Consider the following 51,061-nt stretch of genomic DNA (forward strand, 5'->3'; position numbering starts at 1 on the left):
CGCTCATGAAGCAGGTGGTCTGGTTTTGCAGACGATTCACTTCGCACGCATATGCTGCAGGAAAGTTTCCTGTGAGCGCTATCCCGTTGGCTCAGAAAGAGGTTGAGGCGCGTCTTATGCAGCCTCACCTCTTTGTCTATGTTCAAGAAGAGGGCGCTCTAAGCACGATTCCCTTCGCTCATGAAGCAGGTGGTCTGGTTTTGCAGACGATTCACTTCGCACGCATATGCTGCAGGAAAGTTTCCTGTGAGCACTATCCCGTTGGCTCAGAAAGAGGTTGAAGCGTCGTAAGGCGCACTCACCTCTTTGTTTATGTTCAAGAGGATGGCGCTCTAAGCGCGATCCCCCTTCGCTCATGAAGCAGGTGGTCTGGTTTTGCAGACGATTCACTTCGCACGCATATGCTGCAGGAAAGTTTCCTGTGAGCGCTATCCCGTTGGCTCAGGATGAGTATAAGTCCATTAAGCGGGTTTCCCTATAGCCTGAGCTCGAGCAGGAGTCACTCTATAAACACTATCCCATTGGTTCTTGAGAAGGTTGAGTTGCCGAAGGTACAGTCGATAGCAGCAAGCTCCTGAGCCAAAGGGATAGTGTCGATAGCAGCATACTTGTGAGCCAAAGGGATAGTGTCGATAGCAGCATGCTTCTGAGCCAAAGGGATAGTGTCGATAGCAGCATGCTTCTGAGCCAAAGGGATAGTGTCGATAGCAGCGATGCTCCTGAGCCAAAGGGATAGTGTCGATAGCAGCAAGTTCCTGAGCCCAAGGGATAGTGTCGATAGCAGCAAGCTCCTGAGCCCAAGGGATAGTGTCGATAGCAACGATGCTCCTGAGCCCAAGGGATAGTGTCGATAGCAGCGATGCTCCCGAGCCCAAGGGATAGTGTCGATAGCAGCGATGCTCCTGAGCCCAAGGGTTAGTGTCGATAACAGCAAGCTCCTGAGCCAAAGGGATAGAGTCGATAGCAGCGAGCTCCTAAGCCAAAGGAATAGTGTCGATAGAAGCGATGCTCCTGAGTCATAGGTATAGTGTTGAAAGCAGCATGCTTCTGAGCCAACGGGATAGAGTCGATAGCAGCAAGTTCCTGAGTCACAGGTATAGAGTCGATAGCAGCGATGCTCCTGAGCCAAAGGGATAGTGTCGATAGGAGCAAGCCTCTGAGTCAAAGGGATAGTGTCGAGAGGAGCGTCGCCCCTCTCCTTCTATGACATGACAGCTGCGCCGCCCATCTCACCCCAATTGGCTGGGCCAGAGCACATAGCTGGTGCGGTCTTTCTCAGCGCCGAGCAGCTTTAAATATTCTTGCTCAGGTGCGTCGGCAATGCGGACGCCGTTCCAGGAGTCGATCACAAGCTTGCGCAGCTGGTTTTGTTTGACAAACATCCGAAACATGCCTTTTAGCTCCAATGCAGTTGCTTGTAGATCGGTTGGCTCAGGTGTGGCAGCTTGGTCAAGTCGATAGATACGTTTTCCGTTATTTTCTATCCAATACTGCCATTTGGTACCTTTGAAGGCTAGATAATTGCTGCCTTTCCGAGCGAAGGAGATGCCGTTGATTTCGGGCCAAGGTACGATCAAGCCATAAGGATTAGCCGGATCGACAGCGTTGATTAGGCTGATGCCCGTATGATCGGTTGCTCGAAGATCTATTCCGTTTCTCACCACAGAGGCCGCCTGCTGGAGCTGTGCGATGAAATCTTTGGTGGCAAATTGAAGCGCAGGCAAGTTCGCAATGAATAATCCGCGTACGACAAGCCCCCAGTCTTCCAACTGTTTCAGCACAACGGCGATGGAGTCCCAAGGGAAAGGGCACATCTGAGCCACAAGATCCTTGGTTAACAGGCCAAAGCGCTCCAGCAAATGATGCGTCCATGCCACGGCCGCCGCGTCTTTATCCATCACGGGACTGGCTATCGAGTCCAGCGCGTACCAGCGCCCGAGCCCGGATTGGAACTTGTCCGGCTTTTTGGACGGCCCCAGCGCATGGAGACGGAGCGGGGTGAACTGATCGTTGGCTACGCGTCCGTCCCATACCAGCTGCAGCAGTTCCTCCAGCAGTGCGGATGGAGCGCGCCCGGTTTCGATCCCCAGCTTGCTTAAAAAGCTGGCTCCTTTGGTCTGCAGCAACCCCAGTAGCTCCGGATGTGAAACAGGCCTATTTTGAACCGCCGCCAAGCAAGGCTCGTAAAGGAGATGGCTCTCAGCTAGGAAGAAGGCGATTTTGCCTTCTTTTTCATCGGACTCTTTGCGCCCTATCCACAGCACTTCCCCCGAAGAACAGAGCAAGTCAAGATCTTGCTTGCGATAAGCAGGCTGCCGAGCAGGAAAGAGGATGGCTTCCCAAAGCGAGACGGGCAAATATAAACCCTGCAAATCCCGAATGATTTCGCGAAGCGCATCGATGCCGGCCGTATCCGAACGATAAGCCAGTTTGCGCAAGAGCGGCATGTGACTTACGTAGGCTTCTGACGGGATTCCTTCTCCGTTGCGACGGTACGTTTGCAGCGATAATCGGATGATGCGCGAAGCCACTTTGCTGCTCGTCCATAACGTTTCCGTACCAGGATCGGCGAATGGCGCAGGGGTGATCTGTTGTGCTTGAAACGCGCTTTCCGTCCATGTCGTGACCACCTCTAGCGGCAGCTCGTAGCGCAGGGCGAGCTCATGCGGCGTGAAGGAGAGTTGCCGATCAGCGAATCTTTGGAGAACGAATGTTTGTGCCTCTGTTGAAAAAGCAAGCTTCGCATAAAACTCAGCCTCATCACTGCGAAAAAAACGTTCACTGCCGGCTAAGTCAACTTTCCTCACAGCTCCTCTTGCCAAAAGCTCCTGCATCCATACTGCAACTTGCTCCTCTGTATGCCCGTTGGTTTGCATCTCGACGCGGGTGGCGTCTCCATGCTCTTTCAAGAATCGGTACAAGTCTTGCGCATCTTGAACGCCCCCGGCCATTTCAGCGAGCTTACGCTCTTCATCTGCAAGCACTTGCGGGTCAATGGCATTGCGCACCGCTTCGTCGCCGAATACATCGGCAGCCATTTGGCGGCTGAAGCCGAGCAGTTCAATCTGTAAATCTCTGGAAAGTGCATCGGATTCGTATAGACGCTGCTGCACATAATCGGCTTGGAATTGCGCGGCAAGCGGTGATGGAAAATGATTGCGATGCACAGCAAATTGAATCTCTCCTGCGTGAATGGCATCCAAAACCACCTTCAAGTGCGGAATGTCGACCTGATCTTCCAGGCACACTCGCATGGCTTCTTGAAACAAAGGAAACCGCTCCTTGAAGGGGAGGGCGTCTTTGAGCAGCTCCTGGGTACGCAGCCGTTTTTTCCAGGCCGGGATGCGGGTGAAGCTCCGGGATAGGAGGAGTGATGTTTCCGCCAAGCGCTGAAATGCCGCGGCATACATGCCGGATGCGGCGACGCTCTCTATGACGCGGGGTTCAGCTTGGGCAAATGAAATGGACATGATCAGCGGCAGCAAGGTATCGTCAAAGCCGGGAAAAATCAGTTCGATTCCGTTTTCCTTGGCATTGGAATAAAGGATGGCATGGCCATGGCTTTTTAAAATCGGTTCAATCGCCATGAGCCAGGTGCGATTCAGTTTGCGTCCGAACAGACTGTGCAGCACATAGTGGGCATGCTGCTGTTCATCCAGGAATGTCTCGATGGCGACGGTGCGGTCCGTTGGCACAGTGCCGACAGCCATCTGGCTGCGTATCAAGTGAATCAGGCTGTTGCTGGCCTCTGCGTCGAAAAAGGAGGTTTCCCGCAGCCATTCCTGCACATGGAGGTCGGCTTGTCTGCGTGTTTCTTCTATAGAAGTGCTCTGTATTTGCAGCCGGTCCCGCAGTTCCCGCCATATGGCGCCGGTTTGAATACCGAGTTCAAATGTCTTGCCGCCGCCTTCGCCGCGCCAGAAGGGAATTTCACTAAAGCGGTTCTCGGCTTCGCGGACATAGATCCGCTCCGGACGGATGCGGACGATGCGCCAAGAAGCTGTGCCGAGTTGGAAGACGTCGCCGACCGTCGACTCGTGAATGTATTCTTCATCCAGTTCCCCCAGATGAAGTCCGGTTTCACTGTGATGCACGGGGTATGCCGTGCTCTGAGGAATCGTGCCAGCGCCTGTAAGCGCAGCCATCTGCGAGGCCGCCAGAGGAAGCAGGCGGCCGCTTTCGCGGTCCCATTCGATCAGCGGCCGCACGAAGGGGTACAATCCCGCGAGCACGTCGAGCATCGCGAGCCATTGCTCACGCGGCAGCTCGTGGAAGCTGTCGCTCTGCGCGAGCAGGCGCTCCAGGCGCGGCACGTCCAGGTCGTCGCCCATGGCTGCCATGGCGACGACCTGCTGGGCCAGCACATCGAGGCTCCCCCGCGGAATGCGGATGGCCTCGATGTCGCGCGCCGCGATGCGCCGGCTGAGCACAGCCAGCTCCGGCAGCATGCTGCGGCTGCGTGCGAGCAGGACGCCGCGGCTGTCGCTGCCGACGGCGTGGCCTGCGCGGCCGATGCGCTGGATGCCGGCGGCCGCAGAGAAGGGCGAGTCGATCTGGATGACGAGATCGACATGGCCGACGTCGATGCCCAGCTCCAGCGACGATGTGGCAACGAGGCAGCGGAGGTCGCCGGCTTTGAGCTGGCGCTCGACTTCGAGCCGCTTGTCGCGGGCGACGCTGCCGTGATGGCTCCTTGCGATTTCATGACCGACGTGGTCATTGAGCCGCAAGGTCAGCCTTTCGCACAGCCTGCGGCTGTTGGCGAACACAAGCGTGGTGCTGCAGCCCTCCATCAGCTGCAGCAGCTTCACCACCAGTGGCGTCCAGATCGCCTCCTTGTCCGCCCCTGGTCCTGCAGGCTCCGGCATCGTCACCTGCAGCTCATAACGCTTCTCGTCGCGGCTCTCGACGATCTCGACTTTACGCGGCTCGACATCTTCCCAGCCGCCCAAATATTGAGCGACGCGCCAAGTGGGCTTTTGCGTCGCCGATACGCCGATCCGCTGTACGGATCGGCCGCACCACGCCGCCAGCCGCTCCAGCGTGAGCGATAAATGCATGCCGCGCTTGTCCGCTGCCAGATCGTGGATCTCATCGACGACGATGCGCTCCACACTCCTCAGCATTTCTCTCGCGCGCGGCGAAGTGAGGAGCAAGTACAGCGACTCCGGCGTAGTCACGAGCACATCCGGCGGCTGCCGCAGCATAGAGGCCCGTGTGCTTTGCGACGTATCGCCCGTCCTCACGCCTACTTTGATACCGGGCCAACTGAACGAGCTTTCGCTCGCTTCCGTCGCCGCTAGCGTCTCGATCTCAGCGATAAAATGCAGCAGATGATCATGAATGTCATTATTTAAAGCCTTCAAAGGGGTGACGACGAGCACGCGTACGCCGGCGTTGTAGTCCGGCATCGTTTTGCGTTTAACGATTGTATCTAGACAGGGCAATAAAGCGGCGAGTGTTTTACCGGAACCAGTCGGTGAGGAGATGAGGGTATGCGCGCCGGCAATGATCTTCTTCCAGGCCTGCTTTTGAATATCTGTCGGTTCGCCGAATCGGGAAGTAAACCATGTATTCAGTATCGGATGAAAATCATAAGGTTCCAGCGTGGTGTGCGTCATCTCGCTCACTCCCTTTTCACATTTTCTTCCAACGATAGCATATTGCGCGCTGGTACGCCACTTAAAGCCGCCTGGGGCCTCTTGAGCAGAAAGGCAAATAAGCCTTCACCTTCCGAGAAGGAGTGTAAAGGCTTGTCTCTTAGACCAGAACTGTCCGGTTGCGGCCCTCGCGCTTAGCTCGATAGAGGGCTTGGTCCGTTAGCGACATGAGCGCATCCAGCTCTGCCGAGGAGTCGGGGTAGTGTCCGACCCCAGCTGAAATCGTAATAAAATTGTTGGCGTAAACGGGCTTGGATCTTAGTGCTGAATGAATGCGTTCGACAATGGCGGCAGCATGGGTTAGGCTCGTGTCCGGCAGCAGCAGGATGAACTCTTCTCCGCCATAGCGCCCGCAGAGGTCATCCGCTCTCGTTTTTTGCCGAAAGACTTCGGCAAGTCCTTTCAAAACCGCATCTCCCGCCTGATGGCCGAAAGTATCGTTAAATGATTTGAAATGATCGATGTCCAGCAGGACGAGGCTGAACGGTGTTTGCCGATTCATCCATTCATGTAAAACAACATCGACATGCCGCCGATTCGCGAGTCCTGTCAGTTCGTCCGTCAGCGACTCCTTTTTAAAATAATCGACTTCTTTGGTGAGAGAATCCGTGTAGAGCTGTATTGCTTTTTTCAATTGTTCCGATTCGAAATACCAGGAAGGAATGCGTTCCAGGACGTTATTCTTAATGCGTTCTCTTGTCAGTGACCGGGAATACAGCGCAAGCTTTTTTAATGGAATAACCAGCTTGTGCGTCATCATGAGCGAAAGCAGCAGCATGATCAACACGAGCGGGGCTGTGTAGTAAAACATCCGCTGCGTGACTTCCCAGACAGGCGGGTCAATCTCTGCCACAGGGGTCTGCGAAGCGACCCCCCACCCGGAAGAAGGGACCGGCGCGTAACCTACGAGCATCTCCACGCCTCTCAGGTTCGTTACATGCGCATGACCGCTTTCGCCCTTCATCAGATGCTGGGCGATGACGTTTTTTGTCACATTTTCACCGTTGCGGCTTGGATCCGGGTGGTAGATCAGATGCCCATCTTTATCGATGACCCATGCGTAGGACTGATCGGAGAAGAAATGCTCGGAAACAATGTCGTTGAGCATATTGCTTTCCTCCAAATAAATGGTCCCCGCCACCCTGCCGCGGAAGTTGCCACCGCCGTCGAACACAGGCTCTGACATGGTAATGATCAAACGCCCGGTAATGGCGCGAAAAGGTTTGGTGATGAATGCTTCCCGCGGATTATAGGGCAAGTCGGAGAGCGAGGTCTTTTTACCGATGACACCGAGTTCGGGCTGCGTTGCCACAATGACATCATTCGTATCCGCAAACACGATGGAATTAAAAAAATGATTATACCCCGTCGTCGCCAACATCGTCTGCCGATAGTTGGGGTTGTCGATATTTTGTCCGATCTCGACAGATTTTGCTTTTAAATACTGCTTCATCGTTCTAAAAATCAAATCCGTCGTATCGGCGAATTTCTTTGCGTAAGCTTCGTGCATTTGCAGGGCATTCTCTTCAAGCTTGTTACGGGTAACGTGGTAACCGGTCATGAGGGTTCCGGCAAACGTAAGCAGAATGGCAAGGGAGACGAGAAACATGACCCAAAATCGCAGTGAATACTTTCTTATCGCCGATCACCCTTTCTACGAAACTTGACATATTTCATCCAGCATTCGCCTTATCTGCTTCCCTATTGTTGCCAAATTCAGCTCACTTCATCGCAGTCGCCAGACAAATGAAAACGGACCTGCAACTGGGTGAGGGTTACAGGTCCGTTTTCTATATAATAAGAGGAGAAAAAAGGTTGGACTTTAGAATAACCTCGGGAGATTAATGTAGCCTTAAAAGAAGTTAAAATATGAATTCAGGTTCGGTTTTTGGCTGAACTGCGCATAATAACAACATCAACTTAGCTATTGTGAAGGAGCTGTTATGTAGTGATGTATGATCTGAGAGTCGGTGACGAGCTGCTCTCCATTACGAATTCATCCTGGCTGTGTGAAGGGAGCGTCTATCGGATCGTGCAAATGGATGAAACGGAAATCGTCTTTGAGAAAGGCATTCGCTGGCCCCGGGCGTCCGTTGAGATGAGTTTTGTTGTAAAGAAGCCTGCGGCTGAATCCGGCTCCGAGTAAGCACTCCGTCAGGGGTGCTTTTTTTATGAAAACAGGTCTTAGTTCGGAAAATGAGGCTCGTTCGGACTCCGGGCCCTCACCACCGCTTGATGCAGCCTGCTGTATAGCGGTTTCAGCAGTCCTACGACTTTTTCTCCCCACATAAAAAGCCCTCGCGACTCTTCCTATAAAGGAAAGTCCGAAGGCTTACATGGATCCGTTCACGAACGGTATCAGATCTTTAATTCCCCAAGCTTGATCAGTTCTACAACCGCTTGTGAACGACCTTTTACGTTCAGCTTTTGCATGACGTTGGAGATGTGGTTTCGAACAGTTTTCTCACTAATAAAGAGCTGCTGCGCGATATCCTTGGTCGTTTTGTCCTGTACCAAAAGTTCGAATACTTCGCGTTCACGGTTCGTAAGTAGAAATTTGTTTTTGTGGTCGTTGCTCATGGATGTGTGTCACCCCTCCTTGCTCGGGTATTGGAAATACAAGGTATAGGGATACAGTCAAAGTTAGTTTATGACGGGCTGCTGTCAATGGTGCGATGTACTTAGAAAAATGGGCGATCCACGCTTTTGCTCTTCCCGGAAAGCCGTGGTAAGCTGAGTAGAAGCAATGCTCTTACGGGAAGGGGCTGCATCATGTTTAGACGCAACTATTTGACGAAGCAGTTGGAGCGGTTGACGGTTACACTGCATCGTATTTTGTTCAATAAGGAACATTTGCCGCAGGGCGAGGTTCAGCCGTTATTAGAGGAAGCCAGCCGCCACTTGCTCGGAATGAATCTGAAGTCGCTGCAAGCTCTTTCCAGCAAGGACATTCTGGAGCTATTGACCTATAACGGCAGTACCGACACGGCCAAAGCGCTTGTGATCAGCGATATTTTCGCTTCGCAAGGGGAGCTCTATCGGGAGAACGGGGAGCCGGATGAAGCGTATCGCAGCCATGTGAAAGCGCTCGATCTGCTGCTAGCTCTCCAAGCGCCTGAGCATGTCGAGGACGCCGATGTAGCCAAGGAAACGGCCTTGCGTATCGGACAAGGGCTGGAGCGGCTGCGGTCATGGGTGCTTCCGGCTAGCATGCAGCTGGAGTTGTTCGCTTACTGGGAAGAGCAGGGGGAGTACGCCAAAGCGGAAGATACGCTTTTTCATTATATGGAAGATCATCCGGAGCTGGTGACAGCCGCAGTAGCCCAAGGTACTTTATTTTATGAACGCCTGCTGGACAAAACGGCAGAGGAGCTGCATGCCGGCAATTTTACCCGGGAAGAAGCGGGGGAAGGTTTGGAGCTGTTGAAGAAGAAGCTGTCTTTATTGTAAAAGAATTAATTGTCATGTCATCATATCATAAAGGATGTAATATGCATGTTGAATCCTATTATCCCTCATACCGATGAGATTACTCAGATTAAAGTTCCGCTGCCGTTCCCGCTGCGGTGGGTGAATGCCTACCTCGTGCGGGGAAGCCGCGGGTATACCGTGATCGATCCGGGGCTGCACACCCCGGATGCCGAAGCGCTCTGGCAGCAGGCGCTGCAAGAGCTTGGCATTGCCTATGAGCACATTGAGCAGATCGTGCTCACTCACCACCATCCCGACCATTATGGGATGGCCGGATGGTTCCAGGCGCGCACCGGCGCACCGGTCCTCCTCTCGGAGACCGGCCTGCGGCAGGTGCGGCTGATGTGGAACGGCGAGCAGCCGATGTCGGCGCTGCTGCTCGAGCTATTCGCGCGGCACGGCCTGCCGCAAGCCGCGCTGGAAGAGATGACGAAGCATATGGCCAGCTTCGTCGAGTTGGTGTCCCCGCAGCCTGAGGTCACGCTGCTGCGGGAAGGGCACGTGCGCCTCGGGGACCGCGTGTACGAAGCGATCGAGACCCCGGGCCATGCCGCGGGTCATCTGGTCTTCTACGACGCCGAGGCGGAGACGATCTTTTGCGGCGACCACGTGCTGCCGCAAATATCGCCGAACGTCAGCTTCCTCCCGCAGGTGGAAGACAATCCGCTCGGCGCGTATTTGCGCAGCCTGGCGGACATGGCTGCGCTGAAGGTAAAGATGGCTTACCCGGGGCACCGGGAGCCTTGGTCCGGGTTTAGCGCACGCGCCGAGGAGCTTGTGCGCCATCATCATGAGCGGCTCGCGCTCATGGAGGATCAGCTCAGCGCGCCGCTGAGCGCGTATGAAGTGTGCCGGGCGACCTTCGGCGAACGGCTCTCCATCCATCAGCTGCGCTTCGCGCTGTCGGAGACGATCGCCCATCTGGTGCTGCTTGAGGCGGACGGGCGCATTCGCCAGCTCGCGCTGGATAACGGCGTGCATCGTTTTGTGCGGAGATGATTTGGAGTTTTCAATCAGCCGTGATAAGCTGAACGTAGGGTCGTTCTTTTACTTACGGAGGGATGCAGCTATGAAGACATTTCTGAAAGAAAAGTCGCTCGTTTTAAAAGAAATGCGGGATGAGGTTTTTCATCATTTTCCACAAGCGGATATTGAAACCGCAGTCGCCCGCCTCTTGGTTGAGGTGAAGGGCATCCGTAAAATTCCTCACGAGCTTATCGCCGAAACGCTGCTAGGTGTGCTCGGAAAGACGGAAACGTACAACGTAATGATGACGTTGCTGGAGATGGATAAGAAGGTCCGGCACGACCAAGAGCTTCTCGCTAGTATGAAAGATTCGGCATATAACCTGCACCGAACGATCGCGATGTCTATTTGCGGGATGTACGGGAGCGGAGCCAGCTCGTTGTTTGGCTTTGTCGATTGCAAATTCCGGTTTTTCTTTCCACACAAACGACCCAAGTCTTTCCTCTCCAAAGGCATTTGTGCCTTGGTCGCCTCCACAGCGAGCGTGGTCATTTCGGAGAAGGTCAAGGTGGACTATAGTGAGCGCAATTTGAGCCTGCTAGCTTCCCGTGGGGTTGCCCTTGATGATATCGTCGACATCGTCGATATGCTGCAGCGGCCGTACAATCCGGATCTGGACCGGAAGCTATGCGAGCATCATGTGCTGGCGGTGCTGCGCAAGCAGCAGACGTACCATGCTGTACAACTGGCAATCAAGATTGACGAAGGCGTGGAAAAGAAAGAATTCAACCAGCAATATAATCATATTGTCGGCAGTGATGAAGGCTTGTTCGGAGTCGATGAATCGATCGCTACCGCGATTCCGCTCATGTATGGCACGATCGCTCTGACCAATTTCGGCTACTTGGATAAAGCCAAGACTGGCATTATCAAGGAGCTGGACAGCGATCATACCGGGGGCAAATGCAACACGTTCATCGATGACCTGGTTTGCGGACTTGTCGCAGCAGCATGCGGGCGACTGGCCCACAATTCGGTTTCGCCGCTTAACAAACCGCTGGATTAAATAAAAAGCATCTCCACCCACACGTTCAGGATGTGGGAGGGGATGCTTTTTTGGTTTGCTGCAGCAAGTGCCTGGCGGTGTTCAAGCCGAGAATATACAGAAGGAAGATGAACACTTCCTTTCGCTTTGAAGAAGTGTGGGCTTGGCGATCAAGAAATTGAGGAGGTTTAAATTGTCCTCCCCGTCATTCACCAAGCGGCACTTTAAACTTGATCAGTAGTAAACAGATAAAGAGTAAGGAAATGAGAAGTGCCCATATCCGGTGTGCGGAATGAATGGCGATGACATAGAACATGCAAAAGTAAAAAACGATTGACCATACAAATGTCCAACCATACTGATACGTAATTCGTCCGTAGGTTACCCAAATCAGTTCGATGACGGCAAATAAAGCGATCCATCCTAAATAATAAACAAATTTGTTCCACTTGGTCGAAGGGAAAAAATGCAGGTAAAGCATCGTTGCCGCCGGCAGCAAAACAAAAGAATTGAGCAAATCGGTCGTTTTATGATTCAGCAAGAGATCCGGATGATACTGCCATACCAGATAGTTTTTGCAGAGCAGATTATAGAGTAGATTCATACAAGTCACAAAAAGCACTGTATCATAGTAGGCTTTCCAGCTCTTCATAGCCCGGCTCATTAGTTGTGCTGCTAAAAAGGCCAGATTAGTGGTAAGAATCACGCAGCGATGCCCTCCTTTGGAATAGGATCGTTATTGTATAAATTGTGTAATTGCGCCAATCTTTAATCAGCATGTGGACAAAAAGTAGTTATAAATCGGACAAAGGCTCGTATACATAGTAGTACGAAAAAGCTTAGTACAGGCTTATAAGGAGGAAAAACTCATGAAACATCAATACTGGGTTCGTACAGCCGCTATAGCTGGGGTGGTCGCCATGCTGACAACGGGATGCTCTGTGATGGGCGGCGGTAAAAAAGCCGATATCGATCCTCCTCCGACCGCAGGAGCGGATGCAGACGCGCAGACGACTTCGGCTGCGGTGACGATCGATATGGCGGCTGACAATTCTGCGCAAATGACCGTGTACGTCAAAGATCCGAAAGGTTTCGTAGCGCCGGTGAGCCTCGGGCTGCCTAAATCGGTCTCGGTCATTAAGACGACGCTGGAGAATATGGTCGACGGCGGACCTGAGACAAGCATTCTTCCTGCCGGTTTTAAGGCGCTTTTACCGAAAAATACGAAAGTGCTGGGCGCGAATGTCACGTCGGATAAGCGGGCCGTCATTGATTTCAGCAAAGAGTTTCTCAATTATGACCAGCAGGACGAGCGGAAAATTCTCGAGGCCATCACCTGGTCGCTCACCAGCTTCCCGACTGTCGAGAAAGTTCAGCTGCGCGTAGAAGGCAAAGACTTGAAGGAAATGCCGAAGGGCAAAACGCCGCTTGATACGCCGCTCGCCCGGACAATGGGGATCAACATTGAGAAAGCGACCGATGCAGAATTCGGTCAATCCACGCCGGTCACGCTCTATTTCTTGAACCAGAACGATCAGAATTATAAATATTACGTGCCTGTCACCCGACTGGTCAAAAGAACGGACGACGTCGCCAAAGCAGTCGTGGATCAGCTCGTTAAGGGGCCGGACCTGAAGAAAGGTTTGACCGGCGTCCTAAATACGGCAACGGAAGTGAAAAGCGTCAAACAAGGTGCAGACGGTTTGGTTACGGTTGACTTCGGTTCCAGCAAGCTGCTTGACACGGATCAGAAAGTGCCCGGCGATGCGCTTCAGTCGGTCATCCTCTCCTTAACGGAGAATGCAGGGATCAAGCAGGTGCAAATCAAGGTAGATGGCGCTGTGAAAATCACTTCGACGGATAATCAGAACTACACGAAACCTGTAGGAAAACCCGTCCATGTCAACGAAGTAAAAATGTAAAGCAATTCCCTAACTGAAAATAGGTTATTTTCTCGAAATTGGCAATACTATGGAAAATTTCGGGGAGATGGCCTCTTTTTTTTACAAAAGCTTCGTACTCCATTACAATGAGAATAGGGAAGTTAAGACCAGGAGGAGAAAGACGAAATATGAGAATCAATGGAAGATCGAACCAGGAACTGCGTCCTATGAAAATAACCCCTCATTATATTAAGCATGCGGAAGGCTCTGTGTTGATTGAGGTGGGTGACACCAAAGTGATCTGTACGGCTACGGTTGAAGATCGGGTCCCACCTTTTATGAAAGGGCAGGGCAAAGGTTGGGTGACCGCTGAATATTCCATGCTTCCGCGCGCTACGCAAGTCCGCAACCAGCGTGAAGCGGCCAAGGGCAAGTTGGGAGGCCGTACGATGGAGATTCAACGGCTCATTGGGCGTGCTCTGCGTTCCGTCGTTAATTTGGAAGCATTGGGCGAAAGATCGATTACGCTCGATTGCGATGTCATTCAAGCGGATGGCGGTACGCGCACCACTTCAATTACCGGCGCTTTTGTTGCTATGGCTTTTGCCATCCAGAAGCTGGCAACCGATAAGAATTTGAAAACATTCCCGATCAATGATTTTCTGGCTTCGGTCAGCGTAGGCGTCATCGGCGATACGCCGCGATTAGATCTGAATTATGAAGAGGATTCGCAAGCGAAAGTCGATATGAATGTCGTTATGACAGGTTCCGGTCAATTCGTCGAAATTCAAGGAACGGGCGAGGAAGCGCCATTCTCCCGCAAGGAGCTGGATGAGCTGCTGTCCTTGGCGGAGACGGGCATTCGCTCTATGATCGAAGTGCAGCGCAGTGTGCTCGGTCCGATTGCAGCGCGCATTCGCGGGGTGGAACATGCAGCTGCAGAGTAATTTTGTCGTCATTGCAACGCGGAATGAAGGCAAGGTGAAGGAATTCGCCAAGCTGTTTGAGCCCAAGGGCTATAAGGTGCGGAGCTTGGCTGATTATTGCGATCTGCCGGAGATTGTAGAGAGCGGCTCGACGTTCGCCGAGAATGCGCGGATCAAAGCGCAGGTTATCTCTGCCCATCTCCACGTGCCCGTGCTGGCGGATGATTCGGGGCTTTGCGTAGCGGCGCTCGATGGAGCGCCTGGCGTGTACTCGGCACGATTCGCAGGCGAAGGTGCGACGGATGAGGCCAATAACGCCAAGCTGCTGCAAGCGCTGCGCGAGAAAGCGGCGGCAGGTGAGCTGCCTGCTGCGCAAGCTGCCGCCGGCCCGCAAGGCGGCGCAGCGGAGCATCCGGAGCTGCTGAGCGAGGCGGCGTTCGTATGTGCGCTCGCGTTGATCGATCCCGTCGCCAACGAGATGATCGAAGCCGAGGGACGCTGTGAGGGCTTCATTATTGAGCAAGCGCGAGGTAATGGAGGCTTCGGCTACGATCCGCTGTTTTACATCCCGACGCTGCAGAAGACGATGGCCGAGCTGTCGGTTGACGAGAAGAACGAAATGAGCCACCGGGCCAAAGCGCTGCGCAAGTTTCTGGGCAGCCTGCCGGATCCGGAGCAATAAACGGCAAAACCTGCTCCCTTATCGTAAGGGAGCAGGTTTTTTTATCAGCGGATCGATATTTTGTAAGCGCGCAGCCACGTATCCACTTGGGCCAAATAGGCGAAGAGCTGCGGACCGGACATGAGCTGGCCGAACCATGGGATATTGACGTCGGCGTCCTCAGAGCTGGCCAGGTTGCGAATCTTTTGTACATCGATGAAGGGGAGCAGTGGCGAGCTGCTGTCATCGAGGATTTCCAGGACCCATTTCCTTACAGCGGTCAAATAGTTCGGATTATGGGTTTTCGGATACGGGCTTTTCTTCCGAGTAAGTACATCGTCAGGCAGCACGCCTTTGAGCGCTTTGCGCAAAATGCCTTTTTCGCGGTCCCCGGATGTTTTTATTTCCCAGGGAATGTTCCAGACATATTCGACCAAGCGGTGATCGCAGAAGGGGACGCGCACTTCAAGGCCAACGGCCATGCTCATGCGATCTTTGCGATCAAGCAGCGTCGGCATGAATCTCGTAATGTTCAGATACGACATCTCGCGCATCCGGTTTTGCTGCCCGGTCTCTCCGGCCAGCCGCGGCACTTCGCTCAGCGCTTGCTCGTAGCGGTTGCTGACATATTCGACGGGTTTGATCCAGTCAACGAGATCAGGAGCCAGCACATCGACGCGGTTGTTCAATTTCAAAGACCAAGGGAACGTATGGGCCTCCAACGCATCTTGCCGATGGAACCACGGATATCCGCCGAATATCTCATCCGCAGCTTCACCGGAGATAGCGACCGTAGCTTCCTTTTTAATCTCGCGGCAGAACAAATACAGGGACCCATCTACATCAGCCATCCCCGGTGTATCTCGGGCAAAAACCGCCGCTTTCAGCGACTCAACAAGCTCAGGTGTGTCAAATTCGATATAATGATGCACGGTATTGAGGTGCTCTGTCATCCTTTTGATCCAAGGGGCGTCGGCGTTAGGCTGAAAGGCATTCGCTTTAAAATGCTTATCGTTATCGACGTAGTCAACGGAGAAGGTATGCAGCTGGCCTTTGCCGCTTTGCTTATAGTGGTTCGCAGCGAGTGTCGTCAAAGCGCTGGAGTCGAGTCCTCCGGAGAGCAGTGTACAGATCGGCACGTCGGAGACGAGTTGCCGCTGGGCCGTATCGTCGAGCAGCTCCTGAATGCGCAGGGATGTAGCTTCGACGTTGTCCTCATGCGGCTTGCTTTCGAGCTTCCAATAGGTGCGGATACTTAGGCCATTGCGGTCAAAGACAGCACATTGTCCTGGCTTCAGCTCTGACATGTTGCGGTAGACACCGTGTCCAGGCGTACGTGCCGGACCAATGGAAAAAATTTCGGCAAGCCCTTCAGCACCGACCTCGGCCTTAAAGTCCGGGTGCGCCAGAATGGCTTTCGGCTCGGAACCGAATAGAAGGACGCCATTCTGATGAGAATAAAAAAGCGGCTTTACGCCGAGCCGATCTCTAACCAGGTAGAGGGATTGCTCTTGATCGTTCCACGCCGCAAAGGCGAAGATGCCGTTGAGCCGGTCTACGCAGGCGCGCCCCCATTCGATGAAAGCGACAAGGAGCACCTCCGTGTCGCACGTGGTGCGGAAATGGTGCCCGCGTCCTTCGAGCTCTCTTTTCAGCTCAGGAGCATTGTAAAGTTCACCGTTATATACGATCGTATACGTATAATCGCCTTGTTTCCGGATCATTGGTTGAGCGCCATTCTCCGGGTCCATGACACTCAAGCGCCGATGTCCAAGCGCACAGTGCTGCGATATCCACGTGCCGGAAGCATCCGGTCCGCGGAGATTAAGAGTTTCCGTCATATTCTCGAGAATGGACGGGTACCCTGTCAAGTCTTTCCGCCAATCTATCCATCCCGTTATTCCGCACATAGACGTTCATCCCTTTCCTTTAGAGAAGCATGATGATAAAGGGTATGCATGGGGAAGTCATTAAATGTCTGTCCAGAATCGCCCGCCAACCATCTATTGGTGCTGATTTTTGTATTTTGCCTGCGGGACTGTTACAATGAAGCCAATTACTACTTATTAAATACGACAAGGGTGATCGACAATGAAAAAGAAACATTCCAAGCCACAAATCGATTATTTGGCAGCAAGAGAACACTTCTTGCAAATTAGCAGCCAAGCGGATAAACGCATCGCGGCCTTGAAAGAAGAAGGCAAAGAAGTAGGTCAAGAAGAAATGGAAGAGATCATTGAACGTGTCGGCTTGCACCGCGCTTATAATGAGCTGACGCATGCGGAGAATACATTGATTAACTGGACACAGATGGCGATTAAGTCAGAGCCGGAATTTATGGCCAAGCGGGGAGAGTTCGAAGAGCTGTATGAACTCATCAAGACGAATGCGGAAGCCAGAGGAGCCATTCTTAATTTGGCGATGCGATTAAATTTAGAGCTTGCGTGACATTCTATAAGAGCAGTGCCATTACTTCTTCAGGAGGCGAATGCTCATGGACAGTCATTTCATTAGCAAGCTGCACGAAAGGCAGAGAAAAGCCGAGAAGAATCAAAGGACACAAGGGCATAAACGACCGGGCGACAAACTGCCCAATCATAAGCACTAATGTCTGATGGCACCACGAAGGCCTGCAGGGAATGATTCCTTGCAGGTCTTTGCTTTGGACTGCAGCATGAGCGCTTGCCTTGCTTTTCCAGCATATGATGGCTGGCGTAAATCCATACTAATTGAAGCTTCTACTCTACTGATTGTCAGGAGGATTCGCGCTATGAGCAGAAAAAAGGGCAGAAATCTGGATGCCATCAATCAAAGCACTATCGACCATTCGAAGCAATCATCGCGGATGCAGCAGAACCTGGATTCGACTGAGCCAGGGCATCATCCGTCCAACCGTCCTTCTGTTTAAACAAACCAAGAAAGGCTGCTCGAAGAAGAGCAGTCTTTTTGCTTTTTTTGTCACATCTATGAACAGACTGACCGCCAGCTTGTGAGAAATGTCACAGTGCTTCACTGGGATCAATTATACAATGGGAAGAACATCATTCCTGCAAGCAAGAGATCCTATGAAGCGAAGGTGAACCTGTTGAAATTGACCATTATTAAAAAAATCGTTCTCGGTATCGCAAGTCTGTCCGTGATTACATACGGTTGCAGTGGATTATTTATTTTTTACTTGAAAGGTATCATTGCGCCTGCCATGTCCGATTGGCTGTATCATAGCATCATCTTATTGTTAGGAATTTTCTGGACAGCTCTTTTGGGCTGGCTCGGCGCCTTATGGTTCGTCAAGCCGCTCTTGCGCTTAACGGCAGCGGCGAATGAAGCCGCCCAAGGTAAGCTTAACGTGGAAATTCCCAAACATCCGTCGAATGATGAGATTCGTCAGCTTAGCGAGTCGTTCCAAAGCATGCTTGATAGTCTGCGGCAGATGATTACCGGTGTCAGTGATAACGTGGCTTTTACCCGCGTGCAAGCCGGCCAACTGAACAACGGGATGGTCAGGGCATCCAACCAGATCGAGGTGATTGCCGGTAAGGCGGAGAGCATCTCGAAGGGGGCGAAGGATCAGGCCGCTTCGGCCCAAGGCACCTTACATACCGTTGAGCAAATCAGGAGTGCTGCCGGTGCGGTTGGTCGAAAGGCGGATGAAACGCGGGGTATCTCCCTTGATATGCTCGAGACGAACAGGCAGAGCGAAGCCGTCGTCCGTTCCTTGCTAACAGGAATGATGAACCTGGCACAATCGAATCGGGATTCCTTGCATTTTGTGCAGGCTTTGCAAGAGTATGCGCAGGAGATTAGATCTATCTCGCAAGTTGTCGGAGAAGTATCGGAACAGACGCACTTGGTGGCCATCAACGCTTCCATCGAAGCGGCTAGAGCCGGCGAGCATGGGCGCGGATTCGCTGTCGTAGCGGAGGAAATACGCAAGCTAGCTACCCAAAGCTCGGACGCGGTAAATCACATCGCCCCATTCGTCACCAGAATGGAGAGCGGCGTAAAGGAAGTCGTCACGAATATGATTGAACAGGAGCGGTTGGCTAGCCGTGAATACGCGAGTGGCGAATCTGCCCAGATAGCGCTGGACCGGGTGCACCGTGCCGCGCAGGAAACTGCGCAAGCGATCGAGGACATAACCGCAAGTATCGGCGATCAGATTCAGCAAATCGAACAGGCCTGGGTAAAAACGCAGGAGGTAGAGGATATCGCGCGGCTCATTTCTCAAGAGATCCATTATGTTGCTGTTTCCATCCAAGAGCAATCGGCCGTTATGCAGCAGCTTGCTTCCACTTCCGAGCTTTTGGAGACTGAAGCCGATACATTAAGCATCCGAATTAACAAATTTAATCTCTAAACGTGCAGCTCTATTCAAAATTAAGCAGCCCTTTCTTAAGCGCATATTTCACAAGCTCGGGTCTCGTTTTCAGACCGAGCTTTTCCATCACATTGCTTTTATGGGTTTCCACCGTTTTGACGCTGATGATGAGTTGTTCAGCGATTTCTTTGTTGCTGTACCCTTTGGCGACCAGCGGCAAAATCTCTTTTTCCCGATCGGAGAGCGTGTCATAGGAACTATGCGTATCGCCGCGATGCAAATTTTCGAGGAGTTCCCTCATTAAACGCTTGGTCGCTGTAGGATAGAGGTACGCATTGCCTTCGGCTACGGATTGGATGGCGGTGAGCAGTTCCTCGTGCGGTGCGCTTTTCAGAATATATCCGGAAGCACCGGCGTAGATGGCGCGGAACAGGTATTCATCATCATCATGCATAGTTAGGATGAGAATCGCAATATCCGGCAGCTTTTTTTTTAATTCCAACGTAGCGGTGAGGCCGTCTTTGCCGGGGGGCATATTCAGATCCATCAATACCACATCGGGCTTCAATTCTTGAGCGGCCTTAATGGCTTCATCGCCGTCTGCGGCTTCGCCGATAATTTCGAACTGTTTATTGCTTTCCAATAATATTTTTAGTCCAGAGCGAACAACCGCGTGGTCATCAACTAATAAAATTTTAATCATAAGCGCCCTCCTTTCCATAAAGTGATAACCGATGTGGAGTTCATAGAGTTCCACAAACGGTTCAGTCCTAATCTTGCTTTGATTACTGATGCAATAGGGGCAATGCCTGAGTCAGCAGATTAGTTTCTGATGACAATACTGTACTGATTTACCAAAAATGGTTCTATTGCTATTGTAAACTTATTTTTCCATGTTGTAATCAAGGGAAAACCCCTAAAAACAGCTCAGGGTTTTCCCTCTATTTATCCATTTTTCGTTATTTGGGGCGTGTTTATCCAAACATAAGTACGAAAAAGGGTAGCATTTGAGTCAGGCCTCGCAGCTTAACTAAGGGGATCACCTTGAGAAATATCAGAATAATCCCTAATTAAAATGAGCGTAGGTAAGCTTTAGAATATAAAATAAGGGCTGTAGAAAGGAAGGATACTTTGGTCGCCAAGAGGGATTCAATCATAAGTTGACACAGGCGAAGCTGAGAGATTTGGTCATCTTCGGGAAGTCAGGCGCTCTCTGTTCGCTGCTTATTCGATTGGGCAACACCTACGGTATAGACCTTGGATCGAGCACGTTTATCGACCGGAGATTCAGCCACGCAGAGCTGGCGGAGATGATTGCTACAACGAGGGAGAGTGTAAGCCGGATGCTAGGTGATTTGAAGAATAAGGACGTTATCGTATACCTTGATGGCCATATTATGATTAATTAGCTCCCATATCTTCGCGCTAAATGCAAGTGCGATAATTGTGCTACAGGCAGCATGTCGTATATAACATACAAAATGACGGAGGAGAAGCAGACACTTATGGCCAATAACCACATTTTACTGGAAAGCGGCACGAATGAGGTGGAAGTGCTTGAATTTCAGCTTGGCGACGATTATTACGGAATTAATGTTCTTAAGGTAAGAGAAGTGATCGGCGGGCTTGATAAATCCGGAATTACTCCGATTCCTAACGCGCATCCCTGTATGGAAGGGATCTTTCATATTCGCAATGAGGTTGTACCCATTATCGATTTAGCCAAATGCCTTCATTATCCGGGCTCGCAGCACCCTGACAAAGATAAATATATCATCAGTGAAATGAACGGAACGAAAGTTGCCTTTCATGTTCATAATGTAACCAGAATCCACAGTACGACCTGGGAAAAGATTGAGAAGCCAAGCGAGCTCATGCAAAGCGGTGAGCAGGCAACGGTAGCTATCGTGCGATTGCCGGAACGGATGATTTTGCTGCTCGACTTTGAGAAGATTATTGGCGATATGCTGCCTAACGCTTTTGAGCATCAGCTGAAATCATTAGGCGTGAGGGAACGTTCCGAGAAGCGAATTATGGTCGTCGAGGACTCGTTGATGCTATCGAGGCTTCTCGAACAGACGTTAAGCGAAGCTGGATACAGCCAGATTCGATTATTCGGTGACGGCAAACTCGCTTGGGAAGCTCTTGAGAAGTACGCCCAGACAGAGCAAATCGAGAATAACGTACATTTAGTTATTACTGATATCGAGATGCCGCAAATGGATGGCTTTCACTTGACGCGACGAATCAAAGAGCATGCCGTGCTCAAACAGCTTCCCGTTGTCATCTTTTCTTCGCTGATCACGGATAGTTTACGGCATAAGGGAGAGCGCATCGGCGCGGACGCCCAGATTAATAAGCCGGATATTTTGCAATTAATCGGTGTTGTTGACCGATTAGTTCGCTAGTATTCACGAGCGGATGATAAATGAAAATAGGTGATGAACTTGAATGAACATTCTTTTGATCGAAGATGAGACGGTCATAGGCGATATGATCGCGATGTATTTGACAGATGAGGGTTACACAGTGAAAAGGGTGTATAACGGTTTTGCAGGCCTAGCCGCCTTAGATTCATTTCACCCTGACATGGCCTTGATCGACTATGTGCTGCCCGATATTAATGGAATTGAAGTTTGCAAGGAAATTCGCAAATACTCTTTCATGCCGATCATTATGGTTTCTATGAATACTGAGGTTTCCAACCGCGTTGAGGCGCTGTTAGCCGGTGCGGATGATTATTTGTGTAAGCCGTTTAGTATGAAGGAGTTGGTTGCCCGGATGGTTGCCCAATTGCGGAGATACCACCAGGTGCAGCACCATGAACCCGTCGTGAGCCAGGAGATGGCTAATGAGTTCATCCGCATTGATCATGAATTTCGTACGATCAAAGTGAATGGCAAGGAAGTGGAGATGACTTTCTCTGAGTTTGAAATTATGAAACTGCTGAGCAATGCTCCGGGACGAGTGTTTAGCCGGGAAGAGCTGATTACTTATTTGCGGGGCGATACGACGATGGTGAATGAGCGTTCTATCGATGTGCACGTGACGAAGTTAAGAAATAAAATTGAAAAGGATCCGAAGAATCCGCAATTTATAAAAACAGTTTGGGGAATTGGCTATAAATATGTCTTAACGAAGGACGAACACAAGACGCTCAAGAAGAAGTGACATGTGCAAAGCCTTATTTTCAATAAATGAATATGCATACATCAAACAGGGGGCTTTATGACGGCATATGAGACAGCAAGACACAAGGAATTTATCGATTCTGCCATCGTCAGACATGAGGCTGCTGAGCACTTGTTTACCGTGAATCAATTAATAACAAAGGTCAAACAAATGCTAAATTATACGAAGAGCAGCGATGTCGTATTGGAACTACAACGCATTACCTCAGATATTAGTGGTCTGATCGAGAGGCTTGAAGAAACGGGGCTTAACGGCGTAATTGAATCAGATACATAAAAAGACTGCGCTTGCGCAGTCCTTTTCATGTATTCGAATTACATTTCTCTCATCCATGCTTCCGCTTCATCCATAAGGCTAAAGAATCTCACTTCAATTGGTGTCGTTGTGCGAATGGGGGCTTGTTCAAAAATCTTGTTCACCGTATATTCCCCAATGAGTGATTGAGGTTTGACTACTGCTAGGAAGCGAAGACCTTGGGCGTAACCGGTATTGCTAAAATGATCGAGTATCCATTCTTGATTCTCCGGTGTAACGAAACGAACTTTTGTATCATCTATAATTAGTTTGTCTGATCTATGTTGTTTTAAGAGTTCTATAGATTTATTCGTACTGGATTGAAAGATTTCTTTGGATGCGAAGTTGTTCCTTTTGAGAATTACATAGTTAAATTGTTCGTTGTGATCAATTGTATATTGTTCTTCGCTCATTATGGTCACCTTTATGTTTTTTATTGAATTTAATATTTTATGAGCTTAAGCCTCAACATAGGGCATATCTCAAACAACAAAAAAACCGCACATCCGCGCGGTCTCATGCCTGACTATGATACGTCCCAGGAGGGATTCGAACCCCCGACCGTACGCTTAGAAGGCGTATGCTCTATCCAACTGAGCTACTGGGACTTAAAGCTTGTCGCTTGCGAATCAAGTTCGTACTCAGCGAAGCAAGAGTTAATATATCACAGCCATTTTGGAGAGTCAACCCCTAGAAATTTTTTTTTTGCATTCCCGCATGCAATCAAGTAAACTGTCTCCAGCGAGACCAAGTTTTCTGAGGTGATTCCTATACCAGAACCAACGATGAACAATTTAATTCTATTTCCGAAAACCGAGCAGTTCTACGAAGAAGAGCTCACCCGGTTTTTACAAAGAGAGCAATACACAGACGCAGCACAGCTGTTGACGTTCTTGCTCCAGTTCCCCCATACGGATGTTAATAAATCAAGCCAGTGGGAGGCTTTGCTCAATTGGCTGCATACCATGAACCCGGAGATCGTCTTCGGTTCCACGCCAGCGGCAGAGGACGGACGGGACGAAGAAAAGGAGGAGGACTTGCTGCGGCAGTTCATCCAGGACAAGACTTCAGATGATGCGGCTTATATTGATAAGCTGCTCGACATGCTGAAGGCTGGAAATCTGGAACAGCAGGTCGGAGCGCTGGAGCAGCTGGCTTTTGTTGAGCTCCCCGTCGCTTGCCTTACGGTGAGGCAATGGGTGTCGGAAAGGCCCCGGCACCCGCATCTTCAATTCAAGGCGCTGCAGACATTGCGGCAAATGGGCGAGCGCGGTATCGTAGAGCTGCCCAAGAACGGCAAGAAGATTCCGCTGGACATTGAGGAGACGCCGCTGGGTCCGGAAGATTTTCCAGCTCAGATTCGTGATATGATCCGCCGGGTTGGGGAAATTAGTGAAATGAGCCAGCCTGATTTTGTCTTTTTCGCCGAGCAGACGTGGCAAGAGTTTCTGGCATACGCTTATGGCACTAGCGTGTATACGGAACTGTTGAAGCCCGAGGAGGGAGCGGTCGATATATGGGCCTCCGCGCTGCATGCCGCGCTCCAGGAGCGCATGTTCGGCATGGTGGACCGTGAGGAGCTTCTGGATACATACGGGATTGTGGATTCAATGACGCTACAGTGGAGACGGGCGTACTCGACACTACAAACCTTCATTCAACAAATGATCCCGAATCCGTCGTAAGGATCGCTAGCGTTCGCCTTGAAATGAAAATGTTATATGTTATAATAGAATGGTTATAATGGTAAGTAGGGGTATTAGATTGGACACTCCACTCGCCAGAACGTGAAAATATGTCATGGTACATTTTTGGAGGGGAAGGCATAAAATGAAAGCAAGTTGGGAAAAAATAGAGAAGAACGTAGGCGTTCTTGAAGTGGAAGTTGGCGCAGATCGCGTCGCAGATGCACTGGATAAAGCATTTAAAAAAGTATCCGCGAAAGTGAATGTTCCAGGTTTCCGTAAAGGGAAAGTTCCTCGTTCTATCTTTGAAGCTAAATTTGGTGTAGAGAGCCTATACCAAGATGCTTTGGATATCATTTTGCCAGAAGTTTACGTACAAGCGATCGAAGAGGTTAAAATCGAACCTGTTGACCGCCCAGAAGTAGACGTTGAGCAATTTGCAAAAGGCCAAGTGCTGAAGTTCAAAGCGAAAGTAACGGTTAAACCAGAAGTTACGCTTGGTGACTACAAAGGCGTTGAAGTTGAAGCGGCTGATGAAGCAGTCACTGACGAAGAAGTGAACCAAGAGCTTGAGCGTCTGCAACAGCGTCATGCGGAATTGGTTGTTCTTGAAGAAGGACAAGCTGCCAACGGCGACGTTGTTGTGATCGATTTCGAAGGCTTCGTAGACGGTGAAGCGTTCCAAGGCGGCAAAGCGGAGAAATATTCGCTGGAGTTAGGCTCCAACAGCTTTATCCCAGGCTTTGAAGATCAACTCGTTGGTCTTGCCAAAGGCGAAGAGAAAGACGTTGAAGTTACGTTCCCTGAGAACTATCACTCCGAAGACCTGAAAGGCAAAGCTGCTGTATTCAAAGTGAAAATTCACGACATCAAACGTAAGAACTTGCCGGCTCTTGACGATGAGTTCGCGAAAGATGTTAGCGAATTCGATACGCTTGAAGAGTACAAAGCGGATCTGAAGAAGACGCTTCAAGATCGTAAAACGCAAGATGCACAAGTCGCTAGAGAAACAGCGGTTGTAGCGAAAGTTGCAGCGAATGCTGACGTTGAAATTCCAGTTGCTATGGTAGAAGCTGAGCTTGAAGTTATGGTGAAAGAATTCGAAAGACGTCTTCGTTCCCAAGGCATGACGCTTGAGATCTACTACCAATTCTCCGGCCAAAACGAAGCTGTGCTGAAGGATCAAATGAGAGAAGATGCGGCGAAGCGCGTTCTGAACAACCTGGTTCTTGAAGCTGTTGCAGCTGCTGAGAACATCACGGTTACAGATGAGGAAGTGGATGCAGAGCTTGAGAAATACTCGCAATCCTTCCAAAAATCCGCCGCTGAACTTCGCGAGCTGTTCGCTTCCAACGGCAGCTTGGAAGGTATGACGAGCGATCTGGTAGCAAGAAAAACAGTTGACTTCCTGCTCGAAAATAGCAAGAATGTTTCCGCAGCAGTGTAAATAAGGTAAGTAAAGGCACGTTCGAAACGCTGGCGTGCCTTTCTTTTACCCTAATTTCACTGGAATGGCTGCAACGTACATAAGCTTTACCGTATTACATAGCGCTCCGCCTCGAAAAAATGACTTTGCTCTTCAAACGTGTTAATATGATGATGTGAATGGAAAAAGGGATCGCTTTTCCCGTTTCCTTCTAAATTTCCCGCATAGGGTGAACATGGCGATTGCCACAAAGGAGTTGGTACAATGAGTCTTATTCCTATGGTTGTTGAACAAGAGGCTCGTGGGGAACGTTCCTACGATATCTACTCGCGCCTGCTCAAGGACCGCATTATCTTTATCGGTAGCGCCATCGATGATGATGTGGCTAATTTGGTCATTGCCCAGCTGCTGTTTCTATCTGCTCAGGATCCTGAGAAAGATATCCACTTATATATTAATTCCCCAGGTGGGTCCGTAACGGCGGGGATGGGTATCTACGATACCATGCAATTCATTAAACCTGATGTATCTACGATCTGTGTAGGTATGGCTGCAAGTATGGGTTCCTTGCTGTTAACAGCCGGAGCCAAAGGCAAGCGATTCGCGCTGCCAAATGCGGAAGTGATGATTCACCAACCGCTTGGCGGTGTTAGAGGTCAAGCGACAGATATTAAGATCCATGCGGATTGGATTATCAAAACGAAGCAAAAGCTCAATCAGATCTATGTTGAGCGTACGGGACAGCCGCTTGAAAAGATCGAAAGAGACACCGATCGCGATAACTTTATGAGCGCTGAAGAAGCGAAAGCATACGGTTTAATCGACGAGGTTATCACTCGAAACGACTTGAAATAAAGGAGTGATCCCATGTTTAAATTTAACGATGAAAAAGGCCAGCTCAAATGTTCTTTCTGCGGAAAATCCCAAGACCAAGTGCGCAAGCTAGTTGCCGGTCCGGGAGTGTACATTTGTGATGAATGTATAGAGCTTTGCACGGAGATTGTGGAAGAGGAATTGGGTCATGAAGAAGAACTGGACCTGAAAGATGTTCCGAAGCCGAAAGAGATCCGCACGATTTTGGATCAATATGTCATTGGTCAGGATCAAGCGAAGAAGTCGTTGGCTGTAGCGGTTTATAATCACTACAAACGGATTAATTCGCAAAACAAGCTTGAGGATGTAGAGCTTCAAAAGAGTAACATTGTGCTCTTAGGACCTACAGGAAGCGGTAAGACGTTGCTGGCGCAGACGCTTGCCAAGATTCTTAACGTTCCGTTCGCCATCGCGGATGCGACTTCGTTGACCGAAGCCGGGTACGTGGGCGAGGATGTAGAGAACATTCTGCTCAAGCTGATTCAAGCAGCAGATTACGATGTGGAGAAAGCTGAGCGCGGCATCATCTACATCGATGAGATCGATAAAGTGGCGCGCAAGTCCGAGAATCCGTCGATTACAAGAGACGTTTCCGGCGAGGGCGTACAGCAAGCTTTGCTGAAAATTCTTGAGGGCACGGTTGCTTCCGTTCCACCACAAGGCGGACGTAAACACCCGCACCAAGAATTCATTCAAATCGATACGACTAACATTCTGTTTATTTGCGGCGGTGCCTTTGACGGTCTAGAGCAAATCATTAAGCGCAGAATCGGTAAGAAAGTCATCGGTTTCAGCACAGATGGCAGCAAAGTAGACTTGAAACCAGGCGAATACCTGTCCATGGTTCTTCCGGAAGATTTGTTGAAATTCGGATTGATTCCGGAGTTCGTTGGTCGTCTTCCAGTTATTTCCACGTTGGAGCCGTTAGACGAAGCTGCTTTGGTTCGTATTCTATCCGAACCGAAGAACGCTTTGGTCAAACAATACCAGAAGCTTCTTGATATGGATAACGTGTCGCTTGAATTCGACGCAGAAGCGCTCGATGCGATTGCGAAGGAAGCAATCAAGCGGAACACAGGCGCTCGCGGTCTCCGGGCGATTATCGAGAGCATCATGCTGGACGTGATGTTCGAGGTGCCTTCGAGAACGGACGTTTCCACTTGCAAGGTGACCAAAGAAACGGTGCAAAACAAGCTATCGCCTGTTTTGACAACCAAAGAAGGCGGCCAGTCTTCCGGCAAGAAAAAAGAAGAGAGCGCGTAACCCATAAACTCATAAATTAACACACAGCCTCCAATCCGATTCCTTACATAGGGATCGGAGCGGAGGATGTTTGGTGTCATGGGGGGAGAAACCATAATGTTCCACAGAAAAGACACGCGACCCGTTCGCGTGGGGGATTTAACGATCGGCGGCAGCAACGAGGTCATTATTCAGAGTATGTGCACGACCAAAACGGCAGACGTCAAAGCAACGGTAGCCGAAATTTTGCGACTTGAAGAGGCCGGCTGCCAGATCGTTCGCGTTACTGTAAATAACAAGGAAGCCGCGGAAGCGATCAAAGAAATCAAGAAGCAGATTCATATCCCGCTCGTCGCGGATATTCACTTTGATTACCGTTTGGCCCTCGCCGCCATTGAGAACGGCGTCGACAAAGTACGGATCAATCCGGGCAATATCGGTCGCCGGGAGAAGGTGGAGGCTGTCGTTAAGGCTTGTAAAGAACGCGGTATCCCTATTCGGATTGGTGTCAATGCGGGTTCGTTGGAGAACCACCTGTTGGAGAAATACGGGTATCCTACACCTGAAGCAATGGTTGAGAGCGCACTATTCCATATTAATATTTTGGAAGAGCTCGATTTCCATGACATTATCGTCTCGCTCAAAGCGTCCGATGTGCCTATGGCGATCGCGGCTTACTCGAAGGCAGCACAAGCCTTTAACTATCCGCTGCACCTTGGCATCACCGAAGCTGGAACGCTGTTTACAGGCTCGGTCAAAAGCGCTGCCGGCATTGGCGCATTGCTCAACATGGGCATCGGCAACACGCTGCGTATTTCGCTGAGCGCCGACCCTGTCGAAGAGATCAAGGTAGCGCGCGAACTGCTCAAAACGTTCGGATTGATCACGAACGCGGCGACGCTCGTATCCTGCCCGACATGTGGCAGGCTGGATATCGACCTCTTCTCCATTGCGAATGAAGTGGAAGATTACATTGCCAAGATTAAAGTGCCAATTAAAGTATCCGTACTCGGATGCGCGGTTAACGGCCCGGGCGAGGCCCGCGAAGCGGATATCGGTATTGCCGGCGCGCGCGGCGAAGGCATGCTGTTCCGTTATGGAGAAATGATTCGCAAAGTTCCTGAAGCCGAGCTGCTGAACGAGCTGAAAAAAGAAATAGACGTCATCGTTGAAGCTTATGAAAGAACAGGTGTCATTCCTGGCCGTAAGCATTAGGACGATACTCGAAGCCCCTAAGGATAACCTTAGGGGCTTTTTCGTTCTAGCGCATAATCTGGGATCGAAAGATGCATAATGAATAAATCTGGAAAGTTTTTGCATTTCCCATTTCAAGGCTAAAGACGAAGGAGAGTCACCTATGTACAAGAAGAAAAGCAGATCCAAGCAAGCGCACCCCCTCACACTTAGTCTCTTCGCTTTGCTACTATGGTTCCCGTACGGATCCGTTCCAGCCTTTGCGATTCAGGCAAAGGCGGCAAGCGATCAACCGCTTCAGCAGCAGGAGATTCCTGTGAATCCGATGACACCTGACCAACAAGTCAAGCCGGCTAAACAGGTCGCCATCGTGATCGACGATTTCGGCAACAACATGGATGGTACGCAGGAGATGCTGAATTTGAATATCCCGTTCACTGTCGCTGTAATGCCGTTTCTACCGTCTACGAAGCAAGATGCACAGTTAGCCCATGAAAAAGGTCTCGAAGTCATCCTGCATCTGCCTATGGAGCCCGTACGCGGTAAGAAAAGCTGGCTTGGTCCAGGTGCCATCACGACCGATCTGTCAAACGAAGAGATCCGCAAACGCGTGATCGCTGCCATTGACGATGTGCCTTATGCGATCGGTATTAATAACCATATGGGATCCAAAGCAACGGCAGATGAAAGAGTCATGAAAATCATCGTTGAAGTTTGCAAAGAGAGAGGTCTGATGATCTTGGACAGCCGGACGACGCCGAAAAGCACGATCGGCAAGCTCTGCGATCAAATGGGAGTGCCCCATACGGAAAACCAGCTCTTCTTTGACGACATCTATACATACAACCATATCAGCAAGCAGATGGTGAAATTTAAGAAGCTGGTTCATGACAAAGAGATCAGCATCGCGATTGGACATGTAGGCCCACCCGGCAAGAAAACGGCTCAGGTCATTAAGGAGGCAATCCCGTCCATCCAACAGGAAGCCACCTTCGTGCCGATCTCTAAAACAGTAAAAAAATGATCACCGCTAAGAAGGGTGTATCATAGAAAAATATTGATCGATCGCGCTGCTGATCGCTTCAGCCAGCTTAGCTTGGTGATGAGCATCGTTTAGCAGCTTACGGTCGGTTTTATTGGAAATAAATCCTAATTCCACAATGACGGTTGGGCATTTCGTATTTCGGAGAACGAAATACTTCTTCCCATAGACGGGCAGTTCTTGTGTACCGTACACCCGATTAAGTGACTGCTGCAGAAGATTCGCAAGCAGAATGCTGTCGGATTGGTTCTGGTAGATCACAAGAGGCCCCCGCCGCTGTGGTTTTCCTGACCAGTTGATATGCAGGCTTAGCATCACTTTCGGCTTGAGCGTATTCGCAATTCCCGCTCTTTGAGCAAGGTCTTTACGGTGACGGTTTCCGTATGACCAATGGTTATCGTCGCTGAGCGCATAATCGGTCGTGCGGTTTATTGCGACTCTATAGCCTTTTTTCTTAAGGGCTTTATACGTTTTTTTGGAAATTGCGAGATTCATGTGTTTCTCTTCGATCTTGCCGTACATGGCCCCGCTATCGATACCGCCATGACCAACATCAATCAAGACATCGGCCTCAGGCAATAGGGGATTCCCGGCGGAGGCACCGACTGGAGCAGCAACCGTACAGAGGCATAGCAAACTAAGCAGGATAGAAACAATTTGCTTCACGACGGCACATCCTTTGTCATCATTAATCTGTACTGTTATCCTTCGTCCAAGAAGGAGGTCTCATGCATCCTGCAAAAGTTTGCATAGTTTGGATTAACCTTCTTTCAGGCGGGAATAATGGAAAGTATGACGTTTATGAGTTAGTTCGACGAGGAGGTATGGAAGATGAGCTTAAGCATAGTGCTCATGGTTATTCAAGTATTTTTTGCCGTTGTTATCGGACTGTATTTTTGGAATTTGCTGCGCAATCAGCAGACGAACCGCTCTGCTGTTGATAGAGAGTCACGCAAGGAATTGGAGAAGCTGCGCAAGCTGCGCTCGATCTCGCTGACGAAGCCGTTATCGGAGAAGACTAGACCTTCTTCCATGCAGGATATTGTAGGGCAAAAAGAAGGGCTTAAAGCGCTGAAAGCTGCCCTATGCGGCCCGAATCCGCAGCACGTGTTGATTTATGGCCCGCCAGGAGTAGGAAAAACAGCAGCGGCTCGCGTTGTTCTGGAAGAAGCGAAGAAAAATCAGGATTCGCCGTTCCGCTCGGATTCCAAGTTCACCGAGATCGATGCGACAACTGCGCGCTTTGATGAACGCGGGATCGCTGATCCGCTGATCGGCTCTGTGCATGACCCTATCTATCAAGGGGCTGGAGCTATGGGCGTTGCCGGCATTCCGCAGCCGAAGCCGGGAGCCGTGACCAAAGCGCACGGGGGCATCCTGTTCATCGATGAAATCGGAGAATTGCACCCGACGCAAATGAACAAATTATTAAAGGTGCTTGAAGACCGAAAAGTATTTTTGGAGAGTGCGTATTATAGCTCCGAGGATACGAATATTCCTAACTATATTCATGATATTTTTCAAAATGGGCTGCCGGCGGATTTTCGTCTAGTCGGAGCGACAACTCGGACGCCGAGCGAAATTCCGCCAGCGATCCGCTCGCGCTGTCTGGAAATCTTCTTCCGCCCATTGCTTCCTGAGGAGATCGGTGAAATTGCCGAGAAGGCGCTCAAGAAAATTGGCTTTAAGGATAATCCGTCGGCGGTTAAAGTGGTTACGAAGTACGCGACAAATGGCCGGGAAGCGGTCAATGTGATTCAGCTTGCCGCAGGTATCGCCTTAACGGATAAACGCGACGAAATCACCGCTGCGGACATCGAATGGGTCGTCAATTCGTCGCAAATCCCGCCAAGACCGGAGCGCAAAGTGCCTGCACAGCCGCAGGTCGGCTTTGTGAATGGTTTGGCCGTCTATGGCCCGAATTTGGGCACGCTGCTTGAGATTGAAGTGATCGCCATTCCAGCGGCGCCTGGAGGCGGGAAGTTCAATATTACGGGTGTGGTCGATGAGGAAGAGATGGGCGGCGGCTCCCGTACGATTCGCCGTAAGAGTATGGCGCGCGGGTCTGTGGAGAATGTGCTGACTGTGCTCCGCAAGTTGGGCTTTAACACAGCGGACTATGATCTGCACATTAATTTCCCCGGCGGCGTACCGATCGACGGACCTTCCGCAGGGATCTCGATGGCGACAGCCATTGCTTCCGCGATTCATAAGATTCCTGTCGACAACAAGTTGGCGATGACCGGCGAGATGAGCATCCACGGTAAAGTGAAGCCGGTTGGCGGCGTGGTCGCCAAGGTCGAAGCGGCATTCCAAGCGGGAGCAACGAAAGTTATCGTGCCGAAAGAAAACTGGCAGGAAATGTTCGCGGATCTGCCGGGCGTCGAAGTGCTGCCTGTTGACTCGATTGAGGAAGTGCTGCAAGCGGCGTTGGGCATTGAACTGCAGGACAATGTCATTCCGATGCCAATCACCGCAGATCGGTCGATTACCGCACAGACGCTGCCTATCTTGCACGCCAAGTCGCCAAACAGCATGGAGACATAGTTTTTGATGCCTATCAGAGCCCCGGAAACCGCACCAGAGCGCCAATTGGTGTTTTGTTGACAGTTTTGATAAAATGTAAAGCAGCATGGAAACAATATTTGGGGCTCTCTGCATGAAGACACAGCTTTGAAGGAAGAGGCTCGCTTTTGCAGAGGAAAATTAGGAGGTGCAGAGGATGGGACCTGGTAAAATCAAGGTGCGCAGATTGCCGCTTTTACCATTAAGGGGACTATTGGTCTATCCGAGTATGGTTCTACATCTGGATGTGGGGCGGGAAAAGTCGGTCAAAGCGCTCGAACGAGCGATGGTTGATGACAGTATGATTCTCCTCTGCTCTCAATCCGAAATCAATATAGAAGAACCTTCGAAAGAGGATATTTACCGGGTTGGCACCATAGCAAAAGTGCGGCAAATGCTCAAGCTTCCGAATGGCACGATCCGTGTCCTCGTTGAAGGGGTTATGCGGGCCGAGATTACAGAGTACCTTGTCAATGACGAGTATTACGAAGTAACCGCCAAAGAGCTGCATGAACAGGATCACACCGATCCTGAAATCGACGCTTTGATGCGAACGGTTTTGAACCAATTTGAACATTATATCAACCTTTCGAAAAAGGTGACGCCAGAGACGTTAGCGGCTGTCTCCGATATCGATGAGCCCGGCCGGTTAGCTGATGTGATTTGCAGCCATTTATCGTTGAAAATTAAGGATAAACAGGAGATTCTCGAAACCGTTGACGTTCGTGAGCGGTTGGAGAAGATGCTGAACATCTTGAACAACGAGCGTGAAGTGCTGGAGTTAGAGCGCAAAATCAGCCAGCGCGTCAAGAAGCAGATGGAGAAAACGCAGAAGGAATATTACCTGCGTGAGCAGATGAAAGCCATTCAGAAGGAACTCGGCGACAAGGAAGGCCGCGCCGGGGAAGTGGATGAATTGCGGAATCAGCTGAACGAAGCGCAGCTTCCGGATCGCGTGCGGGAGAAGGTTGAGAAAGAAATCGACCGTCTGGAGAAAATGCCTGCTACTTCTGCGGAAGGCGGCGTGATCCGCAACTATATCGATTGGCTGCTCGGACTTCCTTGGTCCAAGCGGACGGAAGACGATCTTGATCTGGCAAAAGCGGAGCAGATTCTGAACGAAGATCACTTTGGATTGGAGAAGCCGAAAGAACGTGTGCTGGAATACTTGGCCGTTCAGAAGCTGGTACAAAAGCTGAAAGGACCGATTCTTTGTTTGGTTGGCCCTCCAGGTGTGGGGAAAACCTCCATCGCCCGATCCATTGCCAGATCGATGGGCAGGCAATTCATTCGCATCTCGCTCGGAGGCGTTCGGGATGAAGCTGAAATTCGCGGCCATCGCCGTACGTACGTCGGCGCGATGCCAGGGCGCATCATCCAAGGGATGAAGAGCGCCGGGTCCAACAATCCCGTTTTCCTGTTAGATGAAATCGATAAAATGGCCATGGATTTCCGCGGCGACCCGGCATCGGCACTTCTGGAAGTGCTTGATCCCGAGCAGAACAGCACTTTTAGTGATCATTTCATTGAAGTACCTTTTGACTTGTCGAGCGTGATGTTCGTCACAACGGCAAATGCGATTCACAATATTCCGCGGCCGCTGCTCGACCGCATGGAAGTCTTGTATATTCCTGGTTACACGGAAATCGAGAAGCTGCAAATCGCGAACCGCTATTTGCTGCCGAAGCAGAAGCGTGATCACGGTCTGCAGGAAGACCAGCTGCTCGTCGACGAAGAAGCGCTGATGAAGCTGGTCCGCGAATACACCCGCGAGTCCGGCGTGCGCAATCTGGAGCAGCAAGTCGCAGGGATGTGCCGCAAGGCGGCGAAACAGATCGTATCCGATCCGTCCACACCTGTGCACATCACGACGGACAATCTCAAAGATTACCTCGGACCAGCGAAGTTCCGTTATAACTTGGCTGAAGAGAAGGATCAGATTGGCGCCGTAACCGGTTTGGCCTGGACGGAAGTCGGTGGAGACACCTTGGTCATCGAGGTCACGGTGATGCCTGGCACAGGCAAGCTGACTTTGACAGGGAAGCTTGGCGATGTGATGAAAGAATCGGCGCAGGCCGCTTTCAGCTATACCCGATCTAAGGCTGCTGAGCTTGGCATCCCAACGGACTTCCATGAGAAGAATGATATTCATATTCACATTCCTGAAGGCGCGATTCCGAAGGATGGCCCGTCTGCAGGCATTACAATGGGAACAGCGCTAATCTCCGCGCTGACGAACATCCCGGTGTCCCGCGAAGTGGCGATGACCGGCGAGATTACGCTGCGCGGCCGAGTGCTCCCGATCGGCGGCTTGAAGGAGAAGGCGCTGGCGGCGCATCGCGCCGGCATTCGCAAGGTGCTGCTGCCGCAGGATAACGAGAAAGATATTACCGACATTCCAGAAAGCGTCCGCAATGAAATGACGTTTATTCCGGTTAGTCATATGGATCAAGTGCTGGAGCATGCTCTGGTGAAAAATAAGCCGCCAGCACATGTCGGCTAACGAAAGAAAGTAGTGAATGACATGAAGGTCAATCAAGCAGAATTTATTATCAGCGCGGTTGGACCTAGTCAATATCCTGACGATGCCTTGCCGGAGATTGCTCTGGCAGGGCGTTCTAATGTCGGCAAATCATCGCTTATTAACCGCATGATCAACCGCAAGAATTTGGCTAGAACCAGTTCGCAACCGGGGAAAACCCAAACCTTAAATTATTACAAAATCAATCAGGACTTATATTTTGTTGATCTCCCAGGCTACGGCTATGCGCGTGTGTCCAAGACCCAGCGCGAGCAGTGGGGCAAATTCATCGAGAACTATTTGCTGAACCGCGAGCCGTTGAAGCTCGTGATGCAATTGATCGATCTGCGGCACCCGCCGACGAAGGACGATCAGGCGATGTATGAATGGCTGCGGCACCATGGTGTGCCGGTCATTGTCGTCACGACCAAAGCCGATAAGATTCCAAAAAGCAAATGGCAGAAGCACGCCAAGGTCGTCAGGGAAACACTCGGCATGGATAAGGGGGAGCAGCCGCTGTTGTTCTCTTCCGAGCTCGGGCTTGGCAAGGATGAGCTATGGGATTTGATCGAGAAGCGGATAGGCTTCGTCGCTGAAGACATGATGGCAGGAGAGCAGACGGCCAGCCAGGAAAGCCTTGAAGTTCATGCTGTGCAACCGGACAACGAATAGCAAGCAGATAAAAACAACATCCTCACTGCATTAGCGGTGCAGGATGTTGTTTCTTTTTGACAGTTGGAAAGGATTACGCTATACTCTAATTAAAGATTTAGATAATTATCTAAATATCTAACGAATGGAGGTCGCAGCGATGAACGAATCGTTCAAAGCGCTATCCGATCCGACGCGCAGAGCCATCATTAAACTATTGCGTGAGAAGGACCTGACGGCTGGCGAAATCGCCGAGCATTTTCAAATGACGAAGCCTAGCATATCGCATCATTTAAACTCCTTGAAGGCGGCAAAGCTTATTTTGGACGAACGTCAAGGGCAGAACATTATGTACTCGTTGAATACAACGGTCGTTCAGGAAGTGATGGGCTGGTTTATGGATCTCATTAAAAAAGGAGAGGACGAAGATGAATAAAGATACAAAAATTTCGTGGGGTTGGAAGGATGTCATGGTGCTTCTCATCGCGCTGGCGCCGGTCATCATCGGAGCATTGATGTACAATGCATTGCCGGAGCAATTGGCGACACACTTTGATTTGCACGGGAATGTGAACGGAAATATGAGCAAACCGGTATTTTTCAGCACGATGACGCTGATCAACCTGGTGCTTGCCATCGCTTTTAAAGTTGTACCTAGTTTAGATCCGAAGCGAGCGAATTATGCAAAATTTATGGATGTTTATGAGCTGCTCCGCTTTGTCATCGTGTTGTTCTTAAGTGGCATTTTTGTAGTCGTTCTCTTGTTCAACATCGGCTATAACATTTCGATGAATACCGTAATGTATTTATCCCTCGGTGCCTTATGGATCGTATTCGGCAACTATATGGGCCGGATCCGGCACAACTATTTCATGGGCATCCGTACCCCATGGACACTAGCGAGCGAGGACGTATGGAGAAAGACCCATCGTCTTGCCGCACCGTTATGGGTGCTCTGCGGGCTCGTTTTCTTCATCGGCGCCTTTATCGGCTCGGCGACACCGTACTTGCTGTTCGGCGGCATTATCGTTTCTGTAGCCGTACCGATTATATATTCGTTTCTGGTCTTTCAGAAACTTAGCAAAAGCCGCTAAGCAGTCAACTATTGGCAGAAACGCGAGCGAAGCAGGGGGAAACGTAAGGGAAACAGAGGGATTATAATAAAATGAATGCCTCTTAAAGGGGAATTGCGGATTTTGCTTGATTTCTCAGAAAATTTCCTAAATGCCGCGCAGGAATATTAAGCTCATATGTAGTATAATAATAAGCAGGTACACGAGTAGAACCCAATGGCTTGAAAACAAAGAATCGAGGGATTTTTATGGCACAAAGGTTAGCGACTGAATACGTCAAAACCTGCCTCCAGTTAACTGAAGCCGAGATGTTCAAGTTTTTTCAAATGTTTGTGGATCACCAAGTGACGCTGCATGTCAAAGTATTGGAAAACGGCAATCAAGAAGTTGTTTTTCAAGATGATGCAGGCCAGGAGATCACCCTGTCATTTGAGCAGAAATCAGGCCTATATGAATGCACGGGATCCTGTCGATTAAGCAATACCCTGCTGGCTAATCTGATGCGCAAAGCGGTTTCCGAATTTAAAGGAAGTGCGATTGTGAATCGGATCTACTCCAGTCATACTATGGTTTATTATTATGAGCGCGGCACCGTTGTGAAGATCGAAGAAGTGAAGGATCAACTGGTGAAGCTGATTTATGAGTACAAAGATACGATCGGTCAACTCGAACAACTGTTCCACAAGAAAGAAGTCGAGCGCGAAATTGACACGATCCAGGATCACATTAACCATCTGCTTGATCTGCGTAATGTCATGAAGGATCTGTTGATCCGCCAGCAGATTGATGCCCGTCTCCGTGAGCTGTCTAATCGCTTGTTCGCGCTTGAGGCATAAGCCAAACACATTCACTTTTTTAGATAAAAGACCCTGTACAGGGTCTTTTTTGTTTGGGCGAACCTGCGAAACCGAACCGTCATACTGTAGATAGGGGGTCCGGAACCTTGATGTTGAACGGCAAAAAAAAAGTATTGCATTTCTGGTCGATAGATGTTATTTTTATTTTCGTTGACAACAATATAGGAACCAGGATTCACTCAGGACATTGAATGTTGCGAGAGATTATTCCCTCGGGAAGTGAATGACGTAGGTCCTAGCGGATGAAATTTTTACACAAACATTTTATTCCTAGGAAGGGGGAACCGAAAGATGGAATACTCAACTTTCGGAAGACACGTTGCTGTAGATACTTGGGGGGTAAACTTTGAACTTCTGAACAATGCAGAATGGCTGCAAGCTCAGATGGTTGAAGCTGCCGAGGTATGCGGAGCAACCGTACTATCTGTACAGTCCAAGCAATTTGAACCACAAGGAGCAACAGTGCTTGTTATGTTGTCCGAGAGTCATCTCTCCATTCATACTTATCCTGAGAGAGGTTTTGCCGCGCTAGATTGCTATACTTGCGGTGAAACAGTAGACCCTCAATTAGCAATTGACTTCATGGTATCCGTATTGAAACCAGAGACCGTTCATGCGAAGAAACTAATTCGCGGCATCGGTGAGCTGCAAGTTGAAACTCCTGAAATTAAGCAAGCGGCTCTTGTGAAATAAGAGACTGCTCATACCAATAACAAAAACGCGACCACGGAGAAATCCGTGGTCATTTGTTTGTCCCACACCCCATACACTGATTACAGCGATACTTGTCAGTTGTGCGGGGAGGGATTGAAATTGCGGAAAAAAATCGCGCGGAAAGCAATCATCTACAGCGTAGTGCTGTTTCTGATCATTTGGCCTATTTATCAAGTCATCGGTATGCTAGGCGGACATAAGGAAGAGCATGATGCCGAGCATTTGCTCTATCAAGTGTCCTTGTTCCAGATGGAGCTGCTGAACAGCTATTTGGGCGAGGTAGGCAAAATCAAAACGACGGATGAGCTCAATGAGGCCAAGCAAGCCTTGTATTCCGCGTCATATACACATGAGAGGCTGGTACTGGCTGCTGGAGGCAAGGAATATTTGACATCGCTTAGCAGTATCGATCAACTGATGCAGTACATTCAAAGGCTGCAGATCGGCGGGGAACGCGCGCTTAAGCCGGAAGAAACGCAATTGCTACAAGAAGTCGCCAAGCAGTATCAAACGATGTATGGCATCTATGAGAAGCTGATGGCGTCGGACGGCGCTGTCATTTCATCGCAGAACGAGAAGCTGGCACAAACCGACACAGCATTGGCGGCGCTTATTCATAAAAAACTGCTGCAATAAACGGTGTTTTTACCCGTTGCTGGTATAGATGAGAAGTTTGCTGTAAAAACTAACGAGCAGAGCGCTTATGCATTCATAAATTATTCAAAAAATTTGTCGGAATGCTTGTTTTGCTATGATATAATGGTCTAGTAATGGACGGGAAGGCAGGTGGTACCTTTGCATATTATCGCTGTAGGCTTAAATTATCGGACGGCTCCGGTGGAAATTCGGGAGAAATTCGCATTTTCCGATACGGATTTGCCGCAGGCATTAGCAGAATTGAAAGACACAAAGAGCATACTTGAATGTGTGATTGTCGCCACCTGCAACCGAACGGAAATTTACGCGGTTGTAGATCGGCCTCAGTCGTGCACACATTACATTACGCAATTTATGGAACGCTGGTTTGAAATGCCTAAGGATCAATTCCAGAAACATCTATATATGCATGAAAGCGATCAAGCTATTGAGCATCTGTTCCGCGTCACCAGCGGACTGGACTCCATGGTTATCGGCGAAACGCAAATTCTCGGGCAGGTCCGGGATGCTTTTTTGCTATCGCAAGAGTTGAAAGCTACAGGGACATTTTTCAATACGCTGTTTAAACAGTCAATCACACTTGCCAAAAAAGCGCACTCCGAAACAGGGATCAGCAATAATCCCGTCTCCGTAAGCTATGCTGCAGTGGAACTTGGTAAGCGGATCTTCGGTTCCTATACGAACAAAACCGTCATGATCATCGGCGCAGGCAAGATGAGCGAGCTGACGGTGAAGCATTTGTACGCCAATGGCGCGAGCAAAGTGCTTGTCGTGAACCGCACGTTCGAACGCGCAGTGGAGCTGGCCGAGAAATTCAACGGCATTCCGTGCACGATGGATCAAATGCTAGAGCGCTTGCCTGAGGTGGATATCATTATCAGCTCCACAGGCGCACCGGGGTATGTGCTGACGAAGAACGATATTCAGCCGTATTTGCAAAAGAGAAGATCGCGTCCGCTATTTATGATGGATATCGCAGTACCGCGCGACTTGGATCCGCAAATCAGCGAACTAGCTAACGTGTTCCTCTACGATATCGATGACTTGGAGAATATTGTCGACAAGCATCTGCAGGAACGGAAGAAGGAAGCGGCCAAGATCGAGACGATGATCGCATCGGAGAAGGCGGCTTTTGATCAATGGACCAAAGTGCTTGGCGTCAGCCCGGTCATTCAAGCGCTGCAAGCTAAAGCGAATCATATTCATGAAGAAACGATGGATAGCATGTTGAAGAAGCTTCCTGATCTGGATGAGCGGGAAGTCAAAGTTATTCGCAAATTAACCAAAAGTATTGTGAATCAAGTGCTTCGCGATCCGATTCTGCGCATCAAAGAGATGGCGGGAGAGCGTCATGGCGACGAGGCGCTGGAGATGTTCACCAAGCTGTTCGCTCTGGAAGAAACGCTGGAGCGCCAGGAGCAGGCGGAACAATTGGCACAGGAAGCGCATCGGAAAGCGGCTGAAGCAGAGTCGAAGCGTGTACAGGATGAGAAAATATCCGTGCTCGGTTTGAACACGGCAGATGCGCTAGCGCAATCTTGAGAATACAGCGTTCATATCGCTGAGGAGAGGTGCCATGGTCACACGTAGCTGGTTGTTCGATGCGATGATCTATATGTATGCCCTGAGCCTCCTGTTTTACTTCGCCGATTTCGCCAGTGCGAATCGGAATGCAAAACGGATGGGGACGGGGCTGCTTTTATTTGTATGGGTTCTGCAAACCGCCTATTTGGGCGTGAATCTTTATGGGCATTTGACGGAATGGGCGTTTTCCCGCTCGGATGTGCTGTTTATGTTCTCGTGGCTGATTGTCACAATATCGCTGATCGTTAACAGGTTTTTCAGGATCGAGCTGTTCGTGTTTTTTGTCAACGTGCTGGGTTTTGCCATATTGGCCTTGAATGTGTTCGGGAATCCGCAGCTTACGCCAATCAAGTCAAGCTGGAACATCAATGATGAGCTATTATTCATACATATCACTTTGGCTATTGGCAGCTATGCGGCTTTCTCAATTGCGGCGATATTTTCCGGTATGTATTTATTTTTGCACCGAATGCTGAAGGAGAAAAAGTTCTCGCAAACCGTGATGCGCTTACCTTCGCTGGAGAAAATCGAACAGTATACGTATTTGGCTGTTATTATCGGCGCGCCGCTGCTGCTGCTCGCGCTTAGCTTGGGAATTGTCTGGGTTGTGCTGCAAGGCGACCGCAATCTGCTGTATGATCCTAAGGTTGTGAATTCGTTTTTTGTTTTGGCGGCATACGGCTTCTACTTATTCCAGCACCATTCGATGCGCATTTCCGGCAATCGGCTGGCGGCATGGAATTTGGCAGCTTTCCTGATCGTCGTCATTAATTTTGTCATATCGAACTTTTTGTCAGGGTTTCATGACTGGATTTGGAGCTGAGCAGCACGATGAAGCATCCATATCCGATCATGCTGGATTTAATAGGTACCAGATCTTTAGTAGTGGGGGGCGGACGTATTGCTGAGCGCAAGGTCCGCTCTCTCGTGCAAGCAGGCGCTCATGTGACTGTGCTGAGCCCGGATTTTACGGACGGGCTTGTGGAGATGGGGCAGAGGAGCGAGATCAAGCTGATCGAGGAACGGTTTAGCGAGGCATGGCTCCGTGAGCAAACGGCATCCGCGCTGAAGGCATGCAGGCTCGTGATTGCGGCGACGGATTCAGCTGAAGTGAACCAAGCGGTCTGCGCGGCGGCGCGCCGCTGGGGGATGTTCGTCAATGTCGTGGACCAGCCGGAGCTGAGCACGTTCATTCTTCCGTCTGTGGTGCGCCGGGGGAAGCTGGTGATCGCTGTATCCTCGGGCGGGGCAAGCCCATCTTTTGCACGTAAGATCGCGCGCGAGCTTGAACAGAGCTACGGGGAAGAGTACGAGCTGTATCTGGATTTTTTAAGCGAATTCCGCCTGAAAATCCAGGCTGTCATCGCAGACAAGCAGGCCAGACAGCAGCTGTTTCAGGAAATGTTGGCGTGGGACGTGCTGCCGCGTATTCGCGCCGGCACATTTGCAGACTGGAAAGATAAGCTTTTCAGGGCTTTTGACCAAGAGCCCGCCATCGCGACGATTCGCGCGTTCGGGCGAGGTATATAGAGAGGCGGATAGAACAAAGATGAGAACGATTATCGTGGGCACCAGACAAAGCGCATTAGCATTAACGCAGACCGGACAAGCTGTCGAGAAGCTGCAGCAATTGGCTGACTCGTTCGGCATCGAATGCCGGTTTGAAATCAAGAAAATCGTGACCAAAGGCGATCGCATCCTGGATGTGACATTATCCAAGGTCGGCGGTAAAGGCCTGTTCGTTAAGGAAATCGAACAGGCGCTGCTGGACGGCGACATCGATATGGCCGTCCACAGCATGAAGGATATGCCCTTCGAGCTTCCAGAAGGGCTGATCGTCGGAGCGGTGCCCGAGCGCGAAGATCCGCGTGACGCGCTGATCACGCGCGGGCCCCGCTCGCTCGACGAGCTGCCGCAGGGCGCGCTCGTCGGCACGAGTTCGCTGCGCCGCGCAAGCCAGCTGCAGCACGCCCGTCCGGACCTCCGCATCGAGTCGGTCCGCGGCAACATCGATTCGCGGCTGCGCAAGCTCGACGAGGATAACTTCGATGCGATACTCCTGGCCTCCGCCGGTATTCACCGGATGGGTTGGCAGGATCGCATCAGCGCGTACTTGCCGCCCGAAGTATGCCTCCCTGCCGTAGGGCAAGGGGCGCTGTGCATCGAGTGCCGGGCGGACGATTCGTTCATGCTGGAACTGCTTGGCAAGTTCCAGCATGAACCGACGGCGCTCGCGGTGCGCGCAGAGCGGGCATTCCTCGGCAGACTCAATGGAGGCTGCCAGGTGCCGCTCGGCGCTTACGCCAGCGTAAGCGAGGGCAGCAGCGGGCCGGATGCGCCGCTGCTGACGTTGACGGGCATGGTCGGGACGCCGGACGGCAAGACCATGCTCAAGGAAACCGCGACCGGCAGCGATCCGGAAGCGCTCGGTCTGCTGATCGCGGACAAGTTAATTGCACAAGGAGCGGACCGTATTCTAGCTGATGTGAGGGAGTGAGCGTGTGGTCAAAGGCAAAGTATACCTGGTAGGTGCAGGTCCGGGAGATCCGAAGCTCATCACGATTCGCGGCATGGAAGCGATCCAAAAGGCCGACGTCATTGTTTATGACCGTCTGGCCAGCCCGCGCTTGTTAAAGCACAGAAAACCGGGAGCCGAGCTGATCTTTGTCGGGAAGCTTCCGGATAAGCATATGTTAAGACAAGAAGAAATTAACCAGCTGCTGGTTGATTTGGCCCTGCAAGGGAAAGTGGTCACGCGCTTGAAGGGCGGAGACCCAAGTGTGTTCGGCCGGGTCGGCGAGGAAGCCGAGCTGCTTGCAGACCACGGGGTGACTTTTGAGATCATCCCTGGGATTACGTCGTCGATCGCCGTGCCCGCCTATGCCGGCATCCCGGTGACGCACCGCGACTTCACGTCTTCGGTGGCGATCGTAACCGGGCATGAATATCCGAATAAAACGTACACAGCCCTGAACTGGGAGCATCTGGCCAAAGCGGTCGGAACAACGGTCTTTCTCATGGGCGTCGCCAATTTGGACCATATTTGCCACGAGCTGATGCATTGGGGCAAATCGCCGGATACACCCGTAGCGCTTGTGCGCTGGGGGACATGGACGGAACAGGCGACCATTACCGGCACGTTGGCTGACATCGCCGAGAAAGTGCGCGTGGCGAATTTTCAATCGCCGGCGGTTATTATTGTCGGCGAAGTCGTGAAGCTCCGCGAGAAGCTGGCCTGGATCGAGAAGAAGCCGCTCTTCGGGCGCAGAGTGCTGGTAACCCGGGCCAGAAGCCAGGCGAGCGAGTTGGTGAATCTGATCGACGAGCTCGGCGGCGAGGCGGTCGAGTTCCCAGTCATTCGCCTGCAGCCGCCAAGCGATTCTGCAGCGCAGCAGGCACTTGACGCAGCGCTTGACAAGCTTCACACCTTCGATTGGATCGTGCTCACGAGTGTGAACGGCGTCGAATTTTTTTGGCGCAGGCTGCGCGAGCGCGGTATCGATGTGCGCCGCATGGCGAACGCGCGCCTCGCAGCCGTCGGTCCGAAGACCGCGGAAGCGCTGGCGGAGCGCGGTCTGATCGCGGACTTGGTGCCGGCGAAGTTCGAGGCGGAAGGCGTCTATGAGGCGATCCGGTCAGAGCTTATGCCAGGCCAAAGCGTGCTGCTGGCGACAGCGGATCGGGCCCGCGATTATTTGCCGGCCAAGCTGCGGGAGCTCGGCATGGCCGTTACCGAAGTTGATGTCTACGAGAATGTGCTGGCGCTCGAAGACGGGGAAGAAATAGTTGCCCTGCTGCAAAACCAAGGCATTCATATTATTACTTTTACGAGTTCATCTACCGTTACAAATTTATTTGCAGCTTTGCGCCAATTAGGCGTGGAAGATCCGCTTCATTTGCTGCAAGGCGTCGAAATCGCCTGCATCGGGCCCAAAACGGCGGATACCGCCCGTCAATTGGGCTTACCAGTGACTTACTTGGCGAAAGAAGCGACCGTCGCTTCCCTCGCCGACAGCTTATCCTAACCCAAATCATACATGGAAGATTAACTTAAGCTTTTGAGTTAGTCTTCTTGCCATAAGGAGGCATTCCCATGAGTTTCCCAGTTGTTCGCAATCGCCGCTTGCGCGGTTCATCCGCACTTCGCAACCTCGTCCGCGAGAATCAAATCTTGGTGAACGACGTTGTGCAGCCTGTATTTGTCACATATGGCACAAATATTAAAGAAGAAATTTCATCGATGCCTGGTGTTTATCATTTTTCCCTTGACCGTGTGGAAGAAGAAATTAAGGAAATCACCGATCTGGGTATTCAGGCGATTCTGCTGTTCGGTGTACCTGAGCATAAAGATGCGCAAGGTTCCTCCGCGTTTGACGATGAGGGAATCGTTCAGCAAGCGACACGCCGCATTAAGGAAATCAATCCGAACCTGCTGATCATCGCCGATACTTGCCTGTGCCAATTTACGGATACCGGCCATTGCGGCGTTATTCATCATCATCCGGTTACCGGCCATGCTGACGTGCATAACGACCTGTCTCTGGAGCTGCTTGTCCGTACAGCGGTTTCGCAAGCGAAAGCAGGCGCTGATATTATCGCCCCATCCAACATGATGGACGGCTATGTGCATGCGATTCGCACGGGTCTTGACGAGGCTGGTTACGAGAATACGCCGATCATGGCGTACTCGGTCAAGTATGCCTCCGCTTATTACGGTCCGTTCCGCGAAGCAGCCCACTCGACGCCGCAATTCGGTGACCGCAAAACGTACCAAATGGATCCGGCCAACAGCCGCGAAGCTTTGCGCGAAGCGGAAAGCGATGTGGTCGAAGGCGCAGACTTCTTAATGGTCAAACCGGCGCTTGCTTATATGGATATCATCCGCATGCTGAAGGACAACTTTGATCTGCCAGTTGTGGCATACAACGTGAGCGCGGAATATGCCATGATCAAGGCGGCCGCCCAGCAAGGCTGGATTAATGAAGAAGCCATCGTGATGGAAACAATGACCGGTTTCAAGCGCGCAGGCGCGGATATCATTTTGACATATTTTGCCAAAGATATTGCTCGTTACTTGCAGCGCTAAGCCATTTCGAGAACCATTCACCGCTTGCGGGGATGGTTCTTTTTGTCATACATTTGTCGGAAACCAAGAGCTTACATTGGTTGTGACAAGACAATAATTAGGGCATAATGGATGAGAATAGTAGGAAACTAACGGTTTTGGATAAAGAGGAAGGTGCCTCATGACTTATAATGATAATTTTATTAAAGCGTGCCGCAAAGAGCAGGTAGATACGCTGCCTGTATGGTACATGCGTCAAGCAGGGCGCTATGACCCGGACTACCGCAAAATCAAAGAGAAGTACTCCTTGCTTGAAATTTGTGAGCAGCCTGAATTGGCCGCTGAAGTCACCATGATGCCGGTTAAAAAGCTTGGCGTAGATGCTGCCATTTTGTACTCAGACATTATGAACCCGGTCGCATCGCTAGGTGTTGATTTTGATATCGTCAAAAATATCGGGCCTGTCATCCACACCCCAATCCGTACCGCACAAGATGTCGAGCGCCTGCGTCCGATCGATGTCGACAAGGATTTATCTCATATCATTCAAACGATCCGCATTTTAGATAAAGAGCTGAAAGTGCCGCTCATTTCCTTTGCCGGCGCACCGTTCACCATCGCCAGTTATTTAATTGAAGGCAAGCCTTCAAAGAGCTATATCCTGACCAAGACGATGATGTACTCGGAGCCTAAGGTCTGGTTCGCATTAATGGATAAGCTTGGCGATATGGTTATTACGTACTTGAAATCCCACATCGCAGCTGGAGCGAAGGCCGTTCAAGTGTTTGACAGCTGGGTTGGAGCTTTGTCGCCTGCAGATTTTCAAGTGTATGTGCTGCCGACGATGACCCGAATTTTCGAAGCGCTGGCTGATCTGAAAGAGCCGAAAATTTATTTCCCAGGCGTCAGCTCCGGCGAGCTGCTGCCGTATTTGAAAGGTTTGCAAGCGGATGTGATCGGTCTTGATTGGCGCATTCCGATTCAGGAAGGACGCAGACGGGTCGGAGAGCGGTTTGCCGTTCAAGGCAACCTGGATCCATACGTGCTGACGGCGCCGATGCATGTTATCGAGCAGCAAGCGAAGGCGATCATTGATGAAGGCGTGAAGCAGCCAGGCTACATTTTTAACCTTGGTCACGGCTTGTTCCCTGAAGCATCCCTGGAGAAGCTCAAAGAGCTGACAACATTTATCCATACGTATTCGCAATCCGTCTTATCCCAGCAATCAGAAAAGAGTGGTGTTTAAACATGTCAAAACGTCGTATCGGTGTATTGGTAATGTCCTATGGTACCCCTGAAAGCTTGGATCAGGTAGAAGCTTATTATACGCACATCCGGCGTGGCCATCCGCCGACAGCGGAGCAGCTGCATGAGTTGACTTCCCGTTATGAGGCGATTGTCGGGGGCTTCTTCCCGCTGCGCGAAAATACGAATAAACAAGTGCAGGGCCTGCAGGAAACATTAAACCGGGAGCATCCTGAGCTTGAGTTTGTGTGCTATCAAGGCCTCAAGCATGCGCAGCCATACGTAGAAGACGGTGTGGAGCAAATGGTGAAGGATGGCATTACCGAAGCGATCGGTGTCGTGCTGGCGCCGCATTATTCCGTGATGAGCGTCGGCGGCTACGTGAAACGGGCTAAAGACAAGGCACAGGAGCTGGGCCTCGACATCGAGTTCGTACTCAGCTACCACATGCATCCGAAGCTGCTGGAAGCGCTGAGCGATAGAGTAGAACGGGCACTAACGAAGTTTGACGGTGCGGAGCGCCAAGATATTCGCGTTATTTTTACGGCACACAGTCTGCCTGAGAAAATTTTGGAGATGAAGGATCCTTATCCGGATCAGCTTCTGGCGACTTCCAAAGCGATTGCCGAGCGCGTCGCCATTACGAACTGGCAGTTCGGCTGGCAAAGTGCGGGGCAAACCGCTATGCCTTGGCTGGGACCGGACATTCTGGATGTACTTCAAACGCTTCGTAAAGAAGAGGGCGTAGCCAATGTGCTGCTGTGTCCAATCGGCTTCGTTTCCGATCATCTGGAAGTGCTCTATGATATCGATATTGAGGCGCAAGCGTTGGCGCAAGAGCTGGGTCTGCATCTGGAGCGCACGGAGTCGCTGAACACAGATCCACTGTATATGGAGACGCTGAGCGACGTTGTGTATCAAAAATGGGCGGAGAAGGCGAATCTCTCATGAGCAGCGCACAGCCTCATTTTCTAATTATCGGCGGGGGCATTACGGGGCTTAGTGCGGCTTATTACTTGAAAAAACGCTTGGAGTCCGATGGCGTCAAAGGGCGGATTACCATCGTCGAGAAATCTTCTGCATTTGGCGGGAAAATCCATACGCTTTATAAAGAAGGCTTTGTGATTGAGAAAGGACCGGACTCGGTCCTTGCCCGCAAGCGTCCAACGATTGATTTGGCGTATGAACTCGGCCTTGAGGGAGAGCTTACCAGCCAAAATCCGCAAGCGAAAAAGACGTTCATCGTTCGTAAAGGCAAGCTTTACCGGATGCCGCAGGGCTTGGTGCTAGGGATTCCGACTCAAATGACGCCATTTATGCAAACAGGGCTGATCTCGCCGTTAGGGAAGGCGCGTGCGGCGTTAGACCTGATTAAGCCCAAGCGGAAAGGTGTCTCGGACGAATCGCTGGGGCATTTTCTGCAGCGCCGGCTGGGCAAAGAAGTGCTGGACCGGGTCGTCGAGCCGCTGCTTGCCGGTATTTATGCCGGCGACACGTTCAAGCTGAGCTTGAAAGCGACGTTCCCGCAGTTCCAGGCGATGGAGCAGAAGCATCGCAGCTTAATTCTGGGTATGATGGCAAGCCGCAAGAATGCGACCGGAGAAACCGCTCACCTGCCCGCAGCCGTTCGCAACTCGGCGTTCGTGACGTTCAAGAAAGGGCTGCAGACGTTAGTTCATGGGCTTGTTCATGCGCTTAAGGGCGAAGATCTGCGCACGAACACAGGCGTTGCTTCGGTGAACAAAGCGGCGGATGGGCTTGTGGAAGTTGTTTTTGAGGATGGTTCGCGTGAGGTTGTGGATGGGGTGATCATCACGACGCCGACGTATCAGTCGGCAGAGCTCTTATCGCACCTGCCCGCCGCGGCCAGTCTGAAGCAGATCGATTATATATCGGTTGCGAATGTGATAATGGCGTTCGACCGGAAGGATGTTCCGATTGATCTCGACGCATCCGGCTTCCTTGTTCCGCGTTATGAAGACAGAACGATAACGGCTTGTACGCTGACTTCGGCCAAATGGCTGCACACCGCGCCGAGCGACAAAGTGGTGCTGCGCTGCTATATCGGCCGCTCAGGGCAGCAGGAATGGCTGCAGTGGAGTGACGAGCAGCTGGTGCAAAAGGCGCGCCATGACCTCGGCGAGCTGCTGGGCGTTAAGGCGGAGCCGCTGTTTACGGAAGTCACGCGCTTGCCGAAATCGATGCCGCAGTACCCTGTCGGCCATTTGGAGCAAGTCGCGCGTTTCCGGCAACAGCTCGCGGATGCGCTGCCTGGTGTACTCGTGACAGGCTCGGGCTTTCACGGCGTTGGCATACCGGACTGCATCCAACAAGGCAAAGACGCAGCGGTGCAGCTGGCTGAGCAATTCAAGCAGCGAGGTGCGGTTGCTGGAGCTAGTGTTGGTGCTGGTACTGGTGCTGGTGCTGGTGTGGCCCCCGCGTCGGTCGGATAATCGCTTTCATTCAATTTTTACCATATGTAATTCAAGTGGGGGTATGAAGTTTATGAAAAGTTCGAGCAGAATCGACACGCGTTCCGCCGCTGCTTTCAGCGAGTCGAAGCAGGTGATTCCCGGAGGCGTCAACAGTCCAGTACGCGCTTTTAAATCGGTAGGCCTTACTCCGTTGTTCATGGAGAAAGGTGCAGGCTCTCGCGTTACGGATATTGACGGGAACAGCTACATCGATTATGTCGGCTCGTGGGGCCCTTTAATCGTTGGGCATGCGCATCCGACTGTCTTGCAGGCTATTCAGGAGACGGCAGTGAAAGGGACGAGTTTTGGCGCGCCTACGCTGCTGGAAACCGAGATGGCCAAGCTGGTGATCGAGCGGGTCCCATCCATTGAGATGGTACGGATGGTCAACTCCGGCACGGAAGCGACGATGAGCGCGCTGCGTCTCGCACGCGGTTTTACCAAGCGTAACAAGATCGTTAAGTTTGAAGGCAGCTATCATGGGCATGCGGATTCGCTGCTCATAAAGGCGGGATCTGGCGTTGCTACACTGGGTCTGCCGGATAGCCCTGGCGTGCCGGACAGTGTAGCTGTGAATACAATCACAGTTCCTTATAACGATCTGGAATCGGTCCGGTTGGTGTTTGAGAAATTCGGCGAAGATATCGCGGCTTTGATTGTAGAGCCGGTTGCCGGCAACATGGGCGTAGTTCCGCCTGCGGCAGGGTTTCTGCAAGGGCTGCGCGACATTACGAAACAATACGGCAGCTTGCTTATTTTTGATGAAGTGATGACTGGCTTCCGCGTTCATAAGAACTGCGCACAAGGCTTGTACGGCATTACGCCGGATCTGACTTGCCTCGGCAAAGTCATCGGCGGTGGCCTGCCCGTCGGCGCGTATGGCGGCCGCCTGGACATTATGGAGCACATCGCGCCTGCTGGACCTATCTATCAAGCGGGCACGCTCTCCGGCAACCCGCTGGCGATGGCTGCGGGCTATGCGACACTTCGCCTGCTGGGCGAGCCAGGCGTCTATGAGGAGCTGGAGCGCAAATCAGCGATACTAGAAGCCGGATTCGCGCGCAACGCTGCGGAAGCTGGCGTGCCAAGCACGATCAACCGCGTAGGCTCGATGATCTGCCCGTTCTTCACGGAGAAGAACGTGATCAACTATGAGACGGCCAAAACTTCAGATTTAGGCAAGTTCAATGCCTACTTCGGGCATTTGTTGGATCTGGGCGTATCCGTTGCGCCTTCTCAGTTCGAAGGCATGTTCATGTCGACGGCGCATACAGACGAAGATGTAGCAGCTACGATTGAGGCGCATCGTGAGGCACTGAGAAGACTTTAATTGCAGAGCCGTCCTCCTTTGGGGGGACGGCTTGTTTTTTTGATGGGCCGCTGAGGGCTGCGGAGAGAATTTGTTGATGGCGTGGGCGAGGCAGGGAGCAGTAGTCTGGTTTTGGCTATTGGGAGACTGGCGGTCGAGCGGCGGTGTAGCCATAGTCCGGATTTGCCGAACTACAGAGCGTCTGAGGTGGGGGGATGTATCTCTAGTCCGGTTTCGCTGCTTACAGAGGCGTAATTGCTCGTTTGGCTACTTTTTGGCGTCTGCAATTGGGCGGAACCGGACTAGAGTGGTGTTAGAGGTGGGAGTAGCGTCTGCAATTGGGCAAATCCGGATTGGAGTGCGGAGGAGGCTTTTGTTTGGAGTAGCTAAGTTGAGCTTGGAGCGCGTGCCGAAGCGGAGGAGATGCTGCAGTCCGGATTTGCCGAACTACAGAGCGTCTGAGGTGGG

48 protein-coding genes and 1 tRNA gene are annotated in these 51,061 nt (G+C 51.1%); 40 read left to right on the forward strand and 9 right to left on the reverse strand.

The window, feature by feature from the left end; all coding sequences use genetic code 11:
- Positions 1–281, forward strand: a 281-nt coding sequence (locus O9139_RS24170) for a hypothetical protein (protein ID WP_270884322.1), incomplete at its 5' end; no start/stop codon positions are given.
- Positions 282–1,229: 948 nt separating this feature from the next.
- Here the strand turns inward: O9139_RS24170 and O9139_RS24175 are convergent.
- On the reverse strand, positions 1,230–5,621 hold the full coding sequence (locus tag O9139_RS24175) for a DEAD/DEAH box helicase (RefSeq protein ID WP_270884323.1): 4,392 nt from the start codon (positions 5,619–5,621) through the stop codon (positions 1,230–1,232).
- Between the two features lie 139 nt (positions 5,622–5,760).
- The gene (locus O9139_RS24180; RefSeq protein ID WP_270884324.1) at positions 5,761–7,269 is read right to left on the reverse strand and encodes a sensor domain-containing diguanylate cyclase; all 1,509 of its coding nucleotides are present in this window, start codon (positions 7,267–7,269) and stop codon (positions 5,761–5,763) included.
- Positions 7,270–7,611: 342 nt separating this feature from the next.
- On the opposite strand from O9139_RS24180, the gene O9139_RS24185 reads away from it, so the two are divergent.
- Positions 7,612–7,806: a hypothetical protein gene (locus O9139_RS24185; protein ID WP_270884325.1), complete on the forward strand. Its 195-nt coding sequence runs from the start codon at positions 7,612–7,614 to the stop codon at positions 7,804–7,806.
- A gap of 212 nt (positions 7,807–8,018) precedes the next feature.
- On the opposite strand, the gene O9139_RS24190 is transcribed toward O9139_RS24185, so the two are convergent.
- Positions 8,019–8,240, reverse strand: coding sequence for a helix-turn-helix domain-containing protein (locus tag O9139_RS24190; protein WP_270884326.1), 222 nt, complete (start codon positions 8,238–8,240; stop codon positions 8,019–8,021).
- Between the two features lie 192 nt (positions 8,241–8,432).
- On the opposite strand from O9139_RS24190, the gene O9139_RS24195 reads away from it, so the two are divergent.
- The 3 genes from O9139_RS24195 (at position 8,433) to O9139_RS24205 (ending at position 11,163) form a co-directional block, all read left to right on the forward strand.
- Positions 8,433–9,110 carry a DUF6483 family protein gene (locus O9139_RS24195; protein WP_270884327.1) on the forward strand — a complete coding sequence of 226 codons (678 nt, stop codon included), beginning with the start codon at positions 8,433–8,435 and terminating at the stop codon, positions 9,108–9,110.
- A 45-nt stretch (positions 9,111–9,155) separates the two neighbouring features.
- Positions 9,156–10,130, forward strand: coding sequence for an MBL fold metallo-hydrolase (locus tag O9139_RS24200; protein ID WP_270884328.1), 975 nt, complete (start codon positions 9,156–9,158; stop codon positions 10,128–10,130).
- Between the two features lie 70 nt (positions 10,131–10,200).
- Positions 10,201–11,163 (forward strand): phosphatidylglycerophosphatase A family protein, encoded by a 963-nt coding sequence (locus tag O9139_RS24205; protein WP_270884329.1) that lies wholly within the window; start codon positions 10,201–10,203, stop codon positions 11,161–11,163.
- 184 nt (positions 11,164–11,347) lie between these two features.
- Here the strand turns inward: O9139_RS24205 and O9139_RS24210 are convergent, their stop codons facing one another.
- Entirely contained in the window at positions 11,348–11,848 is a 501-nt protein-coding gene (locus O9139_RS24210; protein ID WP_270884330.1) for a CBO0543 family protein, read from the reverse strand.
- Positions 11,849–12,011: 163 nt separating this feature from the next.
- Between O9139_RS24210 and O9139_RS24215 the strand changes: the two genes are divergently transcribed.
- The 3 genes from O9139_RS24215 to O9139_RS24225 all read left to right on the forward strand — a co-directional run bounded on the left by O9139_RS24215 (position 12,012) and on the right by O9139_RS24225 (position 14,633).
- A complete protein-coding gene (locus O9139_RS24215) occupies positions 12,012–13,064 on the forward strand; it encodes a GerMN domain-containing protein (RefSeq protein WP_270884331.1) in 1,053 nt (350 codons plus the stop codon).
- Positions 13,065–13,213: 149 nt separating this feature from the next.
- Positions 13,214–13,972, forward strand: a complete 759-nt coding sequence (gene rph / locus O9139_RS24220) for a ribonuclease PH (RefSeq protein WP_270884332.1) — start codon at positions 13,214–13,216, stop codon at positions 13,970–13,972.
- On the forward strand, positions 13,956–14,633 hold the full coding sequence (locus O9139_RS24225; protein WP_270884333.1) for a non-canonical purine NTP pyrophosphatase: 678 nt from the start codon (positions 13,956–13,958) through the stop codon (positions 14,631–14,633). The genes rph and O9139_RS24225 overlap by 17 nt, the downstream gene beginning before the upstream one ends.
- A 44-nt stretch (positions 14,634–14,677) precedes the next feature.
- On the opposite strand, the gene asnB is transcribed toward O9139_RS24225, so the two are convergent.
- A complete protein-coding gene (gene asnB, locus O9139_RS24230; protein ID WP_270884334.1) occupies positions 14,678–16,522 on the reverse strand; it encodes an asparagine synthase (glutamine-hydrolyzing) in 1,845 nt (614 codons plus the stop codon).
- Positions 16,523–16,703: 181 nt separating this feature from the next.
- On the opposite strand from asnB, the gene O9139_RS24235 reads away from it, so the two are divergent.
- From O9139_RS24235 to O9139_RS24250, 4 genes are all read left to right on the forward strand, one after another.
- Positions 16,704–17,060: a hypothetical protein gene (locus O9139_RS24235; RefSeq protein ID WP_270884335.1), complete on the forward strand. Its 357-nt coding sequence runs from the start codon at positions 16,704–16,706 to the stop codon at positions 17,058–17,060.
- Positions 17,061–17,106: 46 nt separating this feature from the next.
- Positions 17,107–17,220 carry a DUF4023 family protein gene (locus O9139_RS24240; protein ID WP_270884336.1) on the forward strand — a complete coding sequence of 38 codons (114 nt, stop codon included), beginning with the start codon at positions 17,107–17,109 and terminating at the stop codon, positions 17,218–17,220.
- A gap of 162 nt (positions 17,221–17,382) precedes the next feature.
- Positions 17,383–17,520, forward strand: coding sequence for a hypothetical protein (locus O9139_RS24245; protein ID WP_270884337.1), 138 nt, complete (start codon positions 17,383–17,385; stop codon positions 17,518–17,520).
- 177 nt (positions 17,521–17,697) lie between these two features.
- The gene (locus O9139_RS24250; RefSeq protein ID WP_270884338.1) at positions 17,698–18,969 is read left to right on the forward strand and encodes a methyl-accepting chemotaxis protein; all 1,272 of its coding nucleotides are present in this window, start codon (positions 17,698–17,700) and stop codon (positions 18,967–18,969) included.
- Between the two features lie 10 nt (positions 18,970–18,979).
- Here the strand turns inward: O9139_RS24250 and O9139_RS24255 are convergent, their stop codons facing one another.
- Positions 18,980–19,633: a response regulator transcription factor gene (locus O9139_RS24255; protein ID WP_270884339.1), complete on the reverse strand. Its 654-nt coding sequence runs from the start codon at positions 19,631–19,633 to the stop codon at positions 18,980–18,982.
- 457 nt (positions 19,634–20,090) lie between these two features.
- Here O9139_RS24255 and O9139_RS24260 point away from each other — a divergent pair, with 457 nt between their 5' ends.
- From O9139_RS24260 to O9139_RS24275, 4 genes are all read left to right on the forward strand, one after another.
- Positions 20,091–20,339 carry a helix-turn-helix domain-containing protein gene (locus tag O9139_RS24260; protein WP_270884340.1) on the forward strand — a complete coding sequence of 83 codons (249 nt, stop codon included), beginning with the start codon at positions 20,091–20,093 and terminating at the stop codon, positions 20,337–20,339.
- Between the two features lie 96 nt (positions 20,340–20,435).
- On the forward strand, positions 20,436–21,338 hold the full coding sequence (locus O9139_RS24265; RefSeq protein ID WP_270884341.1) for a chemotaxis protein: 903 nt from the start codon (positions 20,436–20,438) through the stop codon (positions 21,336–21,338).
- A gap of 43 nt (positions 21,339–21,381) precedes the next feature.
- Complete coding sequence (locus tag O9139_RS24270) at positions 21,382–22,101, forward strand: response regulator transcription factor (protein WP_270884342.1); 720 nt, start codon at positions 21,382–21,384, stop codon at positions 22,099–22,101.
- Between the two features lie 57 nt (positions 22,102–22,158).
- On the forward strand, positions 22,159–22,398 hold the full coding sequence (locus tag O9139_RS24275; RefSeq protein WP_270884343.1) for a hypothetical protein: 240 nt from the start codon (positions 22,159–22,161) through the stop codon (positions 22,396–22,398).
- A 38-nt stretch (positions 22,399–22,436) separates the two neighbouring features.
- Here O9139_RS24275 and O9139_RS24280 read toward each other — a convergent pair whose 3' ends face one another.
- On the reverse strand, positions 22,437–22,829 hold the full coding sequence (locus tag O9139_RS24280; protein WP_270884344.1) for a hypothetical protein: 393 nt from the start codon (positions 22,827–22,829) through the stop codon (positions 22,437–22,439).
- Positions 22,830–22,950: 121 nt separating this feature from the next.
- Positions 22,951–23,024: transfer RNA gene (locus O9139_RS24285), tRNA-Arg, on the reverse strand.
- 177 nt (positions 23,025–23,201) lie between these two features.
- Here O9139_RS24285 and O9139_RS24290 point away from each other — a divergent pair.
- The 6 genes from O9139_RS24290 to O9139_RS24315 all read left to right on the forward strand — a co-directional run bounded on the left by O9139_RS24290 (position 23,202) and on the right by O9139_RS24315 (position 29,860).
- Entirely contained in the window at positions 23,202–24,101 is a 900-nt protein-coding gene (locus tag O9139_RS24290; RefSeq protein ID WP_270884345.1) for a hypothetical protein, read from the forward strand.
- Between the two features lie 145 nt (positions 24,102–24,246).
- A complete protein-coding gene (gene tig, locus O9139_RS24295; protein ID WP_270884346.1) occupies positions 24,247–25,548 on the forward strand; it encodes a trigger factor in 1,302 nt (433 codons plus the stop codon).
- A 243-nt stretch (positions 25,549–25,791) separates the two neighbouring features.
- Positions 25,792–26,382, forward strand: a complete 591-nt coding sequence (gene clpP / locus O9139_RS24300) for an ATP-dependent Clp endopeptidase proteolytic subunit ClpP (RefSeq protein ID WP_270884347.1) — start codon at positions 25,792–25,794, stop codon at positions 26,380–26,382.
- 12 nt (positions 26,383–26,394) lie between these two features.
- Entirely contained in the window at positions 26,395–27,663 is a 1,269-nt protein-coding gene (clpX, locus tag O9139_RS24305) for an ATP-dependent protease ATP-binding subunit ClpX (RefSeq protein WP_270884348.1), read from the forward strand.
- Positions 27,664–27,759: 96 nt separating this feature from the next.
- Positions 27,760–28,857 carry a flavodoxin-dependent (E)-4-hydroxy-3-methylbut-2-enyl-diphosphate synthase gene (gene ispG / locus O9139_RS24310; protein WP_270884349.1) on the forward strand — a complete coding sequence of 366 codons (1,098 nt, stop codon included), beginning with the start codon at positions 27,760–27,762 and terminating at the stop codon, positions 28,855–28,857.
- Positions 28,858–29,161: 304 nt separating this feature from the next.
- On the forward strand, positions 29,162–29,860 hold the full coding sequence (locus O9139_RS24315; protein WP_270884369.1) for a divergent polysaccharide deacetylase family protein: 699 nt from the start codon (positions 29,162–29,164) through the stop codon (positions 29,858–29,860).
- Positions 29,861–29,866: 6 nt separating this feature from the next.
- On the opposite strand, the gene O9139_RS24320 is transcribed toward O9139_RS24315, so the two are convergent.
- Positions 29,867–30,544: an N-acetylmuramoyl-L-alanine amidase family protein gene (locus O9139_RS24320; RefSeq protein ID WP_270884350.1), complete on the reverse strand. Its 678-nt coding sequence runs from the start codon at positions 30,542–30,544 to the stop codon at positions 29,867–29,869.
- A 165-nt stretch (positions 30,545–30,709) separates the two neighbouring features.
- Between O9139_RS24320 and lonB the strand changes: the two genes are divergently transcribed.
- The 18 genes from lonB (at position 30,710) to hemL (ending at position 50,614) form a co-directional block, all read left to right on the forward strand.
- Positions 30,710–32,425 (forward strand): ATP-dependent protease LonB, encoded by a 1,716-nt coding sequence (lonB, locus tag O9139_RS24325; protein WP_270884351.1) that lies wholly within the window; start codon positions 30,710–30,712, stop codon positions 32,423–32,425.
- 175 nt (positions 32,426–32,600) lie between these two features.
- Positions 32,601–34,946, forward strand: coding sequence for an endopeptidase La (gene lon / locus O9139_RS24330; RefSeq protein WP_270884352.1), 2,346 nt, complete (start codon positions 32,601–32,603; stop codon positions 34,944–34,946).
- Between the two features lie 21 nt (positions 34,947–34,967).
- Positions 34,968–35,636, forward strand: a complete 669-nt coding sequence (gene yihA, locus O9139_RS24335) for a ribosome biogenesis GTP-binding protein YihA/YsxC (protein ID WP_270884353.1) — start codon at positions 34,968–34,970, stop codon at positions 35,634–35,636.
- A 139-nt stretch (positions 35,637–35,775) separates the two neighbouring features.
- Entirely contained in the window at positions 35,776–36,051 is a 276-nt protein-coding gene (locus O9139_RS24340; RefSeq protein WP_270884354.1) for an autorepressor SdpR family transcription factor, read from the forward strand.
- Positions 36,044–36,709: an SdpI family protein gene (locus O9139_RS24345; protein WP_270884355.1), complete on the forward strand. Its 666-nt coding sequence runs from the start codon at positions 36,044–36,046 to the stop codon at positions 36,707–36,709. The genes O9139_RS24340 and O9139_RS24345 overlap by 8 nt, the downstream gene beginning before the upstream one ends.
- 227 nt (positions 36,710–36,936) lie before the next feature.
- Positions 36,937–37,524: a non-ribosomal peptide synthetase module gene (locus O9139_RS24350; protein ID WP_270884356.1), complete on the forward strand. Its 588-nt coding sequence runs from the start codon at positions 36,937–36,939 to the stop codon at positions 37,522–37,524.
- Positions 37,525–37,836: 312 nt separating this feature from the next.
- Positions 37,837–38,238: an adenosylmethionine decarboxylase gene (speD, locus tag O9139_RS24355; protein WP_270884357.1), complete on the forward strand. Its 402-nt coding sequence runs from the start codon at positions 37,837–37,839 to the stop codon at positions 38,236–38,238.
- 120 nt (positions 38,239–38,358) lie between these two features.
- Positions 38,359–38,895, forward strand: coding sequence for a hypothetical protein (locus O9139_RS24360; RefSeq protein WP_270884358.1), 537 nt, complete (start codon positions 38,359–38,361; stop codon positions 38,893–38,895).
- 159 nt (positions 38,896–39,054) lie between these two features.
- On the forward strand, positions 39,055–40,458 hold the full coding sequence (gene hemA / locus O9139_RS24365) for a glutamyl-tRNA reductase (RefSeq protein ID WP_270884359.1): 1,404 nt from the start codon (positions 39,055–39,057) through the stop codon (positions 40,456–40,458).
- Between the two features lie 34 nt (positions 40,459–40,492).
- Complete coding sequence (locus O9139_RS24370; protein ID WP_270884360.1) at positions 40,493–41,323, forward strand: cytochrome C assembly family protein; 831 nt, start codon at positions 40,493–40,495, stop codon at positions 41,321–41,323.
- 8 nt (positions 41,324–41,331) lie between these two features.
- Entirely contained in the window at positions 41,332–42,030 is a 699-nt protein-coding gene (locus O9139_RS24375; protein WP_270884361.1) for a precorrin-2 dehydrogenase/sirohydrochlorin ferrochelatase family protein, read from the forward strand.
- A 19-nt stretch (positions 42,031–42,049) separates the two neighbouring features.
- Positions 42,050–42,997: a hydroxymethylbilane synthase gene (gene hemC / locus O9139_RS24380; RefSeq protein WP_270884362.1), complete on the forward strand. Its 948-nt coding sequence runs from the start codon at positions 42,050–42,052 to the stop codon at positions 42,995–42,997.
- A gap of 4 nt (positions 42,998–43,001) precedes the next feature.
- Positions 43,002–44,525 (forward strand): uroporphyrinogen-III C-methyltransferase, encoded by a 1,524-nt coding sequence (gene cobA, locus O9139_RS24385; protein ID WP_270884363.1) that lies wholly within the window; start codon positions 43,002–43,004, stop codon positions 44,523–44,525.
- Between the two features lie 68 nt (positions 44,526–44,593).
- Positions 44,594–45,586: a porphobilinogen synthase gene (gene hemB / locus O9139_RS24390; RefSeq protein ID WP_270884364.1), complete on the forward strand. Its 993-nt coding sequence runs from the start codon at positions 44,594–44,596 to the stop codon at positions 45,584–45,586.
- 160 nt (positions 45,587–45,746) lie between these two features.
- Entirely contained in the window at positions 45,747–46,811 is a 1,065-nt protein-coding gene (gene hemE, locus O9139_RS24395; RefSeq protein ID WP_270884365.1) for a uroporphyrinogen decarboxylase, read from the forward strand.
- Between the two features lie 2 nt (positions 46,812–46,813).
- Positions 46,814–47,761, forward strand: coding sequence for a ferrochelatase (gene hemH / locus O9139_RS24400; protein WP_270884366.1), 948 nt, complete (start codon positions 46,814–46,816; stop codon positions 47,759–47,761).
- The gene (hemG, locus tag O9139_RS24405; RefSeq protein ID WP_270884367.1) at positions 47,758–49,263 is read left to right on the forward strand and encodes a protoporphyrinogen oxidase; all 1,506 of its coding nucleotides are present in this window, start codon (positions 47,758–47,760) and stop codon (positions 49,261–49,263) included. Before hemH ends, hemG begins: the two co-directional genes overlap by 4 nt.
- Before the next feature lie 52 nt (positions 49,264–49,315).
- A complete protein-coding gene (hemL, locus tag O9139_RS24410; protein WP_270884368.1) occupies positions 49,316–50,614 on the forward strand; it encodes a glutamate-1-semialdehyde 2,1-aminomutase in 1,299 nt (432 codons plus the stop codon).
- Positions 50,615–51,061: the final 447 nt, after the last annotated feature.

The organism is Paenibacillus aestuarii (genome assembly GCF_027789125.1).
Taxonomy (GTDB): Bacteria; Bacillota; Bacilli; order Paenibacillales; family NBRC-103111; genus Paenibacillus_E; species Paenibacillus_E aestuarii.

Bases quoted from the DNA above. Each gene is read 5' to 3' on its own strand.
- speD (WP_270884357.1), top strand. From the start codon at position 37,837: ATGGAATACTCAACTTTCGGAAGACACGTTGCTGTAGATACTTGGGGG.
- O9139_RS24190 (WP_270884326.1), bottom strand. From the start codon at position 8,240: ATGAGCAACGACCACAAAAACAAATTTCTACTTACGAACCGTGAACGC.
- O9139_RS24375 (WP_270884361.1), top strand. From the start codon at position 41,332: ATGAAGCATCCATATCCGATCATGCTGGATTTAATAGGTACCAGATCT.
- clpX (WP_270884348.1), top strand. From the start codon at position 26,395: ATGTTTAAATTTAACGATGAAAAAGGCCAGCTCAAATGTTCTTTCTGC.
- hemH (WP_270884366.1), top strand. From the start codon at position 46,814: ATGTCAAAACGTCGTATCGGTGTATTGGTAATGTCCTATGGTACCCCT.
- tig (WP_270884346.1), top strand. From the start codon at position 24,247: ATGAAAGCAAGTTGGGAAAAAATAGAGAAGAACGTAGGCGTTCTTGAA.
- O9139_RS24195 (WP_270884327.1), top strand. From the start codon at position 8,433: ATGTTTAGACGCAACTATTTGACGAAGCAGTTGGAGCGGTTGACGGTT.
- O9139_RS24200 (WP_270884328.1), top strand. From the start codon at position 9,156: ATGTTGAATCCTATTATCCCTCATACCGATGAGATTACTCAGATTAAA.
- clpP (WP_270884347.1), top strand. From the start codon at position 25,792: ATGAGTCTTATTCCTATGGTTGTTGAACAAGAGGCTCGTGGGGAACGT.
- hemG (WP_270884367.1), top strand. From the start codon at position 47,758: ATGAGCAGCGCACAGCCTCATTTTCTAATTATCGGCGGGGGCATTACG.
- yihA (WP_270884353.1), top strand. From the start codon at position 34,968: ATGAAGGTCAATCAAGCAGAATTTATTATCAGCGCGGTTGGACCTAGT.
- O9139_RS24245 (WP_270884337.1), top strand. From the start codon at position 17,383: ATGAGCAGAAAAAAGGGCAGAAATCTGGATGCCATCAATCAAAGCACT.
- asnB (WP_270884334.1), bottom strand. From the start codon at position 16,522: ATGTGCGGAATAACGGGATGGATAGATTGGCGGAAAGACTTGACAGGG.
- O9139_RS24280 (WP_270884344.1), bottom strand. From the start codon at position 22,829: ATGAGCGAAGAACAATATACAATTGATCACAACGAACAATTTAACTAT.
- O9139_RS24185 (WP_270884325.1), top strand. From the start codon at position 7,612: ATGTATGATCTGAGAGTCGGTGACGAGCTGCTCTCCATTACGAATTCA.
- hemB (WP_270884364.1), top strand. From the start codon at position 44,594: ATGAGTTTCCCAGTTGTTCGCAATCGCCGCTTGCGCGGTTCATCCGCA.
- O9139_RS24235 (WP_270884335.1), top strand. From the start codon at position 16,704: ATGAAAAAGAAACATTCCAAGCCACAAATCGATTATTTGGCAGCAAGA.
- O9139_RS24315 (WP_270884369.1), top strand. From the start codon at position 29,162: ATGACACCTGACCAACAAGTCAAGCCGGCTAAACAGGTCGCCATCGTG.
- ispG (WP_270884349.1), top strand. From the start codon at position 27,760: ATGTTCCACAGAAAAGACACGCGACCCGTTCGCGTGGGGGATTTAACG.
- hemL (WP_270884368.1), top strand. From the start codon at position 49,316: ATGAAAAGTTCGAGCAGAATCGACACGCGTTCCGCCGCTGCTTTCAGC.
- O9139_RS24350 (WP_270884356.1), top strand. From the start codon at position 36,937: ATGGCACAAAGGTTAGCGACTGAATACGTCAAAACCTGCCTCCAGTTA.
- O9139_RS24255 (WP_270884339.1), bottom strand. From the start codon at position 19,633: ATGATTAAAATTTTATTAGTTGATGACCACGCGGTTGTTCGCTCTGGA.
- hemE (WP_270884365.1), top strand. From the start codon at position 45,747: ATGACTTATAATGATAATTTTATTAAAGCGTGCCGCAAAGAGCAGGTA.
- O9139_RS24225 (WP_270884333.1), top strand. From the start codon at position 13,956: ATGCAGCTGCAGAGTAATTTTGTCGTCATTGCAACGCGGAATGAAGGC.
- rph (WP_270884332.1), top strand. From the start codon at position 13,214: ATGAGAATCAATGGAAGATCGAACCAGGAACTGCGTCCTATGAAAATA.
- O9139_RS24265 (WP_270884341.1), top strand. From the start codon at position 20,436: ATGGCCAATAACCACATTTTACTGGAAAGCGGCACGAATGAGGTGGAA.
- O9139_RS24370 (WP_270884360.1), top strand. From the start codon at position 40,493: ATGGTCACACGTAGCTGGTTGTTCGATGCGATGATCTATATGTATGCC.
- O9139_RS24270 (WP_270884342.1), top strand. From the start codon at position 21,382: ATGAACATTCTTTTGATCGAAGATGAGACGGTCATAGGCGATATGATC.
- O9139_RS24340 (WP_270884354.1), top strand. From the start codon at position 35,776: ATGAACGAATCGTTCAAAGCGCTATCCGATCCGACGCGCAGAGCCATC.
- O9139_RS24345 (WP_270884355.1), top strand. From the start codon at position 36,044: ATGAATAAAGATACAAAAATTTCGTGGGGTTGGAAGGATGTCATGGTG.
- O9139_RS24180 (WP_270884324.1), bottom strand. From the start codon at position 7,269: ATGTTTCTCGTCTCCCTTGCCATTCTGCTTACGTTTGCCGGAACCCTC.
- O9139_RS24275 (WP_270884343.1), top strand. From the start codon at position 22,159: ATGACGGCATATGAGACAGCAAGACACAAGGAATTTATCGATTCTGCC.
- O9139_RS24240 (WP_270884336.1), top strand. From the start codon at position 17,107: ATGGACAGTCATTTCATTAGCAAGCTGCACGAAAGGCAGAGAAAAGCC.
- O9139_RS24205 (WP_270884329.1), top strand. From the start codon at position 10,201: ATGAAGACATTTCTGAAAGAAAAGTCGCTCGTTTTAAAAGAAATGCGG.
- lonB (WP_270884351.1), top strand. From the start codon at position 30,710: ATGAGCTTAAGCATAGTGCTCATGGTTATTCAAGTATTTTTTGCCGTT.
- O9139_RS24290 (WP_270884345.1), top strand. From the start codon at position 23,202: ATGAACAATTTAATTCTATTTCCGAAAACCGAGCAGTTCTACGAAGAA.
- lon (WP_270884352.1), top strand. From the start codon at position 32,601: ATGGGACCTGGTAAAATCAAGGTGCGCAGATTGCCGCTTTTACCATTA.
- O9139_RS24215 (WP_270884331.1), top strand. From the start codon at position 12,012: ATGAAACATCAATACTGGGTTCGTACAGCCGCTATAGCTGGGGTGGTC.
- O9139_RS24175 (WP_270884323.1), bottom strand. From the start codon at position 5,621: ATGACGCACACCACGCTGGAACCTTATGATTTTCATCCGATACTGAAT.
- hemC (WP_270884362.1), top strand. From the start codon at position 42,050: ATGAGAACGATTATCGTGGGCACCAGACAAAGCGCATTAGCATTAACG.